The following is a 54,194-nucleotide window of genomic DNA, read 5'->3' as shown; positions in this document are numbered from 1 at the left end:
GCCGGACGCTTCTTAGGTTTAAACCAGCCCGGCACCCGCCCCCGCCCCCTGCCACCCGCACGGACCCGCCGTGGGGGCCCGGCCCGCCCCCCCCCGCCGGGCCCCATCGGCGTTGTGCGCCGGCCGGACGCGCCGTCAGCGCACCCGGTCAGCGCACCCGGGTCGAGAACAGCCGCGCCGACCAGTACACCGCCAGCGCGGTCATCACCACGACCACCAGCAGCCCCTGCCAGACCACGCTGTCCCCGGGGTGCCCGGAGAACAGCGCGCGCATGCCCTCCACGGCCCAGTAGAAGGGGTTCCACTCGGCGAGCCGCTGCTGCCAGGCCGGCGCCAGGGTGAGCGGCAGCAGCACCCCCGACAGCAGGGCGATCGGCTGCGCGATGGTGTTCACCACCGGCGCCATCGCCGCGTCGGCCGGAACCATCAGCGCGATGCCGTAGGAGATCGCCGAGGTCATCAGGGCGAGCAGCCCCAGCAGCACGTAGGCGAGCAGCAGGTTCAGCGGGCTCACCCGCAGCCCGAACGGCAGCGCGATCAGGGTGATCAGGACGGCCTGCACGAGCAGCGCCACCATCTCCCGCAGCGCCCGTCCGAGCAGCAGGGCCAGCCGGCTGACCGGGGTCACCCGGGAGCGTTCGATGATCCCGGCCTTGAGTTCGCTGAGCAGGCTGAAGCCGGTGAACAGTCCGCCGAAGATGCACAGCACGGCCAACAGGCCCGGCACGTACACCTGGTAGGTGTCGGCGTAGCTGCTCTCGCCGTTCGGGACCAGGATCTTCTTCAGCAGCGGTGCGAACAGCAGGAGGTAGAACAGCGGCTGGATGATGCCGACGGCGATCCAGACCGGGGTGCGGATCATGAGCAGCAGCTGGCGCTGGAAGACCAGCCAGGTGTCGCGGGCGAGCTTCACGGTCTCCCCAGGGGGTTGTGCGGGTCCACGAGGTCGGAGCGGGCGCCGGCGGCGGGTCGCGCGGCGCGGCTCGGGGGCTGTCGGCCGGGTCAGGACTGTCCGAGCGAGCGGCCGGTGCGGGCCAGGAACACGTCGTCCAGGCTGGGCCGTTGGAGCTGGACGGTGCCGGGCGTCACGCCCGCCGCGTCCAGGGCGCGGAGCAGCTGCGGGATGGCGGCGGCGCCGTCGTCCAGGTACAGCCGCAGGCCTTCGTCGCCGTTCGGCTCCAGCCGGTGCAGGTACGGCTGCGGGCGCAGCACCTCGGCGGCCCGCTCGGCGGCGCCGTCCCCGGTTTCGAGGCCGATGAGGACGACGTCGCCGGAGATCTCGCGCTTGAGGGCCTCGGGCGTGCCCTCGGCCACCATCCGGCCGTGGTCGACGATGGCGACCCGGTCGCAGAGCGCGTCGGCCTCGTCCAGGTAGTGGGTGGTGACGACGACCGTCATGCCCTCGGTGCGCAGCCGGCGGATCTCCTCCCAGACGTAGGCCCGGCTGGCCGGGTCCAGCCCGACCGTCGGCTCGTCCAGGAACAGCACCTGCGGCTGGTGGATCACCCCGAGCGCGATGTCGACCCGGCGGCGCTGGCCGCCGGAGTACGTCCCGCACATCCGGTCGCCGAACTCGCCCAGGTCGAAGGCCTTGAGCGCGTCGTCGGCGGCCTGGACGGCCCGGGCCTTGGGGACGCCGTACATCCGTGCCTGGAGTACCAACTCCTCTCGGGCGCTGACGTTGTCGGTGGTGCCGCCGCCCTGGGCGACGTAGCCGATCCGGCGGCGGACCCCGCCGGGGTCGGTGAACAGGTCGGCGCCGGCGATGACGGCCTTTCCGCTGTCGGGGCGGATCAGGGTGGCCAGCATGCGCAGCGTGGTGGTCTTCCCGGCGCCGTTGGGGCCGAGGAAGCCGTAGATCTCGCCGGCGTCGACCGACAGGTCGATGCCGCGTACGGCGTCGACGGTCGGGTCCTCGCTGCTGCGGCGGGAAGTCTTCTTGCGGTAGGACTTACGCAGTCCCGCGGTCTCGATCAACCGGAACTCCCGTGCGGGGATGGGCTGCCACAGCACCTGGGAAGGCGGGGCTCGGCACCTGCCGAAGGCGGTGCTGCTGCGACACCCTAGGGCGAACCGGGGTCCGGAAACAATGGCCTAGACCAATGGACGTGCGAACTCCCGGTCTGCTAAGGGGACGTGCCGGGCGGGGCGGCGAACGGCCGTCAGACCAGGGCCGCCAGGCGGTCCGCCGCTGCCGCCGCACCGCCTCCGGCCAGCAGCTCCCGGCCGATCCGGGCGGCCCGGTCCCGGTAGCCCGCCGAACCGAGCACGGCGTCCAGCGCCTCCGCCAGCCGCTCCGGCGTGACCCGGGCGAACGGCACCCGCAGCCCGGCCCCGGCCGCCGCCACCTGGGCGGCGACGAACGGCTGGTCGTGCCGGATCGGCGCGGTGACCAGCGGCAGGCCGTGCGCGAGCGCCTCGCCCACGGTGTTCATCCCGCCGTGGCACAGCACCGCGTCCAGCTCGCCGCGCGCCATCAACTCCAGCACCGGCGCCCGGTCCACCGCGACCGCGTGCGGCGGGAGCCCGGGCAGCAGCTCGCGCGGCGCCGCGAACACCGGCTGCACCTGCGGTCCGCACAGCTCCAGCGCCCGGACGGCCCGGGCGAGGAAGTCCGCGCCCAGCTCGCCCGCCAGCGTCCCCATGGTGACCAGGACCCGCCGCCTGCCCGGCAGCAGCCGCTCCCACGGGAAGTCCGGGTCGTGCGGGCGCGCGGTGAGGACGGGCCCGACCGCCGCGAGGTTCGGGGCGGGGTCCGGCGGCAGCACCGGCCCGGTCGGCGCCGGTCCGGTCAGGGCCGGTCCGGTGGTCGCCAGCACCAGGGCGGGGGAAAAGCGCGGGTCGACGTACTGCTCCTCGGGCAGCCGGGCCCGCTCCCACAGCCCCCGCAGCAGCCCGGTCATCCACGCCTCGACCAGCGGCAGCGCGCGGTACGGCCGGCCCAGTTCCATCGCCCCGGGCGCGAAGCTCGCCCACGGCAGGCCGTGGCGGTGGGCGACCATGGCACCCGCCGGGGTGTGCTGGTCGACCAGCAGCACGTCCGGCCGGTACTCCCGCACGATCGCGTCCAGCGGCTTCGCGGTGAACCGCGCGTACGGGACGATGAAGCCCTCCCAGAGCGAGCGCAGGGCGGCCAGCCCGTGCCCGCCCTGCGCCCGGAAGGCCCGGGTGCCGGTGCCGAGCACCCGGGCGCCGTCGCCGAGCAGCGGCCGCAGCACCGACTCCGTCCCGCTCCAGGCGACCTCGTGGCCGCGCGCGGTCAGCTCGGCGGCGATGCCCGCGGCCGGGTTGACGTGCCCGGTCAACGGCGGCATGACCAGCAGGAACCGGGTCATCGGGGGTCCTCCTCGGGGATCAGTCGCTGCACGTCGGCGACGGTCAGGGCCTCCAGGCCGGCCAGGTCCAGCCCGGCGCGCATCGCGGCCAGGTCGGCGGCGGGGCCGTGGCGTTCGCGCAGGCGCCGGGCCAGGGCGGCGAGCTCGGTCTCGTCCAGCAGCAGGTCGCCGTCCAGCCGGGCGTCCGCGGTCACCAGGTGCGCCCACTCGGGCGGCGCGCCGGCCGCCTCGACCACCAGCGCGACCAGGCCGGGGTCCAACGGGGGGACGGCGGACGGGGGTTCAGGGTGCGGCATGAGAGATCTCCCACCTGCTCGACGGCGAGGGGACGAAAGGGACCGCACCGGAGCGGAGTTGACGGCTTCCAGGGTGCGGCCACGACGGCGGAGGGCCCGAGATCACTTGTGCGACCCGGCGGGCGTCGGAATACTAGCCCGGGTGACCGCACTGGAGGCAGTGGCCGTCCACCTCCCCCCGCACGCCGTTCCCATCGAGGCTGTGGGCGAGAGCATCGGCCTGACCCCACGTCAACTCCGTCTATTCCGCCGCTTCCACGGCCTGGACCAGCTGCGTCTGGACCCGGCCGGGACGCTGCCCGACCTGCTCGAAGCCGCCCTGGACGCGCTGCCGGAGCTGCGTGGACGCGAATGCGACATCCGCTTCGTGATCCACGCCCGCAGCATGCCGGTGGCGGTGCCCCACCCGCTCAACCCGCTCCACGACCTGCTCGGCGCGCGCGGCCTCGCGCACGCCACCGCCTTCACGGTGACCCACCACGCCTGTGCGGTGGGCCTGCTGGCCGTCGACCTGGCCGGGCGGCTGCTCGCGTCCGATCCCGACCCGGCGGCGCTCGCGCTGGTCCTGGCGGGGGAGAAGACCTTCACCAGGGACGCCCAGGTCGTGCCCGAGACCGGCATCTTCGCCGAGGGCGCGGCCGCCTGCCTGGTCAGCGCCCACGGCGAGCGCCATCGGGTGCTCTCCTACGCGGTGCGCCAGCGTCCGGAGTTCGACGGCCGGCTGGCCGAGGACCCGGACCTGCTCGCCCGCTACCAGCGGGAGTACCCGAACGTGATGGTCGAGGCGATCGAGGCGGCCCTCGACCGGGCCGGTCTGGACCTCTCCGACCTCGCCGCGATCCTTCCGCACAACGTCAACCAGGCGTCCTGGCGGATGATCGCGCGCCGCATCGGCTACCCGATCGAGAAAGTCGTGCTGGACAACGTGCGGTCGGTCGGGCACAGTTTCGCTGCAGACAGCCTCATCAATCTTCACACCGCCACCACGCGGGGGCTGCTCCGCCGCGGCGACCACTACCTGATCGCCGCCGCCGGTGTCGGAGCCACCTTCTCCGCGATGGCCGTGCGGGCCTGACGGGCCGCCGGGACCACGGATCCCTCGGCCGACCCGCCGGATCCCCCGGAGCACATTCCCCAGAGCAGATTCCCCAGAGCACACTTCCCACGTACGACGGGACGGGACCTCCATGTCAGAACCTGTGGTCCAGACCACTGACCCCGAGCTGCGCGAGCGCATCCTGCACGGCATCGGCGACCTCCTGCCGCGCGTCCTCAAGCGCGAACTGCCCGAGATCCCGCAGGACGCCTGCCTCTTCGACGACCTCGGCCTCACCTCCGCCGGCACCATCGAGCTCATCCTGGAGCTGGAGGAGTCGCTGGACATCCAGGTGGACGTCGAGCAGATCACCGAGGACGACCTGCGATCGGTCACCAGGCTGGCCGACTACGTCGCCGGGCACGTCATCCCCGAGGACTGACCGGGTGACCGCCAGCCCCTCCGGCCTGCGGATCACCCGGGTGCTCGCCCGCCGCTTCGACGGCCGCTCGGAGACCTCGCTCGACCCGGACCTGCGGGTGTTCGTCACCGACCTGGTGCGCCCCTACGGCCTGCCGCTGCGCGAGGACCTGCTGGGCGAGGGCGTCGGCCACTCCTACGAGGAGCTGGCCGCCGGGCTGCTGGGCGAGGCGCTCGCCGAGGACGAGCCGGTGGACCTGCTGATCCTCGCCTTCGACACCCCGGACGTCCGCCCCGGCGCGCCGTCCTCGCTGGCCATGAGCCGGTCCGTCCCGGGTACTCCGCTCGCCTTCGCGGTCTGCGACCAGGGCACCGCCTCGGCGTTCACCGCCCTGCGCCTGGCCGCCGACCTCCACCGCACCGGCGCCTGCCGCCGCGCGGTGGTGGTGCTCGCCGAGCAGACCGCGCTGCACTACGAGCCGTCGCAGCCGGTGCCGCTGCCGCAGCGGCACGCGGCCGTGGTGCTGGTCTGCGAGGAGGCGCCGGGGGAGGGGCTGGACGTCCGGCAGGCCCCGGGCGACCCGTCCCCGGAGGAGACCGTACGGGCCCGGGCCGAGAAGCTGGGTCCGGAGACGGAGCTGCTGCTCGACGACGGCTTCGGCGCCGGGTTCGGTGCGGGCTCCGGTTTCGGCCCCGGCCCCGGCGACCCGGAGGGCCCGGGTTCCGGACCGGACGGGCTGCCCGCGCAGCCGTTCACCGGCCTCTGGGCGCGGCTGGCCGAGCACCTCCCGCGGTGGCGGGAACAGGGGCGCCCCGCCGTGCTCGCCGGGTACGACCGGCGGCTCGGGGTGCTCAGCACGCTGACCCTGCCGTGACGGAGGTCGCGTTCCGGCTCATCCATACCGACCAACCCCCCGATGTCGTCGCCGCGTTGTGGCAGCTGCTCGACGCGGAGGAGCGTGCCCGGACCGCCGGCGCGGATCCGGTGCTGCGCGACCGCTTCACGGTGGTGCGCGGCGCCGTCCGGCAACTGGTCGGCGCCCGGCTCGGCGTGCCCCCGGCCGAGGTCGGCTGGCGGCGGGGGCGGTGCGGCAAGCCCGAGCCGGCCGACGGCGGTTCCCTGCGGGTGAACTGGTCGGCCTCGGGCCCGCTCGCGGCGCTGGTCCTGGCCGAGGGGCGGGCGGTCGGTGTCGACGTCGAGCGCCTCCACGACGCCCGGACGGCGGAGCGGATGGCCGCGCGCTGGTTCCCCTTCGAGGAGGCGCGCCAGGTCGCCGAAGCCCCCGGGCCGTCCGGGCGGTCGGCCCGCTTCACCACGCTGTGGTGCCGCCGAGAGGCGTGCGTGAAGGCGTACGGCGGGCGGCTGACGCAGTCCTTCGGGGTGTCCGTGGCCGGGCCCTCGCCGGTGCTGGTGAGCGATCCGGGCCGGCTCGGTGCCGGCCCGGCCCGGCTCTGCGACGTCCCCGTCCCCGGGCCGTTCCGGGCGGCGGTGGCGGCGCTCGGCGAACCGCCGATACATGTCAACTCTGCTGTGTGGACGGCGAATTGACGTTGCGTCCGATCTTTCGGACTTTGGTCTGGACCAGCTTGCAGCGCCGCTGGTAGCGTCCCGATCACACCCCCCGCTGAGCCTTTCCCGGCGAGCCGAAAGGCACGTACGACGTGACTCCGCACGACCTGATCCCCCGCGAGGCGGCGCCGCCCCAGGCACCCCCGCGCGACCTTCCCCCGCGCGAGGCCGGCCCGGCCGACCGCACCGCGTCCGACCCGACCGCGCCCGGTCTCGCCGTCCCCGAACCCACCGTCCCGGAACCCGCCGCGTCCGACCCGGTTCCCTGCGGCTCCGCCCCGGACCCCGCGCGGCCGGCCCACCGGCGGGTCACCGTCCGGTTCGCCGCTGCGAGCAGCGGCGTCGGCCCGCTCACCCGGGGCCAGGACAACATGATCCGCTGCATCGGTCGCGACGCCCCGGAGCAGATCAACAAGGAGTCGGTCTGGCCGGTGCCCGCCGGCACCTCGGTCGCCGCGGGCCTGCTCGCCCTGCGCCGGCTGGTCGAACGGCACGAGTCGCTGCGCACGTCGTTCCCGGCCGGGCCCGGCCCGGACGGCTTCCCGGACCGGCAGGTGGTGCACCGGGACGGCCGGTTCGCCGTGACGCTGGTCGAGGACGACGGCCGCGACGGTCCCGGACTGGACGCCCTGGCGGCCGAGTTGGGCCGCACCGACCTCGCGGTCCCGCTGGACCTGGCGGCGGCCCCGCGGATCCGGTTCACCCTGGTCGTGCGGGGCGAGCGGCTGCTGCGGCTGGTCGCCGTGGTCTGCCACGCGGGCGCCGACGGGGCCGCCACCGCCGTGCTGATCCAGGACTGGCACGTCCTCGCCGCCGGGCAGGAACCGGCGCCGGTCACCGCGCCGACCCCGCTGCTCCTCGCGGCCGCCGAGCAGAGCCCGCAGGGCCGTCGCAAGGCGGCCGCGAGCCTGCGGCATTGGGCCCGGGTCCTGGGCAGCGGCCCCCAGACGGTGTTCGCCGACGCGCGGATCACCGGACCGCCGCGCGACCACGCCGCCCTGCTGGTGCGCTCGCGCGGTTCGGCCGCCCACCTGGCCGCCGTCTGCCGCCGCACCGGCGCGAGCCCGTCCGTCGTGCTGCTCGCCGCCTTCGCCGCGCTGGTCGCCCACCGGGCCGGCCGGCCGGGCGAGCTGGTGATGTCGGCGCTGTCCGCCAACCGCCAGCGCGCGGCCCTGATCGACCATGTCGGCACGCTCGCGCAGGACGCGCTGATCCTGCTCGACACCGGCGCGGCCGACCTCGACCAGCTGATCGGCCGGGCCAAGTCGGCCTCGCTGAACGCCTACTGGCACAGCATCCTGGACGCCGAGAAGGTCTGGGAGCTGGTCGAGGATGTCGCCCACCGCCGGGGCTCCCGGTTCGCCCGCCAGGTGGTCGTCAACGACCTGAGCCTTACCATCCCGGCCGCCGTCGCCGATGCCCAGCCGCCCGCCGCCGCCGACCCCGAACTGATCCAGCTGCCCGTCCCGCCGCTGCCGGTGCGGCTGATGCTCACCATCCTGCGGATCTCCGGGAGCCTGGACTTCGCGCTGGTCTCCTGCCCGCAGGTGCTCGACCCCGAGGAGACCGACGGCTTCGCCCGGGCCCTGCTGGCCCTGCTCGCGGCCGCGGCCGAGGGCCCGGTGCTGCTCGCCGGGCTGCCCGCCGTGCTCGGCCCGCCGGCGGACGGGCGCGGTGGCGAGTGGCGGCTGGTCGACGGCTCGTGGATCGACCTGGCGGCCGTCCGCGAGCTCCTGGACGGCGTCCTCGGGGAGCACCGGCTGTCGCTGGTCGACGGAAGGCTGGTCGCCGACATCACCGTGCCCGACATCACCGTGCCCGGGGCCGCCGTGCCCGGGCCCGCGCTCACCCCCGCCGCCGCCCACCGCGCGGTCGTCGCCGCCCTGCCCGGCCGGGAGACCGCGATGGCGCCGCACCACTACGTCGTCCGGCGCGCCACCCCGGACGGCGAGGTGGTCGAAGCCGGTAGCGGACGGGACCCGGAGATCGTCGCCCGGTTGTCCGCACTCACCTGAACGGGGGACCCCGGGCACCCGTGGGCGGCTCACTCCAACGGGTCCTCCTCGTCGTCGAGTCCCCATCCGAGGTCCCACGAGCACATGGAGGTCGTCCCCGAGGTGAGCCCCCACGGGCTCGGGACCTCCTCCGCGTCGTCCCCCTGCAGCGGCAGCCGGTCGATCACCGCGACCAGCGCCGGCGGCAGCTGCGGGGCCAGGCCCCGGTGCACCCGGGAGAGGATGTCGCGCCGCACGTCCTCCGGCAGCAGCGGCCGGTTCATCCGCAACGCCCGGGGCCCGGGCGGGCGTTCGGCGCTGGACAACTGGTCCGACCAGGCCCGCCAGTAGTCGGCGTCGTCGGTCTCGCCGAGCATCAGGTGGTGCAGGTGCAGGCAGTACGCGGCCGTCCCGCTGCCCGAGCCGGCCGCGAAACGCCACCAGAACTCGGCGCCCTCCTCCTTGCCGGTGGCGTACAGCAGCGCGCCGAACACCTCCGCGCCCTCGGGCTGGATCCGGCGCGCGTTCACCAGCAGGTCGAGCCCCCGGGAGGCGTCCGGCGCGCCCAGTACCAGGGCCACCACCAGGCCCAGTTCGAACGAGGCCTGCTCGTGCTCCGACGGCAGGTGGGTCGGTGCGGCCGTCAGCCGGGCCTGGCGCACGGCCGCGATCCGGTCGGCGTGGGCGCGTTCGGGCCGGGGCACCCGGACCACCGTCGGCCCGCCGTCCGCGGCGCGGGCCGCGCCCGGCTGCCCGGCCGTCCGCGGGTCGTTCACAGCTCGCCTCCGCGGTCCGGGAGTTCGCCCACTCCGAGCCGGCGGGCCAGTCGTTCGCGGGCGTGCCGCAGGTTGGAGTGCACCGTCGCCACCGGCCGGCCCAGGTAGGCCGCGATCACCTTGGGGTGCAGTCCGAGCAGGTACCGCAGGATCACCACATCCCGCTGCCGGTCCGGGAGTTCGAGGATCGCCGCGTACAGCCGCACCTCGTCCGCCTCGCTGTGCAGCAGCCCCTTGGCCACCTGCTTGAACGCGCCGATCACCGCGGCGAAGGTGACCGCCTCCACCTCCACCGGCTCGTCGGCGGAGACCCAGTCCGAGACGTGCCGGTTCGCCAACCGCCAGGCGTAGGCGGCCGGTTCCTCGAACCGCAGCACCTGCGGCCAGCAGCGGGCCAGGTCGGCCTTCACCGCCTCGACCACCAGGACGGCGTCGGCCTGGCTGCCTATCCTGGTCAACGCGAGTGCGTGCCACGCTGGTTCGTGCGTCTCGCAGAACGCGGCATAGGTGACGTCCAGGCGGAGGACGAGCTCTCCCACGGTCGTCCGTTCCGGCCCTGTCGCGACGGTGCAGTCCACTGCCGGCCCGCCCCGGTACCCGCGCGCCGGGGCACCCCTGTCGATCGTCATCGATCCTGCTTTCCGTGGCCGTCGGCTGCTCACCGGGCCACCCCGAGGGTCGGGCTGTCGGTGCCCATCCTCATTCCAGCAGGCCTGTCACTCCAGGGTGCAAAGTGCATACAGATTGTCATCTCATGGGATCCGGCGGCGGGTTGAGTCGACGGCGCCGTGATTGACCCCCGGATACCGTGGGCAGCCATGCGACCGGCTGCGGTCGACCTACCGGCGACGCACCGGCGACGTACCGAGGGGGAAACGGGATGGGACTCTACGACGGGGTCGACCTGCGGCTCAACGTGCCGCACTCGGCCCGGATGTACGACTACTACCTCGGCGGCTTCACCAACTTCGCCGCCGACCGCGAGGCCGCCGGACACGCCCTCGCCATCGCACCCTGGCTGCGCACCGCCGCCCGGGCCAACCGCTCCTTCATGCACCGCTCGACCCGGGCGCTCGCCGAGGCGGGATTCGACCAGTTCCTCGACATCGGCACCGGCATCCCCACCTCGCCCAACCTCCACGAGGTCGCCCAGAGCGTCCGGCCGGGCGCCCGCGTCGTCTACGCCGACAACGACCCGATCGTCCTCTCGCACGCCCAGGCCCTGCTCACCGGCACCCCCCAGGGCCGCACCGCCTACGTCGAGGCCGACGTCACCGACGTCGCCCGGCTGCTCTCCGCGCCCGGCCTGCGCGACACGGTCGACCTCGACCGGCCCGTCGCGCTCTCCCTCAACGCCCTGCTGCACTTCGTCCCCGACGCCCACGGCGCGTACGCGCTCGTCGAACACCTCAAGTCGGTCCTCGCCCCCGGCAGCGCCCTGGTGATGACCCACGTCACCCCCGACTTCGCCCCCGGGGACATCGCCGACCTGGTGCGCATCTACGAATCCGCCGGTACGGCCGCCCAGGCCCGCACCCGGTCCGAGTTCGCCCGCTTCTTCGACGGCTGGACCCTCCTCGCCCCCGGCGTCGTGCCCACCCCCCAGTGGCGACCGCCGGCGGGCGAGCCCCTCGTGGCCGCCGAGGACGCGTCCGCGTACGCGGCGGTGGCCCTCCGACCGTGACCCGTGGTCGCCGTCGGCGCCGTCCTGCGGGACCTCGACCGCGACGGCGAGTTCCTCGCCCGCCGGATCCGCTGCACCCGGGCCCGACACCGACCGGGCCGGCGGCGCCCCGCTCACCGGCGAGCCCGGGAACCCGGCCGGGGGCATGACCGTCGGCCGCAGCCTCCCGCCTCCCGCCTCCCGCCTCCCGCCTCCCGCCTCCCGCCTCCCGCCTCCCGCCCGCCGCCCGCCCCGCCCCACCCGTGCGCCCCCGTCCCCCCGGGCACAGACTGGTGGAGGACGATGCTGCCCCGCGAGGCTGGGAGAAGCATGCTGCTGGGACTCACCACCGCGCTGGTCGCGACCGTCTGCTTCGGCTTCGGGGCGGTGTTCCAGGCGCGCGGGGCGCGGTCGGCCCCGCGCGCCGACCGGGTGCGGGCGGGCCTGCTGGCCGCGCTGGCGCGGTCCTGGCAGTTCGTGGCCGGCACCCTGCTGGACATCGCCGGCTTCGTGCTGAGCATCGTCGCCCTGCGCAGCCTCCCCCTCTTCCTGGTCCAGGCCGTCACCAACGCCAGCCTGGCCGTCACCGCCCTGGCCGCCGTCTGGCTGCTGGGCGCGCGCCTGCACCGGGCGGACGTCGCGGGCATCCTCGCCGTGGTCGTCGGCCTGTCGCTGCTCGCGCTCGGCTCCGGGAAGGAGGGCCGGAACCACGCCCCGGCCGCGTTCCACTGGGCGTTGCTGGCCACCACCGTCGTGATGCTGCTCGCCACCCTCGTCCTGGTCCGCCGGGAGGGCACCGCGGCCGCCGCCGGGCTGGGGCTCCTGGCCGGGGTCGGCTTCGGGGTGACCAGCCTCGCGGTGCGCGTCCTGGACCCGTCCGGCCCCGCCGCGATCCTCACCGACCCGGCCGCCTACGCCCTGGCCGTCGGCGGCCTCGGCGGCTACCTCGCCTACGCGCTGGCCCTCCAGCGCGGCACGGTGACGGCCGCGACCGCCGCCGGGACGGTGGCCGAGACCTTCGGCCCGGCCCTGGTCGGGGTGGCGGCGCTCGGTGATGCCGCCCGCCCGGGGCTGGAGTGGTGCGCGCTGTCGGGCTTCGCGGTCGCGGTGGGCGGCACCTTCCTGCTCTCCCGGTTCGGCGAGTTGGAGGGCGGGGCGGCCGAGCGGGCGGCCCCGCGGACCGGTGCGGAGGCCGAGCCGGCCGTTCCGCCGGGGTAGCCCGGACGGTCCCGTCATGCGAAGGTGACTTGCCGGACAAAACGGACGGCAATACGGCCACGGATCGGCAGGTGCGCGATGGCGGAGGACCCCCGATGGGAACCCCACCCCCGATCCCGGCGGGCGCCGACCGGTCGCCCGGTCGCCCTGATCACCGGCGCCTCCTCCGGCATCGGCCTCGCCACCGCCACCCGCCTGGCCGGGGCGGGCTGGCACACCCTGCTCTCCGGCACCGACCGGGCCCGCCTCGACGAGGCCGCCGACCGCACCGGCGGCCTGGCCCTGCCCGAGGACCTGAGCAAGCCGGACGGCCCGCGCCGCCTCGCCGAGGCCGCCCTGGCCGAGACCGGCCGGGTGGACGCCCTGGTCGCGAGCGCCGGCCTCGGCTGGCGCGGCCCGTACGCGACCACCCCCTCCGACACCCTGGACCGGATGATCGAGGTCAACCTCGCCGCCCCGCTGCGCCTGGTCCGCCTGCTCCTGCCCGGCATGCTGGAGCGCCGCCACGGCCGGATCGTGCTGCTGGGCTCGATCGCCGGCCAGGTCGGCGTGCGCGACGAGTCGGGCTACTCGGCCACCAAGGCCGGGCTGGCGATGTTCGCCGAGAGCCTCTGGTACGAGCTGCGCGGTACGGGGGTCGGGGTGCGCCTGGTGCTCCCGGGCGCGGTGGACACCCCGTTCTTCGACCGGCGCGGCACCCCGTACCAGCGCGACCGGCCGCGCCCCGTCACGGCGGAGCGGGTCGCGGACACCGTGGTCGCGACCATCACCACCGAACGCGACCGCCTCTACGTGCCGCACTGGCTCGGCTTCCCGGCCCGCATCCACGGCGTCGCGCCAGGGGTGTTCCGCCGGATGGCCTCGCGCTTCGGATGAGCCCGGGGTGACGACCGAACCCCGGGTGTCCGCCGAGCCGCCGGTGTCCGCCGAGCTGTCGGTGTCCGCCGGGTCCCGCACGACGGCCCGGTCCCGCACGACGGCCCGGGCCCGGGCGGCGACCGCGGGCCGGGTCCTCGCCGCCGCAGCCGCCGTGGAACTGCTGCACCTCGCCCCGGCCGCCGTCCGCCTGCCGCCGCTGCGCCGGACCCTGGCCCGGCGCACCGCCGGGCACGGCACCGCCCCGGGCCACATCGCCCTGACCTTCGACGACGGCCCCGACCCGCGCAGCACCCCGTACGTGCTGGACGCGCTGGACGGGCTCGGCGCCCGGGCCACCTTCTTCCTGCTCGGCGCGATGCTGGAACGCGCCCCCGGGCTGGGCCGCGAGCTGGTGCGGCGCGGCCACGAGGTCGCCGTCCACGGCTGGCACCACCGGCAGCAGTGGTACCCGGCCCCCGCCCGCGACCTGCGCGAACTGCGCCGGGCCACCGAGGCGGTCACCGCGCTGTGCGGCGCCCGCCCGCTCTGGTACCGCCCGCCGTACGGCGTCCTGACCGCCGGCCCGGCCCTGGCCGCCCGCCGCCTCGGCCTGCGCACCGTGCTGTGGACCGCCTGGGGTCGGGACTGGACGGCGCAGGCCACCGGCGCCTCCGTCTACGCGACCGCCCGGCCCGGCCTCACCGGCGGCGCGACCCTCCTCCTCCACGACTCCGACTGCACCTCCGCCCCGGACTCCTGGCGCGCCACCCTCGCGGCCCTGCCCCTGATCGCCGCCCACTGCCGTGACCACGGGCTCACCCTCGGGCCGCTGCGCGACCACGCGGTGCCGCCCTGAACCGGTCGCTGCGGTCGGGCCCAGGCGAGGCCCACGCGAGGCCGGGGCGAGGCCCGGCAGAACGCGGAACGCCCCGCTCCACCGTCGGCGGTGGAGCGGGGCGTTCCGTTCGCGGGGGGTCAGCGCTCGCAGGCGACGCCGTCGTTGTCGCGGTCCAGGCCGGCCCGGTACCCGGGGTCGCCCCGGTGCAGCGGGGCCTTGCCGGCGGCCTTCACCTCGGTGCAGTTCTTGTAGTAGGCGCTGCCGCCCCCACTGCCGCCCTCGCCGCCGGACGCACCGCCCGAGGAACCGCCCGAGGTCCCGCCGGTCGTCGTCCCGGAGCTCCCTCCGGACGTGCCGCCGCCGGTCGAGCCGGTGCTCCCGCCGCCGGTTCCACCCGTGCCGGCGCCGGTTCCCGTGCCGGTGGAGGCGCCCTGGTGGGTCGGGCTCGCCGGGTCGTTGCGCTCGTCGGCGTAGAGCGCCTGCTGCCCGTCGGCAGGGCAGGTGGCACCCGGTCGTACCAGCCGCAGCGTGGTCTCGGTGGCGGGGCTCAGCGGGCTGCCCGGCGGCAGTTCGGTCGCGCAGGCCGTCCAGGCCGCGTGCTCGGCGGGGAGCGGGAGGTCCTGGTAGCGGCTGACCTCGTGGACCCGGTCGGTCGCGATGCCCGCGACGAGCAGCAGGGTGCGGGCATCGGCGGCCGTGCGTCCGCCGACCTCGGGCATGACGATCGGGTGCGGGGTCCCGGTCGCCACCGGCGTGGCGGTCGGGGCCGGGGTCTCGGCCGGGGCGGGTGCGGCGGCCGGGGTGGTCGTCGCCGCCGTCGTCGGGGTCGCCGCGGGCGCCGCGACCGGCTGGTCCTTCTTCGGCGGCCCGGTCAGCACGCCTATCCAGTAGAACGTGCCGAGGACGCAGAAGACGGTCAGCGCCACCTTGGCGGCCTTGGGGAGACGGCGGGAGCGCCAGAGCCAGACCGCGGCGACCGGCGGCACGAACAGCAGGGCGGCGGCTCGGACGAGCCGGTTGGCGGGTGTCCGGGGAGGGAGTGTCCGGGCCGGGGACGGCCGGAACGAGTCGTGCGTCAAGGTGTCGGATCCTTCACGAGGTCGGGATTCCCCGGGGAGAGCGGCGCCACGGGGCGCCGCCGAGTGTAAAGGATCCGTATAGAACGGATAAGGGGCGGGTATGGCCCGGGGCGCGACCCGGCGGCATCCGGAGAGGTCCGGCGGCATTCGGAGGGGTCCGGCGGGATCCGGACGAGCCGCCCTACGCCAGCCCGACCCGTCGCAGCGCGGCGCCGAACCCCTCCTGCCAGGCCTGCGGCGTCGCGCCGGCGGACGGCTCGGGCGCGGGTCGGGCGAGCGCCGCCAGGGCGTTGCGGACGACCTCGGCCGGGCGCGCGGAGGCGACGTCGGCGTGGCCGAGTTCGAGTTCGTGCTGGAGGTTGTCGCGCCCGTGCCCCTGGACGACGTCGAGCAGCAGCAGCCGCCGGCCGAGCGCGCGGGCCTCGCTGCAGGTGTCGCCGGAGCTGGTGACGACGAGGTCGGCGGCGGCCATCAGCGCGGGGATCCGGTCGGTGTAGCCGAAGGGGTGCAGCCGCGGCTCCCGGCGCGCGGCCTCCCGCAGACGGCGCTCCAGCTCCCGGTTGCGCCCGGCCACGGCGAGTACGTGCGGTCCGGCCGCCGCGAGCGAGGCGGCGGTGCGGGCGAGCGGCCCGAGCCCCCAGGACCCCGACATCAGCAGGACGCACGCGGCGTCCTCCGGCACGTCCAGCCCGGCCCGCGCCGCGCCCCGCCCGGGCGGGTGGTAGAACGGCCGGCGCAGCGGCGCGGGCAGGACGACGGTGTCCGCCTCCGGGCGGTAGCGCCGGACGGCGGCGGCGGCGACCTCCGAGGTGACCAGGAACAGGTCCGTCCCGTCCTGCACCCACAGCCGGTGCGGCGTCACGTCGGTGCAGAACACGAAGTGCCGGAACGCCCGCCCCCGGCCCCACTCCTGCAGCCGGTTCACCGCCGAGCTCGCGGTGGCGAACACCGACACCACCAGCTGCGGCCGCTGCGCCTCGACCAGCGCGCGCAGCGCCGGGACGAGCCGGCTCCGGGCCGCCGCGTCGGCGAGCAGCGCGATCCGCGCGCCGGGCCGCAGGGCCGAGAAGTGGAAGGCGTCGTACACCCCGGGCAGGCCGAGCAGCCGCCGGAAGACCGCCTCCCCGGCCGCGCCCGAGCGTTCGCCGAGCAGGGCCATCGCGTCGACGGTGTCGGTGGTCCAGCCGCGTTCCCGCAGGGTGTCGGCGCAGGCCTGGGCCATCACGTCGTGGCCCTGGCCGAGCGAGCCGGAGACCAGCAGGGCGTGCGGCATCGGGCGGCCCGGTCAGGGGGCGGTGGACGCGGTGGCGGCCCGGTACCAGTCGGCGTAGCGCCGCACGCCGTCCGCGAAGTGGGTCCTCGGCGACCAGCCCAGCAGCCGCTTGGCCTGCGCGGAGGAGATCCGCCGCCCCGCGTAGTCGGCCTTGCGGCCGTCGACGTGCTCGATGCTGACCGGTCCGAGCAGTTCGTCGACGGTGTCGGCGATGTCGCGCACCGAGACGGCGGTGGCCCCCTCCAGGGCGAAGGTCTGGTCCTCGGCGGCGGGGGAGAGGGCCCGGACGTGGGCGTCGGCGAGGTCCTCGACGTAGACGAAGTTGCGGCTCTGCCGGCCGTCCCCGGCGATGGTGATCGGCCGCCCGGCCAGCGCGGCCTGGACGAAGCGGGCGACGACCAGTTCGTCGCGCATCCGGGGCCCGTACGGGATGCCGTAGCGCAGGATGGTGAAGTGCTGCCCGTACAGCTCGCGGTAGCTGTGCACGAGCATCTCGGCGGCGAGCTTGGTGGCCACGTACAGGTGCCCGCTGTGCTCCAGCTCGATCGGCACGTGCTCGTCCAGTTCCTCCTCCTCGCCGTCGAGCCGGCTGTCGGCGAGGGCGGCGCCGTAGACCCAGACGGTGCTGGCCAGGACGGTCCGGCTGAGGCCGCTGCGCCGGGCGGCCTCCAGGACGGCCTCGGTGCCGTCGATGTTGGTCCGCACGGCGCGGACCGGGTCGGCGGAGACCTGCTCGACGTCGGCCATCGCCGCGAGGTGGTAGACGACCTCGCTGCCCGCCAGCGCGGAGGTCAGCGCCGCGAGGTCGAGGATGTCGATCCGCGCGTGCTCGGCGTCGGGGTTGAGGTACTTGTCGGTGCTGTCGACCGCGAGGACCTCGTGGCCCGCCGCGATCAGGTGGTCCACGACGTGTGAGCCGATGAATCCGCATCCCCCGGTGACGGCTATCCGCACGTTCTTGCTCCCTTTCGCTCTGTTCCCGCTGTCGGGTCGTCGGGCTGCCTCGTCCCGGCTGTCCGGGCTCCCGGCTATCCGGCCGGCCGCCGGAGCACCGCCGAGACGGCCTCGACGACCTGCTCCGTCTCGTCCTGCGTCATGTCGGAGTGCACGGGCAGGCAGACCTGCCGGGCGCAGACGTCCTCGGCCACCGGCAGCGGCCCGCGCCGGTACGGGGCGAGGACGGGCTGGAGGTGCAGCGGCAGGTCGTACACCTCACCGGACAGCCGCACGCCGTACTCCTCGGCGACCGCGCGCTTGAACGCCGCACGGTCGGTGCCGGGCGGCAGCAGCGCCACGTACTTGTAGTAGTTGCCGCGGCAGCCGGGCGGTTCGAGCACCGGCTCCAGGCCGTCCAGCCCGGCCAGCGCCTCGTCGTAGCGGCGGGCGACGGCCCGGCGGGTCTCGATGAACTCCTTCAGCCGGCGCAGGTGCACCGCGCCGACCGCCGCGTGGAGCTCGCTCATCCGCCAGGAGTAGCCGAGCAGCACGTGGTGGTTGGTGGTGAAGGAGCCCTTGCCCTGGTCGCGGTAGATCCGGGCCTCGTCACGCAGCTCCGGCGACTCGGTGAGGATCATGCCGCCCTCGCCGCTGGTGGTGACCTTGGTCGGGTAGAAGGAGAAGGCCCCGGCCACCCCGAAGGTGCCGGCGGCCCGCCCGTCGTGGCTGCTGCCGTGGGCGTGCGCGGCGTCCTCGACCAGCGGGACGCCGTGCCGGTCGCAGAGCGCGCGCAGGGCGTCGACCCGGGGGGTGACCAGCCCGCCGATGTGGACCAGGACGACCGCGGCGGTGTCCGGGGTGAGGGCCTCCGCGAGGGTCTCGGGGGAGAGCGCGAGGGTGGCCGGGTCGACGTCGGCGAACACCGGGCGCCCGCCCGCGTGCACCACCGCCCCGGCGGTGGCGTAGAAGCTCACGGCGGGCACGACCACGTCGCGGCCCCGGACGTCGAGGCTGCGCAGCACCACCTCCAGCGCCGCGGTGCCGCTGCTCACCGCGACCGCGTGCGAGGCGCCGTGCTCGGCGGCGAAGGCCTGCTCGAAGCGCTCGGTCCACGGACCGAGGGTGAGGGCCCCGGTGGTGAGCATCTCGGTCACCGCTTCGGCGACGGCCGCGCGGTCGCTCTCGTCGAACACGATGCGGGCGGCTGGAACGCCCATGGGGCACCTCCGGCGGCGGGCTGCGCGAGCAGCACGGATCGGATCGGATCCGCCCGAACCGCACCGAACGCGGTCGGGCCAGGCACATCACGCTACTTCGCCCGGCCGGGTCGCGGCCCGTCGTCGCCGCCCGCACGGGTGACCGGGATGCTTACTCCGCAGGTAGGAGGCCTACTCCCGACGCAGGGCGTGCGCTCCTCCCTACGGGGGACGGCCGTACTGCGTCCGCAGTACGCGAACGGCCTGCCCACAGACGACGACGGAGCAGGGGTCGGCGGCCAAGGATTGGTCATGCTGCGGGGGCCGCGTCCCGAGGGGGAAGGGCCCGGCCGCAGCGCCTCCCGTACGCAGCACCGCATCCGAAGGAGTCCGCTCTCCCGTGGCCACGTTCCTCTACCGTCTGGGCCGATGGGCCTTCCTCCGGCGCCGGCTGGTGACCTTGCTCTGGGTCGCCGTGCTGGCGGTCTGCGGAGTCCTGGCAGCCAAGGCGCCCGCCGCCCCCGACGACGGCTTCGCGATGCCCGGTACGGAAGCGCAGAAGGCCTTCGACCTCATGAACGAGCGCTTCCCCGGCGGCCACGCCGACGGAGCCTCGGCCCGCCTGGTGTTCGTCGCACCCTCCGGGCAGAAGATCACCGCCGCGCCCAACCAGCAGGCGGTCGACAAGACGGTCGACGAACTCGCCCACGCCGAGCAGGTCACCGGCGCGGTCAGCCCGTTCAAGGCCGGCACCGTCTCCAAGGACGGCACCACCGCGTACGCGACCGTCAGCTACTCCGCCAAGGCCGGTGAGCTCTCCAAGGGCGCCACCTCGGCCCTGGAGCAGGCCGCCCAGCACGGCCGGGACGCCGGGCTCAAGGTCGAGATCGGCGGCAACGCGCTGATGGCCAAGGGCGAGGCCGGCGGCAGCAGCGAGGCGATCGGCATGGCGCTGTCCGCCGTCGTCCTGGTGATCACCTTCGGCTCGCTGGTCGCCGCCGGCCTGCCGCTGCTCACCGCGATCGTCGGCGTCGGCCTCGGCATGGCACTGATCGCCGCGCTCGGCAGCACGCTCGGCCTGTCCACCACCACCGGCACGCTCGCCATGATGCTCGGCCTCGCGGTCGGCATCGACTACGCGGTGTTCATCGTCTCCCGCTACCGGGCCGAGCTCACCGAGGGCCGGACACCCGAGGAGGCGGCCGGCCGGGCCGTCGGCACCGCCGGGTCCGCGGTGGTGTTCGCCGGGCTCACCGTGGTGATCGCCCTCGCCGGGCTCTCCGTGGTCGGCATCCCGATCCTGGCCAAGATGGGCATGGCCGCCGCCGGGACGGTCGTCGTCGCGGTGCTGGTCGCGCTCACCCTGGTCCCCGCGCTGCTCGGCTTCCTGGGCCGCAAGGTGCTGCCGCGCAAGGTCCGCAAGGCCCGCGGCGCGGGCGTGCCGGCGTCGGCGAAGGAGAACGGCGGCGCCCGCTGGGCCCGGTTCGTGCTGCGCCGCCCGCTCGCGGTGCTGCTCGGCGGTGTGATCGGCCTCGGCGTGCTCGCGGCCCCCGCGCTCGACCTGCGGCTCGGCCTGCCGGGCGACGAGGCCAAGCCTACCTCCACCACCCAGCGGCGCGCCTACGACCTGCTCTCCGAGGGCTTCGGCCCCGGCTTCAACGGCCCGCTGACCGTCCTGGTGGACGTCAAGGGTGTCGCCGACCCGAAGGCCGCGGCGAACGCCGTCTCCCAGAAGGTCGCCGCGCTGCCGGGCGTCGTCACCGTGACGCCGCCGATGTTCAACCCGGCCGGCGACACGGCCCTGGTCAATGCGATACCGGCCACCGGCCCGAGCGAGGCCGAGACCAAGAGCATCGTGCACGCCATCCGCGGCGACGCGGCCGCGCTGAAGTCGGCCACCGGCGCGACGGTCCTGGTCAGCGGTGCGACGGCGATGAACATCGACGTCTCGCAGAAGCTCTCGGACGCGCTGCTGCCCTACCTCGTCGTGGTCGTCGGCCTCGCCGTCCTGCTGCTGCTGGTGGTCTTCCGCTCCGTCCTCGTCCCGCTGAAGGCGGCGCTCGGCTTCCTGCTCTCGGTGGCCGCCGCCCTCGGCGCCGTGGTCGCGGTCTTCCAGTGGGGCTGGCTGGCCCACCTGATCGGCGTGGAGCAGACCGGCCCGGTGATGAGCATGATGCCGATCTTCATGATCGGCGTGGTGTTCGGCCTCGCGATGGACTACGAGGTGTTCCTGGTCACCCGCATCCGTGAGGGCTTCGTCCACGGCGAGCAGCCGGACCAGGCGATCGTCACCGGGTTCCGGCACAACGCCCGGGTGGTCACCGCCGCCGCCTTCATCATGATCGCCGTCTTCGCGGGCTTCATCGGGATGAGCGAGCCGATGATCAAGATGATGGGCCTGGGCCTCGCCGCGGCCGTCGCCTTCGACGCCTTCGTGGTCCGGATGGCCATCGTCCCGGCCGTCCTCGCCCTGCTCGGCCGCCGTGCCTGGTGGATGCCGCGCTGGCTCGACCGGCTGGTGCCGGACGTGGACGTCGAGGGCAGCAAGCTCCAGTCGCCCGCCCCCGAGCCCGACCCGGCCCGGGAGTCCGTGACCGTCTAGGAGGGGCCGACCCCCACCCCCGTCCGTCCGCGCCGCGCCACGCTGCGTCCGGACGGACGGACGGACGGACGAGCAGGCAGGCGGACCGGACCCGGGGCGGGCCTTCGACAGGGCCCGCCCCGGCCCGGCACCCGGTCGGCTCGGACACCGGTTCGAGCCCCTACCGTTACCGTTGCTGTCGGGGCCGCCGCCCGCGCGGAGGCCCCGACCCGGCCCGCCGCGCCCACCCGGACGCGGCGCGGCACGAACTGGCGGCCCGGCGAGGGCGCGGCCAGGTCACCCCGACCCGGAGAGCACGACCAATGAGCGACACCTGGAAGCGCCTGCGCCGTGACCATCCCCGGCTGCTCGACACCGTCGGCGGCACGGCCGTGATCACGGTCACCGCCCTCGGCGCCACCATCGACCAGACCGGCGGCCGCCTCACCCTGCCCGACCCGGCCACCGGCGTCATCGCGATGCTCTCCGCCGTCGCCGTGTTCGCCCACCGCCGCTACCCGCGCGCGGTGGTCGCCGTCACCCTGGCCTGCACCATGCTGCTCGCCTGGGCCAGCCCCCGGCTCACCCCCACCCTCGCCACCCCGCTGCTGCTCGCCCTCTACTTCCTCGCCGTCCGCACCGACCGCGCCACCGCGCTGCGCGCCTCGATCACCACCGCCGTCCTGCTCACCGGGATATCGCTGCTGTTCGGCCCCGGCGGCCCGGTCGGCGAACGGATCAGCGTCCTCGCCTGGGCCCTGCTGCCCGGCGCCCTCGGCGACTCCATCCGCAACCGCCGCGCCAACCTCGCGGCCATCGAGGAGCGCGCCGAACGCGCCGAACGCACCCGCGAGGAGGAGGCCCGCCGCCGGGTCGCCGACGAACGGATCCGGATCGCCCGCGACCTGCACGACGTGGTCGCCCACCACATCGCCCTCGCCAACGCCCAGGCCGGCATCGCCGTCCACCTCATGGACAGCCACCCCGTCCAGGCCCGCGAGGTGCTCAGCCACATCACCGACGCCACCGGCTCGGCCCTCCAGGAACTGCGCGCCACCGTCGGCCTGCTGCGCCGGGCCGAGGAGCCGGCGCCGCTCGAACCCACCCCGGGCCTCGACCGGCTGCCCGAGCTGATCGGCTCCTTCGAGCGGGCCGGCCTGCCGGTCCGGCTGACCGTCGAGGGCGAGGCCAGGCCGCTGTCACCCGGCGTCGACCTCACCGCCTTCCGGATCGTCCAGGAGTCGCTGACCAACGTCGCCAAGCACGCCCACGGCGCCGACGCGGACATCACCCTCGCCTACAGCGGCAGCCGGGTCTCGGTCAGCGTCGCCAACGGGCGCCCGACCGCGACCGGCCGCGCCCGCGCCGCGCTGCTGCCCCAGCCCGCCCCGGGGGAGGGCGGCTTCGGGCTGATCGGCATGCGGGAGCGGGCCGGCGCGGTCGGCGGTCGGCTCAGCGCCGACCGGCGGCCCGACGGCGGCTTCCTGGTCACCGCCGAGCTGCCGCTGCGCACCGGCGCCCGCGACGAGGGCCCCGCCGCACCGCCCGCCCGTACCGCGTCGCCCGCGCGTACCTCACCGCCCGCCCGTACCGCATCGCCCGCGCGGGCCGCCGACGCGCACGCATCCGAAGGACAGGACAGGGACCACGCATGACGATCCGGGTACTGCTCGCCGACGACCAGGCCCTCCTGCGGGGCGCCTTCCGTATGCTGATCGACGCGGAGGAGGACATGGAGGTGGTCGGCGAGGCCGCCGACGGCCGCGAGGCCGTCGAACTCGTCCGCGCCACCAAGCCCGACATCGTCCTGATGGACATCCGGATGCCCGGCGCCGACGGCCTCGGCGCCACCGCCGAGATCTGCGGCGACGAGGAGCTGTCCGGCACCCGGGTGCTCATCCTCACCACCTTCGAGATCGACGAGTACGTGGGCCAGGCGCTGCGCGCGGGCGCCGGCGGCTTCCTCGGCAAGGGCGCCGACCCGAAGGAACTGCTCGCCGCCGTCCGCACCGTCGCGGCCGGGGAGGCCCTGCTCTCGCCGGCCGCGACCCGGGCGGTGATCGACCAGTTCCTGGCCCAGCCCGACCCGGGCTCCGCCGGTCCGGTGAGCGAGCGGCTCGCCGTCCTGACCGCCCGCGAGCGCGAGGTGATGTCGATGGCCGCCACTGGTCTGACCAACGAGGAGATCGCCGAGCGGATGTTCGTCAGCCCCTTCACCGTGCGCACCCACGTGCACCGGGCGATGTCCAAGCTCGACGCCCGCGACCGCGCCCAACTCGTGGCGATCGCCTACCAGTCCGGTCTGGTGCCGCCCGGCCGCCCGTCCTGACCCCGGCGCGACGGGCCCGCACCGGCGGGGCTGATTCCGACGCGATTCCCGTACCGGCCGGGCCCGTCGGACTTGCCGGACCGGCGCCGTTCGAGCCGATTACGGGCTGAGCAACCGTCAAAACCCCACGGCGGAAACCGATCGGATTCCCGGCCTGGCCGAAAACGACCTCCGAACTGACGTATCAGCGAGTAGTCTGCCGATGACTCAGAATGAGGAGGATGTTCGTGGAATCCAAGGACACGGCCGGCGAGGTGCGGATTCTCCAGCCGTTGCCCGGGCGCACGGGGGACGAATCGCAGACGTTCGACCTGAGGCTCGCGCGCCTGCTCCGCCTGCTCGGGACCGAGGTCGCGCCCGGCGCCGACTACCAGGGCGCGGCCCGATGGGAGGTCCACAAGGCGGTCGCCGGACGGTCCGACCTGCCCGAGGAGTACTTCGAGGCGCTGCTGGAGGCGGCGGTCCACGACCCCAACCCGAGCTTCAACCGGCGCTTCGTGGAGCCCGCCCTGCTCGCCTTCGGGCAGCGCAGAGTCCGCCTCGCCCTGCTCGGCTACCTGCGCACCGGCACCGATCCGGAGCGGGCCGGTGCCGCGCGGGCCTGGTACTGGACGGCCCTGTCGGTCGGGGACGGCCGCAACGGCGCCGCCGCCGACGAGGGCGGGAGCATCCGCGACACCTGGTACGAGACGGCGCTCCGGGAGTTCGTCGCCAACGCGGACCTGGATGTGCGCCGCTGCATCCTCCCCGGCCTGCCGCTGGTGCCGCGCGCCTACCCGGCGGAGCTGCACGGGCTGGTCGAGGCGGCGGTCGCCATCGCCCGCTCGCACCCCGACGAGTACATCCGTCACCGCGCCGAGATCCAGGTCGGCCTCTGACGTTTTCGGACGCCCCCGTTCCGGGTGCGCGCGCCGAGGTGTGTGCCCGGAGCGGGAATTCCCGGCGGGCCGTTCAATTCGCCCACGATCCGGCGAATCGCGCGCCAACCGGCTTTCCCGGCCGACTGATTCGCGAGCCCGCCGTCCGGTCGTGCCGATTCCGATCGACCGCCACCGATCCCGGGGCCCGGCCGCCCCGGCGTGACGACCGGAAGCCGCCGGGGTCGACGGCGGGCCGGGGCGAGCGGAGAACCCGTCGACCCCGAACTCCTCGCCCCGGCCGGGAGATCCACCCGGGCCCCGCTCCCTCCGCGGGCCGCGCCGATCACCGGGGGCACTCCGACCACCAGGCGGAACGCGGTGGCGCCGGCCGGCCCGGACGTGTGATCGTTTGCCGCATGCAGAGCTTCCGCTCCTTCGACGGGTCCCGGATCGCCTACGAACTCGCGGGCGGGGGCGAGCCGTTGGTGGTGCTGCCCGGAGGGCCGGGTTCGGACGCCGGCTACCTGGGCGGCCTCGGCCCTCTCGCCGACCGCCGCCGACTGGTCCTGCTCCATCCACGGGCCACCGGCCGTTCCGCCGTGCCGGAGGACCGCTCCACCGTCTCCTTCGTCCGGCAGGCCCGCGACGTCGAGGAGTTGCGCCGCCACCTCGGTCTCGAACGCCTCGACCTGCTCGGCCACTCGGCCGGCTGCCTGACCGTCCAGGAGTACGAGGCCGCCCACCCCGCGCGGGTGCGGCGCGCCGTCCTGGTCACCCCGGTCGGCCGGGCCGGGCGGCGGCCGGACGAGGACGAACTGGCCGCGATCCGGGCCGGGCGCCGCGACGAACCCTGGTACCCCGACGCCGCCGAGGCCGAACGCCTGCTGGCCGAAGGCCGCGCGACCGGCGCCGAACTCGCCGGACTGCAACGGCGGATCCTGCCGTTCTTCTGGCACACCTGGACCGACGGCCGCCTCGCCGAGCACCGTCCCGAGCACGCCACGACGCTGCCCTGGTACCGCGAGGCCTTCTACGCGGGCTCCGCCGACGCCCTTTCCCGGCTGCCGTACGGGGAACGGCCGGCCGCCCCCGGGTCGGTGCCGACGCCCGTGCTGGTCCTGGCCGGCGCCTTCGACGGCATGATCGGCACCGCCCCGGCCCACGCGGTGGCGGCGGCCCTGCCGGACAGCCGCCTGGAGGTGCTGCCGTACTCCGGCCACCGGCCGTGGACCGAGGAGCCCGAGCGTTTCGCGACACTCGTCGACGACTTCCTGAACGAGCCCCGCTGAGGCACCCCTCGGGGCGCCCCGGCGGCTGGGGTCAGGGTTTGCGGGCCACCGCGCCGTACATGCTGACGCGGTCGGCGCCGTGGGCGGGGGCGGTGTCCGGGCGCCAGAGGGGGACGGTGACCACGCCGGGGGTGAGGAGGTCGAGGCCGTCGAAGAAGGTGCGGACCTCCTCGCGCGAGCGGCCGACGAGCGGTGCGGTGGCCTTGTCGTAGACGCCGGTGACGCGGTCGCGGATCTCGCGCGGGATGAAGTCGGCGGTGCCGTGGGACAGGACCAGGTGGCTGCCGGAGGGCAGTGCGTCCAGCAGGGTGGCGACGGCCCGGTAGGGCTCGTCCTCGTCCCGGAGGAAGTGCAGGACGGCCGCGAGGACCAGGCCGACCGGCCGGGAGAAGTCGAGTAGGTCCGCGGCGCGGACGGCGTCCAGCAGGTCGGCCGGGCGGCGAAGGTCGGCCTGGATCACGGTGGTCCGGCCGGGCCCCGCGCCGGCCATCAGGGCACGGGCGTGGCTCAGCACGATCGGGTCGTTGTCGACGTAGACGACGCGGGCGCCCGGGTCGGCGGCCTGGGCGATCTCGTGGGTGTTGCCGGCCGTCGGGATGCCGGTGCCGATGTCGAGGAACTGGTCGGTGCCCGTGTCGGCGACGCAGCGCACCGCGCGGGTGAGGAAGCCCCGGTTGGCGCGGGCGGTGGAGCGGAACTCGGGGTTGGCGGCGAGCGCCTTCTCGGCGGCGGCCCGGTCGGCGGGGAAGTTGTCCTTGCCGCCCAGGTAGTAGTCGTACATCCGGGCCGGGTGCGGGATGTCGGGCCGCAGGTCGGCCGCGGTCGCGGCTCCGCCGGGCTCCCACATGTCCTCGTATCCCACGGCTGCCGCCCCTCTGCCTGTCAAACCCGTCACGTTCGGAACGCCTTCATGAGTCCATACGTCGGATGACCCACTTGTGGCTCACCTGTTCACGGTCCGGCGCTCACGGCCTTGCTGGCGGACAGCCTAAAGCCCAGGTCATGGCCTTGCCGCCGGTTGGTCGGGTCACCCCCGTATGTCCCTTTCGTCTAGCCCCGCCTCCGAGCCCGCTCCCGGTCCCGCCTCCGGTCCCGGCTCCGCCCCCGCTTCGTTCCGCCCCGGCCCCCTCCGCCCCCTCCGCCCCCTCCGCCCCCGCCTCCCGTCGGCGCGCGCCCCCGCCCCGCCCGGCGCAGGATGGAGGACCGGGGGCAGCTGAACGTCGGGCGACGGGAGGTCCGGGCCGTGGTGATCGCAATGGCAGACATCCGCGAGTGGCGCGGCCACGCCGTGGTCGACGAGAAGGACCACCGGATCGGCTCGCTGGAGTCGGTGTACGTGGAGACCGCGACCGACGAGCCGTTCTTCGCCACCGTGACGGTCGGCTGGGCCGGGCGCCGCCGCCTGGTGTTCGTACCGTTGGAGGGTGCGGTGGTGGGGCCGGAGTACGTGCGGGTGGCGTACTCGAAGAACCAGGTCAGGCAGGCTCCGGCGATCGGCACCGACGACATCCTGCCGGCCGAGGACGAACCCGCCGTGTTCGCGCACTACGAGCTGCCGTACGCGACCGGCGCGGGCGGCGAGCGGCGTCTGGCCCGGCGCTGACGCCCACGTCGCACCGGCCGCCGCCGGTCCCGGGAATGAATACCCCACCGGGTACAGTTGTCCATCGACAGTCGATGTGAAAGGCGGCCCCGACATGCAGGTGGACGAGGAGGCGGTCGGCGCGGTCCTGAACCGGCTGCGTCGCGCGCAGGGCCAGTTGGCCGGAGTGATCGCGATGATCGAGGCGGGCCGGGACTGCAAGGACGTGGTGACGCAGCTCGCCGCCGTCTCGCGCGCCCTGGACCGGGCCGGGTTCAAGATCGTCGCGAGCGGTATGCGCCAGTGCATGGCCGCCGCCGACGAGGACGCCGCGCCGATGAGCGAGGCCGAGCTGGAGAAGCTGTTCCTCACCCTGGCCTGACCGGGGGAGGGTGCACGGCAGCGGAGGCGGCAGTGCCGCAGGAGGGCTGCGACGGACGATCCGTCGCGGCCCTCGTCGTGTGTGCGCGGAAGTTCCCGTACCGCCCGACGCTCCGTCATGCGTCGTTCATCCGCAGGTCGCCGGGTTTCGGATGAATGAGCGCGCCCGCAGTTGTACAGCCAACTGTCCTGTACAAGCCGCTGCGGCGCGCCCTCCCCCTCCCAGCCTCCGTGACCAGCCGCACCCGGCCCCGAGGAACCGTCCCCCGGCGGTCCCGGCCCCGGGGCGGCGGACAGGACAACCGTGGCCGCAGGCAGCGCCCTGACCCGCACCGCATCCACCGACCCGACCGAAGGCGACCGGCTCACCTTCCACTGGAGCACGGACGCCCCCGACGCCAAGAACTGGGTCGGCATCTACGACGGCAGCAGGCAGCCCGGCAACGGCAGCTCGCTCCTGTGGAAGTACGTCCCGGGCACCTCCGGCGACGTCCAGCTCGACACCTCCGCGCTGACCGGCGGCCCGTACACCGCCTACCTCCTGGCCAAGGACGGCTACGGCATCCTCGCCCAGGCCGCCCCGTTCGGCTTCCGCCCCAAGCCGGCCGTGGTGCGCCCGCACGCCGCCGTCGACTCCTTCACCGCCACGCCCGTCGCCCCCGGCGCCGCCGTGCAGGTCAGGCTCGGCGGGCTGTGGTCGCGTCCGGCCGGAAACGCCCCCGGCTCGGCCTCCTACCGCAAGCTGAGCGGCCCGGCCTGGGCCTCCGTCAGCGCCGACGGCACGCTCGGCGGCACCGCTCCCGCCACCCCCGGCCGCAACCCCGAGGTGGTCGTGGTCGGGGTGAAGGACAGCACGGGCGCCACCGACACCGTCACCGTCCTGGTCCCGGTCGTGGACCCGGCCGCCCCGCCGCGCCTCAAGGCCGCGAGCTGGAACCTGCACGACGCGGGCGCGTCCCACACCGACGCGCTGGAGAAGCAACTGCGCGTGGTCCTCGCCCAGGGCCTGGACGTGCTCGCCCTCCAGGAGACGGCGGGGGAGCGGGCGAAGACCCTGGCCGACGCCCTCGGCTGGTACGCCTACCAGAGCCCGGGCAGCATCGGCATCCTCAGCCGCCACCCGCTCTCGGACGTCACCGGGCCCACGGCCGACCTGCCCGCCGCCGCGGCCACCCTCCGGCTGCCCGGCGGTCGCACCGTCCGCTTCTGGGCCGCGCACCTGGACGAGGCGGGCTACGGCCCCTACGCCGTCCAGGACGGCGCCACCGCCGCTCAGGCGGAGGCCGCCGAGAACGGCTCGCTACGGGCGAGGCAGGCCAAGGCGCTGGCCGCCGCCGTGCGCGCGGACATCGCCCGGCGCACCCCGGTCGTCCTGGCCGGTGCGCTCTCCTCGCCCTCCCACCGGGACTGGACGGCCGCCACCGCCGCCGCGCACCACGGCGCCGGCCCGCTCGCCTGGCCGGTCACCGTGGCCCTGGAGGCCGCCGGACTGACCGACACCTTCCGCGAGGAGTACCGCGACCCGGCGAAGGCCCCGGGCGCCACCTGGTCGCCCACCCGCAAGCGGCGCGGCGACCGGCCCGAGCCGCAGGACCGCGTCGACTACGTCCAGTACGCCGGCCCGCTCAAGCTGGTCGAGGCGCACACCCTGGTCGCCGACTGGCCGCAGCCCGAGCCGAACGCCGCCGCCAACGAGTGGCCCTCCGACACCGCCGCGGCCGTCGCCACCTTCCAGCTCTGAGAACCTCCAGCTCCGAGAGGCCAGTCCGTCATGCCCGAGCTCTCCCGCCGCACCTTCGTCGGCGCCACCGCAGCGGTCGGTGCCACCGCCCTGACCGGCCTGGCAGCCGCCCCGGCCGAAGCCGCCCCCACCCCCGCGCCCGGCGCCACGACCGGTGCCCCGCTCACCGGCACCATCAAGGACGTCAGGCACGTCGTCGTCCTGATGCAGGAGAACCGTTCCTTCGACCACTACTTCGGCACCCTCGCCGGCGTCCGCGGCTTCGGTGACAAGCAGGCGCTGCAGTTCCCGGACGGCGGCGACGTGTTCCGCCAGCCCGACAGCCGCCGCAGCGACGGCGGCGCGATGCTGCCGTACCGGATGGACACCGCCAAGTACAACGCGCAGAACGCCGGCGGCCTCCCCCACGACTGGGCGACCGGGCACCAGGCCATCAACAACGGCGCGATGAACAAGTGGATCGCCGCCAAGGGCGAGCGCACCATGGGCTACTTCACCCGGGACGACATCCCCTACCAGTACGCCCTGGCCGACGCGTTCACCGTCTGCGACGCCTACTTCACCTCGCTCGCCGGCCCCACCGACCCCAACCGGCTCTACCTGTGGACCGGCACCTCCGGCCCCGGCCGCGACGGCACCACCGGCCCGTGGATCGACAACACCCCGGTCACCGACAACCCGGTCGCCGACTGGACCACCTACGCCGAGCGCCTCCAGGCCGCCGGCGTCAGCTGGCGGGTCTACCACAACCCCAGCAAGGACGACCGCACCGGCGACTACGACGACAACGCGCTCTCCTACTTCAAGCAGTTCCACGCGTTCCCGCACGACGACCCGCGCTACGTCAACGCGATGACCAAGTTCGACCCGACCGACTTCGACCGCCACTGCAAGGACGGCACCCTGCCGACCGTCTCCTGGCTGGTCGCGCCCTACCTGTTCTCCGAGCACCCGGAAGCCGGCCCGGCCTACGGCGCGCACTGGGTCGACCAGGCCCTGCAGTCGCTGATGGCCAACCCGGACGTCTGGCGGCACACCGTCTTCCTGGTCATGTACGACGAGAACGACGGCTACTTCGACCACATGGTGCCGCCCACCCCCGAGCCCGGCACGCCCGAGGAGTTCACCCAGGGGCGGGCCATCGGCCTCGGTAACCGCGTCCCGCTCTGGGTCGTCTCGCCCTGGTCGCGCGGCGGCTGGGTCGACTCCCAGGTCTTCGACCACACCTCGGTGCTGCGCTTCATGGAGCTGGTCACCGGCGTGGCCGAGCCCAACATCTCGGCCTGGCGCCGGGCCGTCTGCGGCGACCTCACCAGCTGCTTCGACTTCGCCGCCCCGGACCACTCGCTGCCGAAACTGCCCGACACCAAGGCCCTGATGGCCAAGGCCGACGCGGGCACCAAGCTGCCCGGCGTCGTGCTGCCGGCCGTCGGCGCCCAGTCGATGCCCGTCCAGGAGCGCGGCGAGCGCCCGCACCGCCCGCTGCCGTACCAGCCGTGGGCCGAAGCGGAGGTGGACCGCACCACCGGCGCGGTCACCTGCACGATGAGCAACGACGGCTCGGTGGCGTTCCCGTACACCGTCTACCCGAACATCCTGCTCCCCTTCGCGGGCACCCCCTACACTGTCGCCCCCGGCGCCACCGCCCGGTACGTCTGGGACGCCGCCGCCACCGACGGCCGCTACGACTTCACCGTCCACGGCCCGGACGGCTTCGTCCGCCGCTTCGCCGGCACCGTCGTACGGGACGGCCAGGGCGGCCGGGAGGGCCAGAACGACATCGGCGTGCCGATCGTCACCGCCGACCTGCGCGGCAACGGGAAGCTCGTCCTCCAACTGGCCAACGACGGGATGACCGACGTCGCCTTCACCGCCGCGCCCAACGACTTCGCGGGCAGCGCGCAGACCGTCTGGGTCAAGCCCGGCAAGCAGACCTCCGTGACCTGGCCGCTGGACAAGCAGGGCCGCTACGACGTCGTCGTCACCGCGCACACCGGCCAGCGGTTCGTCCGGCGCTACGCGGGCTGGATGCACTGAGGGGTCTCCGACGATCGCGGGCCGACGGCCCGGCCACGCCCGGGGGCGCCGAACCGGTGACCCCCGGCCGTGGCTCGGCCCCGCTGTCGGAGCCCGCGGATAGGGCCTGCCCTAGCGTCGGACCCATGCAGAAGATCAGCACCTTCCTCTGGTTCGACGACCGGGCCGAAGAGGCCGCCACCTTCTACACCTCGCTGTTCCCCGACTCCCGCATCACCCGCGTCACCCGCCACGGCCGGGCCGGGCCCGGCCCGGCCGGCTCGGTCATGACGGTCGACTTCGAGCTCGCCGGACGGGAGTACGTGGCCCTCAACGGCGGGCCCGTGTTCACCTTCACCGAGGCGGTCTCGCTGCAGGTGGAGTGCGAGGACCAGCAGGAGGTCGACCGGCTGTGGGCCGGGCTCACCGCCGACGGCGGCGAACCCGGCCCGTGCGGCTGGCTCAAGGACCGCTTCGGCCTCTCCTGGCAGATCACGCCGAAGGTCCTGCTCGACCTGGTCGGCGGCGAGGACCGGGCCGCGGCGGACCGCGTGACGGCGGCGATGCTGCGGATGGGGAAGCTGGACATCCGGTCGCTGCTCGACGCGGCCCGGGGCTGATCCGGTGACCGCCCGCACCCACCGCGCCGTCGTCTACCTGCGCGCCACCCCCGGGCGGGTCTGGCACGCGCTCACCAACGCCGACGAGTCCGGCCTCTACTGGGGTCACCGCAACGTCTCGACCTGGCTGCCCGGCGCGCCCTGGGAGCACCAGCGCGCCGACGGGTCCGGGATCGCCGACGTCATCGGCACCGTCGAGACCGCCGACCGCCCGCACCGGCTGGTCACCACCTGGGCCGGGCCGGAGGAGCGGCGCCCGCGCGGGCCCTCCCGGGTCATCTTCGAGCTGCAGGGCTGGCACGACCTCACCCGGCTCACCGTCACCCACGGCGACCTCGCAAACGAGGCCGAACGGGCGGACGCCGAGCAGGGCTGGTCGGCGGTGCTCTCCAACCTCAAGACCTACCTGGAGACCGGGCACCCGCTCCCGCAGCAGCCCTGGCTGATGCCCTGATGCCCTGACGTCCTGACGACTTGATGCCGCGGCGCACTGATGCCGCGACGCCCGGGAGCGGGTCAGCGCCCGGCCTCCGCGGCCGGGCGCTCCGTCGTTCCCCGCTCCCGGCCCCGCCCCCGCCCGGGCCCCCGTCCCGATCCCCGCCCCGGTCGGCGCTCGCCGCGGAGGAAGCGGCGCAGCCCGGCGAACCGCGCGAACCGCTCCCGGTTCGCCACCGAGGCGCGGTCCAGCTCCTCCATCAGCCGCCGGCCGCGGTGCTCCAGGTCCAGCTCGTCCAGGATCCGGTCCACCTCGGCCAGTATCGAGCCGTGCAGCTGCCAGGCCTCCGGATGCTCCTGGACCTTGCGCAGCAGCACCTGGGCGACGTTCTCCCGGCAGGCCCAGGCGGCGGCGAGTTCGGCGGCCAGCCGGCCCTCCGCCTCCTCGGCGTCACGGCTCACCTGGGTGGTCACCAGCACCGCGAAGCTCACCATCGCCCCGCCGACGTGTTCCAACAGCTCCTCCAGGCCCACCGCGACGTCCGGCGGGAAGAGCCGCTCGCCGGGGGTGCGCCGCTTGGCCAGGTCGGTCAGCGAGCGGGCCAGCACCCGCACCACCACGACGCAGATCTCCAGGGTGTCCAGCCCGGTGCGCAGCACCAGCCGGGACAGCAACCCCTCGCTGATCCGGGGGTTGAACCGCAGGCTGTCCTCGGCCTGCCGCAGCGCCGCGTCCACCTCGGCGATGGCCTGGTCCAGCCGGCGGGCCTCGTGCAGCCGTTCGGCGGCCCGGGCGACCGGGGTGGGGCTGCCCAGCTCCTCGGCGATGTCCTGCAGCAGCCGCCGGGCCCGCCGGGCCAGGTCCTCGATCGACTCCCCGGCGGTGTCCACCCAGACGGGCGGGGCGAACAGCAGGTTGAACAGCAGGCCGACGCAGGCGCCGATGAGCGTCTCCAGCACCCGGTCCCAGGCCTGCGAGGCGAGTTTGGTGACGCCCAGGATCAGCATCGCGCTGATCGCGACCTCCTGGACGAACTCCTCGACCCGGACGAACCGGCCGACGACCAACGAGGCCAGGATGATCAGTCCGAGGCTCCACCAGGAGAGCCCGACCACGGCGCTGAAACCGATCGCGATCAGCACGCCGACGACCACCGAGGTGACCCGGCGGACGCTGGTCTTGAGTGTCGAGTAGACGGTGACCTGGACGACCAGCAGGGCGGTCAGCGGCGCGGTGAGCGGGGCGGGCTCGCTGCTCAGCCGCGTCGCGACCGCGTAGGCGATGGTGGCCGCGACGGTGGCCCGGACGGTCTGGACCACGAAGGGCTCTCGGGCGCCGCGGCGGATCAGGGCCGTGAGTGACTCCGGGAGAAGGGCCATGTCGCCCTTCTTTCCCCGCAGCCGCCGTTCACACCGTCCATCGGCCCGCCCGGCACCCGTTTGCCCGGGCGGACGGCCGGTTCCGGCCCTTCTGCGGCCTTTCTGCGGCCCTCCTGCCGCCCTTCGGCCGGCCGGACTAGCGGGCCTGGTCGTCGCGGTTGAAGCGCAGCTTCCAGGGGGCGAGGGCGGACTCGACCTGCACACCCATGCTCATCTTGGAGGCGCCCTCGATCCGCTCCTCGAAGCGGATCGGCACCTCGCGGATCGTCATGCCCCGCTTGACCACCCGGTAGTTCATCTCGACCTGGAACGAGTAGCCGTTGCTCTGCACGGTCGGCAGGTCGATGGCGCGCAGGGTGGTCGCGCGCCAGGCCTTGAACCCGGCGGTGGCGTCCCGGACGCCCAGGCCGAGGATGGTGTTGACGTAGAGGTTGGCCCAGGCCGACAGGGCCTTGCGGTGCCAGGGCCACTCGGCGGCGGTCGAGCCGCCGGGCACGTAGCGGGAGCCGATCACCACGGCGGTGTCGTCGGTGAGCAGGGTGCGCACCATCTCGGGTATCGCCGAGGAGGGGTGCGAGAGGTCGGCGTCCATCTGGATCACGACGTCGGCGTCCTCGTCGAGGGCGCGGGCCATGCCGGCCAGGTAGGCGCGGCCGAGGCCGTTCTTCTCGGTGCGGTGCAGCACGCCGACGGTGCCGTCGGAGTCCGCGGCGAGCTTGTCGGCGATCTCGCCGGTGCCGTCGGGCGAGTTGTCGTCGACCACCAGCAGGTGCAGGTTGGGCACCGGCAGCTCCGCGAGCAGGCCCGCGAGGACCGGGAGGTTCTCCCGCTCGTTGTACGTCGGGACAACCACGACGACCTTCGAGGAGGCCTCGACCATGTTCTGTTTCCCCCGTGACCTGTCGGTCGACACGAGTGCCGACCGGTCGGTGTACCCGGGCGGCTGCGCTGAATCGGACCGGGGGAGTCTATCCGGGGCGTACGGCGGCTCCTGCGGCGGGCGGGTCGCTCGGGGCGCGGCCGGTGGGTCCGCCAGGCGGCCGAAAGGCCGTTCGATCACGATGCGGTACCGGCTGTGACCAGCCGGTTCGGCCGAGCCCCGCCCCAGCCGGTCCGCGCCGGTCGGCCCGGTCCGCTACGCGCCGCCGTAGACGGCGGCGAGGTTGTCCTGGGCCGGGCGGGTGCGGCCCGCCGGGCCGGCGGCGAAGGCGCGCAGGACGTTCTCGGTGACCTTGCGGACCAGGTCCCCGGCCCGCGCGTCGATGCCGTGGTCGGCCTTGCCGCCGCCGGGGCCGTTGGCGTCCAGGGTCTCGACCCAGCGCATCGTGCCGGAGGCGAACACCCCGGCGCCGCTCGGCACGGTGTAGTACGCGGTGTCCGCGTGGGAGCGGCGGCCCTCGCAGACCACGGGGGAGTGCGCGATCACCTCGATCGGGCGCGGGGTGGGGAAGGCCGTGTTCACCCGGTCGTACTCGACGCCGACCAGGTGCGGGAAGGACGCCCCCGCCGTGACGCCCGTCCCCTCGAAGGCCCAGTGGCCGGGCGAGGTGACCACGTACGGGGCGTCCACCGGGTAGCCGTCGTAGATCACGCCGAGCAGCGAGCTCTCCGGGTCGGCGCCCGGGCCGCTCCGGAAGTCGGTGGTCGCCGGGGCGCCCGCCTGGTGGCCCGGGTCCTGCGCCCAGGCGTCCTTGTAGCAGACCACGGTGCGGTCGGGGCCGAGCTCGGTGGGCTCGAAGCGGACCCGGCGGAAGCAGCAGTTGGCACCGAGGACCGCCAGGTTCGTCCCGGCGTCGCGGGCCGCGGCCACCCCGGCGCGCTGCTCGGGGGACCAGTACTCGTCGTGGCCCAGGGACACCACCGAGGCCGCGCCGGCCAGCAGCCCCGGGTCCCGCGCCACGTCGATGCCGGTGGTGTAGGCGAGCGGCAGGCCCAGCCGCTCGGCGAGGGCGATCAGCGGTGCCTCGTAGACCAGGAACAGCCCGGCGCCGTGGTCGTAGTCGTACGGCCGGTCGAAGACGACCTTGAGCGAACGGGTGGCCAGTCCGCCGGTCGGGCCGTTGTAGAGGCTGTGGCCGCCCCACTCGTTGTAGGCCTGCCAGGTGGCCGGCGCGCTCATGATCACGGTCTTCCCGGCGGTGGCGGCCGAGCGGACGGTCAGCGGAACGTAGCGGTGGCCGACGCCGTCCTCGGTGTCCAGCCGCAGCAGGTAGGCGCCCTCGGGCCAGCCGGCGGTGTCCACGGAGAGGGTGCGCTGCCAGCCGGTCAGCACGGTGCGGGTCACCGGGTCCACCCGCGGCGCGGGCTGTGCGGCGCCGGGGACGTGCTCGCGGCGCCAGACCAGACGGGCGCGGGCGCCGCCGTACCAGCCCATCCGGTAGGCGGAGACGGTGAAGGCGGCGGCGGGGGTGGAGACGTGCAGGCCGAAGGGCTCCCCGGGCAGGACGCTGACCCGGTCGGCGAAGCCCTCGATGGCGGAGGCCGGTCCGGGGTCGGTGATCTCCCAGCCGGGCGTCCCGGGAAGGGACTGCTCGTGCGCCAGGCCGTCCGCCGGCCCGGTGTGCCGGGCCTGGGCGGGGCCGCTCGGGCCCGTGCCGCCCGCCGCGCTGCCGTCCGAGCCCGTGCCGGGGCCTGGGGCGGCCGGCCGGTCGGCGGAGGCGCGTCGGGCGGGCGCCGGGTCCGCGTCACGGGTGCCGCAGGACGTGGCGGCGGCCGCCAGCAGGCCCAGGCCCAGAATTCCCCGCCGACTCGGTACCGTCACCGCGGCCTCCCTGTGGTTCGCAGATGTGTCGACCGGCCCGCACCGGTCCGGTGCGTCAACCTAGTGCGTCAATGTGACGGACATCCTCACCCGTCCCGGAGGGCGCGCACCGGCCAACGCGCCGGGCCCCGGGCACGGCCGGACGCGGTACGCGACCCGGGAGGGCCGTACGGGCGCACCCTGGCGTGTCGGCCCGCACGCATCCCGGGCGGCGGCGAACCGGTCCCCTAGCCTGACCAGGCCCGCCGTCCGGCGGCCACCGGGGAGCCGGGCCGTACGGGCCCGGCCGAGTTGTGGACAGGGGTGCGCGTGGTGTCGTCGGGTTCGGCCGAACCGGGGGAGCCGTCCCGGACGAGCGGCGGACGGTTCCGGGCATGGATGCTGGACGGCCTGGCCGACATGGCCAAGCAGCACCCCGGCCCGCACGCCGAGGCACCGCACGTGAAGGGCCAGCGCTGGTGGCGGGTCATGTGCCTGACCGGCCTCGACTACTTCTCCACCCTCGGCTACCAGCCCGGCATCGCCGCGCTCGCGGCCGGCCTGGTCTCACCGCTGGCGACCATCGTGCTGGTCCTCGTCACCCTGCTCGGCGCGCTCCCCGTCTACCGGAGGGTCGCCCAGGAGAGCCCGCACGGCCAGGGCTCGATCGCGATGCTGGAACGGCTGCTGTCGTTCTGGCAGGGCAAGCTCTTCGTGCTCACCCTGCTGGGCTTCGCCGCCACCGACTTCATGATCACCATCACCCTCTCCGCCGCCGACGCTACCGCCCACCTGGTGGAGAACCCGCACCTGCACAGCGCGCTGACCGGCAAGCAGGTCATGCTGACCCTGATCATGATCGCCCTGCTCGGCGGGGTCTTCCTCAAGGGCTTCGGCGAGGCGATCGGCCTGGCCGTGGTGCTGGTCGCGGTGTACCTCACCCTGAACGTCGTGGTGGTGGGCAACGGGCTCTGGCACGTGCTCAAGGCCCCGCACGTGTTCAGCGACTGGACGGACGCCCTGACCGTCGAGCACGGCAACGCGATCGCCATGATCGGCGTCGCGCTGACCGTCTTCCCGAAGCTGGCGCTCGGCCTGTCCGGCTTCGAGACCGGCGTCGCCGTGATGCCGCACATCGAGGGGGACCCGGACGACACCGAGGAGAAGCCCACCGGCCGGATCCGCGGCGCGCGGAAGCTGCTCACCACCGCCGCCGTGATCATGAGCTGCTTCCTGATCACCACCAGCTTCATCACCACGCTGCTGATCCCCGCCGACCAGTTCAAGCCCGGCGGACAGGCCAACGGGCGGGCACTCGCCTTCATCGCCCACGAGTACCTGGGCAGCACCTTCGGCAGCATCTACGACCTGTCCACGATCGCCATCCTCTGGTTCGCCGGCGCCTCCGCGATGGCCGGACTGCTCAACCTGATGCCGCGCTACCTGCCCCGCTACGGCATGGCGCCGCACTGGGCCCGCGCCGTACGGCCGACCGTCATCGTCCTCACCCTGATCGCGTTCCTGGTCACCTGGATCTTCGACGCCAACGTGGACGCCCAGGGCGGCGCGTACGCGACCGGCGTCCTGGTGCTGATCAGCTCCGCCGCGATCGCCGTCACCATCGCCGCGCACAAGGCCGGGCAGCACGGCTGGCGGGTCGGCTTCGCGGTGATCGCCGCCGTGTTCCTCTACACCACCGCAGTCAACATCGCCGAGCGGCCGGACGGCGTCAAGATCGGCGCCTGCTTCATCGCCGGGATCATGCTGGTCTCCTTCCTCTCCCGGCTCAAGCGCGCCTTCGAACTGCGCGTCACCGACGTGGTGCTGGACGACGTCGCGGAGCGCTTCGTCCGGGACTACACGCACCGCCCGCTGCGCCTGATCGCCAACGAGCCGAACAACCGGGACCTCGCCGAGTACCGCGACAAGATGCACCAGATCCGCCGGGACAACGACATCCCGCCCGAGGACGACCTGGTCTTCGTCGAGGTCACCGTGCTCGACCCGTCCGACTTCGAGGCCGAACTGACCGTGCGCGGCGAGGTGCTGCACGACCGCTACCGGGTGCTCTCGCTGCAGAGCTCCAGCGTGCCCAACGCGCTGGCCGCCCTGCTGCTCCAGGTGCGCGACCTCACCGGGCAGCAGCCGCACATCTACTTCGAGTGGACCGAGGGCAACCCGTTCGCCCAGTTCCTGCGGTTCTTCCTGTTCGGACAGGGCGAGATCGCGCCGGTCACCCGCGAGGTGCTGCGCGAGGCCGAACCGGACCGCTCACGCCGCCCGGCCGTGCACGTCGGCTGAGCGGCGTCCGGCCGCCAGGCCGCGCGGCCCGGGGGCTGGGGCTGGCGGTCAGCGGGACTGGCGGGACTTGGTCCAGGCGGGTGCGACGAAGGCCACCAGGGCGACGGCGAAGCCGAGTTGGAGGATGTGGCGGATCCAGTCGATGCCGGAGGTGTGACGGACGCCGATCCAGCCGGAGACGGCGTTGCCGAGCCAGGCCCCGGCCGCGCCGAGCAGCATGGTCAGCCACCAGGGGATCGACTGCGGCCCGCGCAGGATCAACTTGGCGAGCACGCCGAGCACGAAGCCGATGAGCAGAATCCACAGGAGCTGGAACATCGCAGTCCACCTTCCGGGCGCCACCGGAGCGGACCGGTGCGCCGAATCGCCGAAGACGCGGTTCGTCCCATGATCACCCGGATCGGCCGAACGGGCATGTCGACGGGCGGTCCCGCAGGTCAGCGACATGGTGGCAGGCCGCGCCGGGGGTGAGCGAAGGTATCGCGCCGCCGGCCGGTCAGTCCTCCCGCACCGCCGCGACGGCCTCGCGGACGTCCGGGTGCGGATCGTCCGCCAAGCCGTCCAGCAGTTCGGCGGTGCCCGGAGTGGACCAGCCGCCGACGGCCCAGACCAGCTCCTCCCGCACGTCCGGGTCGGGATGGGCGGCCAGCCGGGCGAGGCGGTCCACCGGGCCGCGCCGGCGCCGCCCGAACCAGTGCAGCGCGGCCTTCAGTTCGGCCGGATCGCCCGGGTCGCCGGCCGCGTCGATCCGGGCGAGCAGCACCGGGACGGGCGGCAGCGGGCCGTCCAGCGGATCCTGGTGGCGTTCGCGCAGCCGCCGGCTCCCGTACCCGCCGCGGACCGCGCAGCCGAAGCAGACGCAGGGCCGGGTGCCGTGGGCGTTCGGGACGTAGCGCCAGCCGGCGACCTGCGGCACGGCACGGATCCGGTGCACCTCGCGGGCGCCCACCGGGCGCGGCAGGAACACCTCCCAGCCGCGCGGGTCGGCCAGTGCGCCGATCCGTCGGACCGCCTCGGCGGCGGACACCGACTGCTGGGCGCCGGCGGCGCGGTCCCGGTAGTGCCCGGTGAGGACCTCCTGCGCGTCGTCCAGCCGGACGTGCACCGCGACCAGGGAGCCCTTGGGCCCGAACCGGGCCAGCTCGCGCAGCCACTGGTGGGTCAGCGTGTACGAGGGCAGGACGGGGAAGCAGTAGAGGCCGCGCGCGCCGCCCTGGCCGCGGCTGTCGGCCCGGATCCCGGCGCGGCGGATCCGCGGCGCGTTGGCCGCTGCGGTCAGGTGCACGAACATCGCCATGGGCGGTGATGCTACCGGGCGGCCGGGCCGCGGCCCGAAGGGTTTTCGGGTGCGGCCCGGCCGGTCCTGGGGCCCGCCTGAACGGGCGCCGGCGTGGCTACCGGTCCGCGGTGAGCCGGCCGGCCGCGCCCCAGTTCTCCGCCGGGTACTCCTGCACGAAGACGAACACGCTCTCGGCGGGCACGTCCAGGGCCGCCACGAAGGCCTCGGTGACCTTCTTGACCAGCTCGCGCTTCTGCCCGACCTCGCGCGGGCCCTGCTGAATGGTGACGATCGGCATCTTCGGCTCCTGACCGGGTAGTCCTGCTGGGGTTCGTACCGGTGTTCCCGCCGGGTTCTCCGGCTGCGCCCAGTCCACCCGATCGGAGCGCCCGCACCCAGACCCGATTCGCTCCGGCAGCGATCACGAATCCTGATCGTCCCAGGTCGGGGCCGTCCGGTGGCAGGCTTCCAGGAGCAGTCGGGGGAGCGGGGCGGAGCGCCGGACGGCGACCGAGGTCGTCAGGGCCAGCGGGGTCCGGCAGGGGCGGAAGGCGACCCGGTGGGCGTTCACCATCCGGGCGTTGGCGGCGTACACCACCGTCCACATCGGGGCTCCGGTGCCGATGGAGGCCAGGGTGTCCTGGAGGGAGCCGTGGGGCGGCCCGAGGACCGGCCGGAAGCCGGCCCGTTCGCAGGCCTCCGTCACCAGGTCCACCAGTGCCGGGTGGTTACGGCGCTCGGTCAGCCGCAGCGGCAGGTCGGCGAGGTCCGCGAGATCGACCTCGGGCCGGTCGGCGAGCGGGTGCCGGGCGGGCAGCGCGAGCACCAACTCGTCCTGCCAGACGGGCAGGAACCGCAGGTCGGTGCTGCTCCCGGCGATGGCACCGCGCACGAAGGCGGCGTCGAGGCGGCCGTCCGCCAGCCGGGCGAGCCGTTCCCGGACCGGGGCGGAGTGGAGCTCGACGCGCACGCCGGGGGCCTGCTGCTGGTAGGTGTCCAGGATCCGGTCGAGGCGCTCGCCGAGCCCGGTGATGGTGCCGAGCCGGAGTGCGGCGGGTGCGGCCAGGTCGGCGGCGAGGGCGCGGGCGGCGTCCTCGGCGGCCAGGACGCCCCTGGCGGCGGGCAGGAAGCGCTCCCCGGCTGGGGTCAGCCGGACGTACCGGGGCGAGCGGTCGAACAGCTCGACCTTCAACTCCCGCTCCAGGCGCCGGACCTGCTGGCTCACGGCGGGCTGGCCGAGCAACAGCCGCTCGGCCGCGCGGCCGAAGTGCAGCTCCTCCGCGACGGCGACGAAGCAGCGCAGCTGCCGTAGTTCCATGGGGTCCCCCTTGCTCGATGAGTCGACGGGTCGACAGGCCGACGGGTCTGCGGGTCGACGGGCCTGTAGGTCGATGGTCCGCAGGCTGATGGTCCGCAGGCCGACCGGTCCGGATGGCGGTCAGGCGCCGGAAGGAGGCTGGTCCTCGACCTGCGCGCGGCGTTCGATCAGGGCGGCCAGGCCGTCCAGGATGCGTTCCAGGCCGAAGTCCAGGGCCTGGTCGCGGCCGTCCGGATCGGCCATGGCCGCCGCGACGGCGGGGTAGCGGTCGGCGTTCTCCCGCACCACGGCGCCCAGGAGGGCGAGGAGTGCGGCCTCCGGGGAGCCGGACGGGCCGGCCGCGCGGGACTGCTCGGCGATGCCGCGCACATGCCCGGCGAGCAGGACGGCGGCGTCCATCCGCTCGGGGCCGGTCAGCCCGTGGCCGTCGAGTGCGGCCACCACCCGTTCCAGCCAGGCGAGTTCCTTCGGGCCGACCACCCGGGGGCCGTTGGTGGCGTCCAGCAGCCACGGGTGTCGGACGAACAATCTGGTCAAGTGGTGGGCCCAGTCGAAGAGTTGCTTCCGCCAGTCGGTTCCGGTGGCGGGCGCCGGAGGCTCGTCGAGGGCCGACTCCACCATCAGGGCGACGAGTTCGGCCTTGCCGGGGACATAGCGGTAGAGCGACATCTTGGTGAAGTCGAGCAGCCCGGCCACCTTCTGCATCGACACCGCGCCCAGGCCCTCCGCGTCGGCGGCCTCGACGCCGGCGGCGGCGATCCGCTCCAGGCTGAGGGCCGGTTTCGGCCCCCGGGTCGGCCTGGCGGGCGGGCCCCAGAGCAGCCGCACCGTGTCGTTCGCCGCCTCGCCCATCGTCCGCTCCTGTCCTGGGGTGCCGCGGCGCGGGCCGCCGCCTCGGGGGTTGCCCGTCCGCTCCAACTGTGTCTACCGTACACAGCAGCGAATAGTGTCCATCGGACACAGTTTCTCGATCCTCGGACGGAGCGTTTCCATGAGCACCAAGGTCCTGATCTCGGGCGCGAGCATCGCCGGCCCCGCGCTGGCCCACTGGCTGGGCCGGTACGGCTTCGACGTCACCGTGGTCGAGCTCGCCCCCGCGCCCCGCGACGGCGGCCAGGCCGTCGACTTCCGCGGTCGCACCCACCTGGGCGTGCTGGAGCGGATGGGAGTGCTGGACGAACTCCGCCCGCTCGGCACCGGCGGCAGCCCGATGACCTTCCTGGCCGCCGACGGCCGCCGACTGCTGCACCTGCCCGCCGAGTTCGCGGGCGGCGAGCTGGAGGTCCCGCGCGGGGAGGTCGCCCGGCTGCTGTACCGGCACAGCCGCGCCCGGGCCGAGTACGTCTTCGGCGACTCGATCACGGCACTGGAGGAGACCCCGAGCGGCGTCCGGGTCGCCTTCCGGCACGCCGCGCCGCGCGAGTTCGACCTGGTGATCGGCGCCGACGGGCTGCACTCCAACGTCCGCCGACTGGCCTTCGGCCCGGAACGGCGCTACGTCCGCCACCTCGGCTACTACGCGGCCACCTGGGAGCTGCCGAACGACCTCGGACTGCCGCCCGGTGCGGTGGGCCTCAACGTCCCCGGCCGGCTGATGTCCGTCGGTGCCGACCACCGCGACCCGCGCCGGGCGGGCGCGTTCTGCCTGTTCGCCTCACCCGTACTGCGCTACGACCGGCACGACCGGGCGCAGCAGAAGGCCCTGGTCCGGAACGCCTTCACCGGCCTCGGCTGGCGGGTGCCGTACCTGCTGGAGACCCTGGACGCCGCCCCCGAGCCGTACTTCGACTCCATCAGCCGCGCGGACGTGCCCACGTGGTCCAGCGGCCGGACCGCCCTGATCGGCGACGCCGCCTGCGGAGCGACCATCGGCGGGATGGGCACCGGGACGGCGGTGGTGGCCGCGTACGTCCTGGCGGGTGAGCTGGCCCGGGCGCGGGGCGACCACCGCGCCGCCTTCGGCCGGTACGAGGCACTGCTGCGCGGCTACGCGCAGGGCTGCCAGAAGGGCGGCGACCGGACCGGGCCGTTCCTGGCGCCCCGCACGGCGACCGGGCTGCGCTTCCGCAATGCGCTGCTGAACCGGCGGTGGGCGCTGGAGAAGATGCTGGAGCTGGGGAAGCAGGTCAGCAGCGTCGAACTCCCGGACTACGAAGCGCAGTTGTCCGGAAGGTCCGGCGCGGGGGGCTGACGGGCGGGATTCGGGCGTCGTGGGAGGTCGTGGGCGAGCCGGGCCGAGCTCAGTGCGGCGGGGCGATGCGGGCACCGTTGTCCAGCAGCGCCTCCACCTGGACCGCCGCCCGGGCGGGGCGCTCGACCGCGAGGGTGCGGTCCGGGGAGGGCCGGTCGGCGGACCAGTCCGGTCCCTTGACGGTGAGCCGGGTGACCCGGCGGCTGCCCGCCGCGAGCAGGTACTCCGAGCCCTGCGGGGAGCGCCACCACGTCCAGGCCACCGTGTCCTGCTCGAACCGGCTGCACCCCCGGCCCGGGCCGCCGCCGGTGCGCTGCGGACCGCGGGCGGTCGGCAGGACGACGGCGGTGGCCGCACTGCCCTCGCCGGTCCAGCGGTCGGCGCGCAGGCAGACCCAGGAGGCCGAGCCGGCGTTCTGCGGCAGCGGCTGGAGCGCGAAGGCCCACAGGTTGAGCTGCTTGACGCCCGGTTTGCCGTCCGGCACGGCGCAGCCCGCCCGGGCCCAGGCCAGCAACGCCTCCTGGCCGGTCGCCTCACGCGGCTCGCGGGCCGGCTGGGCGGACTGGGCTGACGGGGAGGATTGGGAGGACTGGGCGGACGGGGTGCGATCGGACTGGGAGCGGTCCGGCGGCGGGGTGTAGGTGAGGTGCGCCGGGACGAGCCCGCCCAGGTCAGCCAGCAGGAAGGCGTGCTTCTCGGCGATCACGGGGGAGGACCGCAGCTGGAGCACGGTGGCGCCCTGGCAGTCGGCGAGCCCGCCGCCGGGGGCCGGGGCGGTGACGCCGTCGGGGTGGTCCAGCGGGCGGGCCGGGGTGTCGGGCTGGTCGATCCGGCGGGTCTCGGCGGAGTCCACCCAGGGCGCCAGCAGGTACCGGACGGCGGTGCCCTGGCGGAGCAGCGCCACCGCGCCCGCCGTGGTCACGTCCGAGTCGTCGGCCCGGGCGAGGTCCAGGCCGCCGTCGCGCCCGTCCGTGAAGCGGGCGATCCGCCGGCCGTCGTACAGCACCACCACACCGGTGCCGTCCACCGTCCCGGCGAACAGCAGCCGTGGCGCTTCGACGGGCGGCGCGCCGTCCGTACCCGGTTCCGCGTGGGTCTGCGGTCCGGGCCGCGCCCAGGAGGCCAGGGCGCGGCCGAGCAGCGCGGTGTCCTCGCGACGGTCGCCCCGGGCGGGCCAGGCGGTGAAGTCGACCCGGGCGGTGTGCTGCCAGGCGTCGGGCGCCACTCGGACCAACCGGGCCGGGTCGACGGCGCCCGACGGAGCCGCCGCCGGACGGGCCGGTGCCGCGGCGCCGGAGCCGCCCAGCACGGCGGCCGTGGTGGTCAGCCCGAGCACGCCGACCGTCAGCGCCGCGGTGAGCGTACGGCGGCGGCGCAGCAGGTCGGTGGGCTGCACCCGGACCGCGCACGGGTCGAAGGCGGGCGGCTCCGGGGCCGGGCCGGACGGGACCCCGGCGGCAGCGGCGACCGCCTCGCCCGGCCGCGCCACCCCGGCCTGCCGCAGCACCTCGGCGGCCCGCTCCGCGTCCAGCCCCTCGACCGTGCGCAGGGCGAAGGCCGCCCGGGCCGGGGCGTCGAGCGCCGAGAGCGCGTGGTCGAGCTCCGCGTCCTCCTCGCCGCCGTGCGGGGTGAACAGCCGCAGGCCCCACACCCGGGGTGCGAACAGCCGGGCGGACGGACGGGGCCGCAGGGCGGTGCGCAGGACCCGCAGGCGCAGTGCCGCGTACACCGGGTCCGCCTCGGCGGCGGCCGGTTCGGCTCGGTCGGCGGGGGTCGCCTTGTCGGCGCGGTCGGTGTGGGCGGTGCGGTCGGTGGTGCCGGTCCGGTCGGTGCCGGTGCTCCGGCTGGTGTGACCGCTCCAGCGGAAGGGCAGGGCGCGCTGGGCGGCGGCGTGGGCGGCGAGGACCCGGCTGTGGCGGTCCCGGTCGGCGGGCAGGGCCAGGTACGCGAGCCGGACCAGCCTGCGGTAGTGCCGCACCAGCGCGGCCTCCGCCTGTGCCACCGGGCGCGCCCCGACCCCCTGGGCCGGCGGCGGCCCGCCCGCTGTCCGTCCTGCCAAGGGAAGCCTCCAGGGAGCCGTGGTGTGGTGGTGCTGTCGTTCGGTGGTCTGTCGTGGTGGACGGTCCAACGAGTCGATCATGTGATGGTTGCGCCGTCCGGGGTGACCGGCGGGGGCTCGGGGGGCCTCCGGCGGGCCACCGCTGGAAGAACGTCCGGTGCGCGGAGGCCGTCCGGCCGGCCCCGACCAGCGGTGATGCCCGTCGGCCCGGTCCGGCGGGGGTGTCGCGTCCGGCGCGGGCACCCGAGGATCTCGGTACCTGCCCCGCCGACCGCCAAGGACCACGGATGCCTCGCTTCGCCGCCAGGGTCAGCGCCGCCGTCGCGCTGGCCGCCGTGCTCGCCCTCGCCACGGCCGCCCCGGCTTACGCCGACCCGCCCGTGCCCGCCGTCACCGACCTGGTCGGCGCCGGCGCCCCGGCCACCGACGCGCTCTTCAACCAGTTCTCGGCGGACTACAACGCCTCGCTCGCGGCGGCCGGAGACACCACCTCGCCCCGGCTGTACAGCTGGGACGCGCGCGGCGGGGGCACCATCACGCCGAAGACGGGCGCCATCTCGATCCTCCGGCCGGCCAACAGCAACACGGCCGCGCTCGCGCTCGTGAACAACAGCAGCGCAACGGTCGACTTCGTCCGGCTGAACCGACCGCCCCGGTTCACCGACCCGACCACGCTCGACTTCGTCGCGTTCGCCAAGGACGCGGTGAGCTGGGCGGCCCCGGCCGGCGGCAACGCCCCGGCGAGCCTGAGCGGCGCCGTGCTGAGGTCGATCTACGCCTGCGACATCACCAACTGGCGGCAGGTCGACCCGAGCCTGCCGGACGCGACGATCAGGCCGGTGGTGCCGGGCTGGTTCGCCTCGGACCCCGGCAACCGTTGGTCGTCCTTCTCCTCGGACGAGACGGTCTCCCTGGGCAACGCGGTGACCGGCGGATTGGGAACGTTCTACGCCGGCCCGTGCGTGACCTCGGGCGTCGGGGACAACCAGGGGTCGGAGGACATCCTGCACGATCCGAACGCGATCGTTCCCTACTCGGTCGGCCGGTGGGTCGGCCAGGTGACCGGGGGGCACCGGAAGCCGGGCGACGACCCGGGCGTCCTCGTCCCGCACGGCATCGACGGGGTGCCTTCCGTCGCCAACGGGACGCTCAACCCGTCGTTCATGTCGACCCCGTACAGCCGCATCCTGTACACGGGACTGCGGGACGCCGAGTGGCGGGGCACCGACGCGCACTCGCAGGCGCTGCGGAACGTGTTCGGAAACCGCGGCTGGCTCTGCACCAGCCCGGTGGCCGCGGCCGACCTCCAGAGCTACGGCTTTCTGCGGCTGTCCAGTTTCGCCTGCGGTACGACGACTCACTCCTGATCGCTCCCGAGCCGACGCGTGCCGGGGACTCCTGAGCCGACGAACCGCCGGTCCGGGGCCCCGGCCAGGCCGCGCGTCAAGGGCGCGTGTGGGGGCCGGGGCCCAAAGTCCCACCCGTTCGGCCCCTTGGCCCCTGGCGATCGGCGCCGCCGCGCGCCATGCTGCCGGTAACCGGCCGGGACGATCCGCGCCCGGTCGGACCAGCACCGTTGGACGAGGTGAACCGGCGTGCGGCATGCGACCGTCGAATCCGTGATGACCAGCCCCGTGGTCCTGGTCTCGCCCGAGACCGGGTTCCGGGAGATCGTGACGCTGCTGAGCGAGTACGACATCACCGGAGTACCGGTGGTGGACCCCGAGGGCCGGCCGCTCGGCGTGGTCTCGGAAGCCGACCTGCTGCGCACCCTCGCGGCCCGGGAGGACCCGGGCAGCCTGCTGCCGGCGCCCGAGTCGGCGCAGGTCGGCCCGGACGGCGAGATCACCGCGGCCGGCCTGATGACCGCCCAGCCGGTCTGCACCACGCCCGGCACCAGCATCGTCGCGGCGGCCCGGATGATGAGCCGGCACGGGCTGAAGCGGCTCCCGGTGCTGGACGAGGAGGGGCGGGTCACCGGCATGGTCAGCCGGGGCGACCTGCTGCGGGTCTTCCTGCGCGAGGACGTGGTGATCCGGCGGGAGATCGTCGAGGAGGTGCTCGGCCGGATCGAGGGGGTCAGTCCGGCCGAGATCGGGGTGGAGGTCAACCAGGGGCGGGTGGTGCTCAGCGGCACCGTGCCCGAGCCCTACCTGGTGCCGATCGTGCTCAACCTGTGCCGCTCGGTGGACGGCGTGATCTCGGTGACCGACCGGCTCGGCGCCGGGGGCGCCGCGGCGGTCGGCTGATCCGGCGGGGCGGCGGTCGGCCGATCCGTCGCGGTGGCGCGGCCGTCGGACCGGCTCGGACCCGGGCGGTCCGCTTCGCATACAGCGGAGCGTATCGGGTAACTCACTCTGTGTGCCCGGCCGATCTGACTGCCGGGGTACCGGAGCACCGGGGAGGCAGCCGTGGCAGTCGTGTTCGACGCGGACTTCACTTCGACCACGCAGTGGACCGCAGGGCGCAGCAGCGCCTATCCCCGGATGGGGCCGACCAACCGGAGTGACCACAAGCTCGACTACCTCGGCCGCGGGTACTGCCCCGGCGGGGTGTTCACCGCGACCCGGCGGCACAGCGGCGGGCTGTGGACCTGCAGCCTGCTGACCACGGAGGGCAGCCCGGACGCCTTCCAGCTCCGCACCGGGGACGTGCTGTCGGCAACGGTGACGCTGCCCGTCGGGCTGGGCGCCTGGCCCGCGATCTGGACCTGGCGGGACGGCGGCAACGAGGTGGACGTCTTCGAGTACCACCCGGACAACCCGGATCTGCTGGAGATCTCCAACCACGTCCGGGGCGGCTTCCGGTACTGGCACGGCGGCGGCGCCGGGATCGCTCCCGGGGCGACGTTCGGCCTGCGGGTGGTGCTCGGCGCGCACTCGGTGGACTGGTACGTGGAGGACGAGCTGGTCTACGCGGACCTGCACGGGGTCGGGTCCGGCTGGCACGCGTACCTGATCGTCAACCTGTCGGTGGCGGACGGTACGTACCACGACCGGCCGCCGATCGGCGGGCCGGACCGGCTGAGCTGGGTCTGCCACAGCCTCCAGGTCGAGCGCTGAGCCCGCGGGGCGTCGGGGCGGGGCCGCCGGCTCAGGGCGCGAAGGCGGCGGTGATCGGGCCGTGCGGGCCGGAGCGCCGGAACCAGACGGCCCGGCGGTGCGGGCCGATGTGGGCGGGATCGGTCACGTACAGGTCGTCGCGCGGGGCGCGCTCGTTGCCCGGGGCGAGGGCCGCGTCCACGGCCCGGTCGGCGAGGGTGCGCAGCAGGGCGGTGGCGGTGGCCTCGGCGGCGGGCGGAGCGATGGCGAGCGCGGTGAGCTCGGCCCAGAGCGTGGTGGCGACGTAGGTGATCGGGGAGTGGCCCAGCGACGGGTGGCGGCCGGGGTCGGGGTGGCGCCGCAGCAGCCCGGCCGCGACGAGCTGCTCGGGCGGGCGGTCGTCGACCGGCGGGCGGTGGGTCGGGTGCGAGTACGGGGCCACGAGCGGCACGCTACCCCGAAGGCGCGCGGGCCCTGGGTGCCGGAACGTTTTCTCAGGCGTTCTTCACGGTACTTTCGCCGTCTCCGGGCGCACGATGGTGGTAAGCGCCGATCACCTCGGCAGGCCCCGACGGGGCCGGAGGAGGAGGTCCTGATGAGGCACTGGCACGGGCTCGGGCACGGCCGCGGAGTGGGCGGCTGGGGCATCGGGCTGATGGCGATCGGGACCCTGCTGGTCCTGGCGCTGCTCGTGCTCCTCGCCGTCGCCCTGTTCCGGTACGTCTCGCGCACCCGGCAGCCGGTCCCGCCCGCCCCGCCGGGTGCCGCCGGGCACGGGCCGGGCGGCACGAGCGGGTGGGCGACCGGGTCGACCCCGGAGCAGATGCTGGCGGAGCGGTTCGCGCGGGGCGAGATCGACACGGAGGAGTACCGGCACAGGCTCGACACGCTGCGCTCGGCGAACGGGCCGGGCGCGGGCTGACCGGGCGGTCGGGCCCGCCGCACGTGGTGTGCGGCGGGCCCGGGGTGCCGATGAAGGCCTCGGCGGGGGCTTCGGCGGTGGGCTCGGCGGCGGCCGTACGGTGCCGGGCGAGGCGCCGTACGGCGAGCCGGGGGCCGGGGCCGGGAGCTGCGAGCCGGGGGTGAGGGCTGCGAGCCTGGGGTGGGGGCTGCGGGGTTACTCGACGACGAGCTCGACCGGGATGTTGCCCCGGGTGGCGCGGGAGTACGGGCAGACCTCGTGCGCCTGCTTGACCAGCAGCTCGCCGGTCTCGCCCGCCAGGGAGTCGGGCAGCTCCACGCGCAGCACGACGGAGAGGCCGAAGCCGGCGCCGTCCTTGCCGATGGAGACCTCGGCGGTCACCGAGATCTCGCCGGTGTCCACCCGGGCCTGCCGGCCGACCAGGCCGAGGGCGCTGGCGAAGCAGGCCGCGTAGCCGGCCGCGAACAGCTGCTCGGGGTTGGTGCCCTGGCCGTTGCCGCCGAGTGCCGGCGGCATCGCCAGCGCGAGGTCCAGCTGTCCGTCGGAGCTGACGGCGCGGCCCTCCCGGCCGTTGGCGGTGGCGGCGGCGGTGTAGAGCGCGTCCATGATCGGTCCCCTTCGTGGTGCTGCGGTCGCTCGGATGCGGCGGGCCCGGGGTGCCGCCTTTGCTCCGGCGGCCCGGCCGGTGTCCTGCCGTGCGACAAGTAGAACACGCAATTCAATTGCGCACAACTCAATGGCGCGAGTGCGATCGCTACCATGGAGCCATGACCACGCTCCCCGGCATGGCGGACGAGGAACTGCTCCGCCTCGACCACCAGATCTGCTTCTCGCTCAACGCGGCCTCCCGCGCCTTCGGCGGCACCTATCGGGTCCTGCTCCGGGACCTCGGGCTCACCTACCCGCAGTACCTGGTCATGCTGGTGCTCTGGGAGGACGGCGAACTGCCCGTCAAGCGGATCGGCGAGCGCCTGCGACTCGACTCCGGCACGCTGTCCCCGCTGCTCAAGCGGCTGGAGGCGGCCGGGCTGGTGCGCCGCGAGCGCAGCGCGCAGGACGAGCGATCGGTCACCGTCGCACTCACGCCGGAGGGGTCGGCGCTGCGCGAGCGGGCCGGGCAGGTCCCGCGCCGACTGCTCGCCGCGACCGGACTGCCGGTCGAGGACCTGGCCGCGCTGCGCGGGCTGCTGGAGCGGGTGACGGCCGCGCTGGACTCGGCGACGGTGGAGCCGGCGCCGTAGGGACGGCGGCGCGCGGGTGGGGTGGTACGGGTGCTTGTCAAGCCGCTGCCGCGCGGACTGTGATCTGGGTCACGTGCCGACGGGTTCGGCGGGGCTCGCGCGCTCGAACCGGCAGGTCAGCGGTGCTGTTCGAAAGTGAACGGAAACGTTCGCCAATTGTCCGCCCGATCGGGTCAACATCGCGCGGCCTCCGGACGGTTACACCACGAGCCCCCAAAGGGCCGTCGGCGTGCCACCCGGTGGGCCGGCCAGCTGACCCACGAAAGGGGGGCGTGCATGAACACTCCCGGGCCGGGCGAGGAGCGGGGCCTCCGGGCGGACCCGCTCGGCGACCTGCCGACCGACTTCGCCGTCTTCTTCACCCGCGAGAACTCCGGCTACCTCCGCTACGCCCAGCAGCGGCTGCGCCACCGTGAGGACGCCCAGGACGCGGTCCAGAACGCGGGCACCACGCTGTACAAGAACTGGCGCCGCGCCCTGGCCAGCGCCGATCCGCAGGCCTTCGCCTTCAAGGTCGTGAAGGACGCGGTGGTGGACGTCCTGCGCGAGCGCCGCCGCACCGAACGCAAGCGGCTGCGGGTGATCGCCCAGCGCCGTCCCGACACCAGCCAGGACGAACTGGAGGAACTCGCCGAACTGGACGCGCTGGACTGGGCGATGGACGAACTCGCGCGGGCCGCGCCGGTCCAGGCCGACGTCGTCCGACTCCGCCAGGCGGGCCTCTCGTACCACGACATCGGCCGGTCGCTCGGCATCGCGCACACCACCGCCCGCACCTACTACAGCCTCGGGCGGCGCCACCTGGAGTACCTGCTGGAGCACCCGGACGACGACGGAGTGGAGACATGAGGGTCACGGACCTGCTGCGCACGCACTCCGCCGAGCTGGAGCGGGAGTTCGACGACCACGACCCGGTGGCCTTCACCCGGCGGCTGGCCGAGCGGCTCGCCGCCGCGCGCCGGCCCGCCCCGGCCGTGCGCGAGCGCCCCGCCCGTCCACCGGCCGGTGCCCGGCCGCCGCACGCTCCGGCGGCGGGAGCCACCCCGGGGGCGGGGCCCGGGTCGGGGGCCGGACCGGGCCAGGGCGCGAACGCGGCCGCGGGCCGGAGCCCGGGGCCGGGTGGCGGACCCGGTACGGGCGGCGGGCCGGGTACGGGCGTGGGGGCCGGGCAGTCGCCCTGGGCCGGGGGGCGGGCGGAACTCCGGCGGGACCTGCGCCACCTGTGCGCGGGCGTCGCGGGCGCCGCGACCCCGGGGGAGCTGGCCCTGGACCTCGAACTCGCCGAGAAGACCGCCTTCCGGACCCTCGGCTGCCTGCTCTACGGGATGGGCCGCACGGCCGACGGCGTCTTCTGGTGGCGGATAGCGGCCCAGTACGGCGACCAGTTGGCCGTGCACTGCCTGGCCGTGCACTACACCGCCGAGGGGGAACCGCGCGATGCCGCCCGCTGGGCCGCCCAGGCCCAGGACCTCAGCGGCCCGGGCCGACTGCCCGCCCTGGCTCCGAACGCCCGGCCGAGCGGCGCGGCCGAACTGGCGCGGGTGCTGGCGGAGCGCTACGACGGGGAGATCCTGCTGACCCTGCGGGAGGCGGTGGCGGCGGCGCGGCCGAGGGCGCACCCGGCGCGGTTGGGCGTCCGGGCGGTGCGGGGGCGGGGGGTGGTACGGATCCGGTGATTCGGCCGGGGGCGGGGCAGCGTGGTGCGGGGGTGCGGTGCGGGGTCGGGCCGGGTCGGGTTGGTGCGGGGTCGGGGTCGGGATCGGGCCGTCGGGTGGTGGCCGGGGCGCGACCGGGACCACGGTCCGCGCGGCGGGAACGGCGGAGGCCGCCGCACCGGTGTGGTGCGGCGGCCTCCGTGGCCGGCCGGCCCGCAGGACCTGCGGGGGAGCGGTCCGGGGACCGGCGGCCGGGTCAGTCGGTGCCGGACTCGATCGCCGCGTGGTCGAGCGCGGTGGACTCCTCCGCGTCGCCGGTGCCCGCGGCGATCGGCGCGGCGCCGCCCGGGGCGAGCTCGCCGATCAGGCCGCTCCACGGCGCCAGCTGGCCGTGCACCGCGTACTGCTCCAGCTTGCTGCGCGAGTCGGCGATGTCCAGGTTGCGCATGGTCAGCTGGCCGATGCGGTCATCCGGGACGAACGCGGCGTCGACGCTGCGCTCCATGGACAGCTTCTCGGGGTGGTAGCTGAAGTTGGGGCCCTGGGTGTCGATGACCGAGTAGTCCTGGCCGCGCCGCAGCCGCAGCGTGACGCTGCCGGTGACCGGGTGGCCGATCCAGCGCTGCATGCTGTCCCGGAGCATCAGGGACTGCGGGTCGAACCAGCGGCCCTCGTAGAGCAGCCGGCCGAGCCGACGGCCCTGGGTGTGGTAGGTGGCGAGGGTGTCCTCGTTGTGGATCGCGTTGAGGAGCCGCTCGTAGGCGATGTGCAGCAGCGCCATGCCCGGGGCCTCGTAGATGCCGCGGCTCTTGGCCTCGATGATCCGGTTCTCGATCTGGTCGGACATGCCGAGGCCGTGGCGTCCACCGATGCGGTTGGCCTCGTGGACCAGCTCGACGTCGTCGGCGAAGCCCTGGCCGTTGATCCGGACCGGGCGGCCGAACTCGAACTCGACGGTGATGTCCTCGGTCTGGATCTCGACCGCCGGGTCCCAGAAGGCCACGCCCATGATCGGGCTGACGATCTCCAGCGAGGCGTCCAGGTACTCCAGCCGCTTGGCCTCGTGGGTGGCGCCCCAGATGTTGGCGTCGGTGGAGTAGGCCTTCTCGGCGGAGTCCCGGTACGGGAGGTCACGCTCGGAGAGCCACTCGGACATCTCCTTGCGGCCGCCGAGCTGGTCGACGAACGCCTGGTCCAGCCACGGCTTGTAGATCCGCAGGCTGGGGTTGGCCAGCAGGCCGTAGCGGTAGAACCGCTCGATGTCGTTGCCCTTGTAGGTGGAGCCGTCGCCCCAGATCGACACCTCGTCGTCCTGCATCGCGCGGACCAGCAGGGTGCCGGTCACGGCGCGGCCGAGCGGGGTGGTGTTGAAGTACGTCTGCCCGGCGGAGCGGATGTGGAAGGCGCCGCAGGCGAGGGCCGCGAGGCCCTCCTCGACCAGCGCGGCCCGGCAGTCCACCAGGCGGGCCTGCTCGGCGCCGTACGCGCGGCCCCGGGCCGGGACGTCGGAGAGGTTCGGCTCGTCGTACTGGCCGATGTCGGCCGTGTAGGCGTAGGGGACGGCACCGTGCTCGCGCATCCACGCGACGGCGACGGAGGTGTCCAACCCACCGGAGAATGCGATGCCGATCCGTTCCCCGACCGGCAGCTTGCTCAAGACCTTCGACATGGATGCACCCTTGACCCGCGTGGAGCGGGACCCTGATCTAGCGACGTGTGACTGGATTTCGGCGTATTCGATCCGA

At 74.7% G+C, this 54,194-nt stretch carries 52 protein-coding genes; 29 read left to right on the top strand and 23 right to left on the bottom strand.

Translation table 11 applies throughout. The annotated features are described in order from the left end of the window. Window positions 1-148: 148 nt before the first annotated feature. From ACFQ6N_RS11385 to ACFQ6N_RS11370, 4 genes are all read right to left on the bottom strand, one after another. Window positions 149-913, bottom strand: coding sequence for an ABC transporter permease (locus ACFQ6N_RS11385; protein WP_380648541.1), 765 nt, complete (start codon window positions 911-913; stop codon window positions 149-151). 89 nt (window positions 914-1,002) lie between these two features. Continuing rightward, the gene (locus tag ACFQ6N_RS11380; protein WP_380648540.1) at window positions 1,003-1,977 is read right to left on the bottom strand and encodes an ATP-binding cassette domain-containing protein; all 975 of its coding nucleotides are present in this window, start codon (window positions 1,975-1,977) and stop codon (window positions 1,003-1,005) included. 185 nt (window positions 1,978-2,162) lie between these two features. Beyond that, on the bottom strand, window positions 2,163-3,335 hold the full coding sequence (locus ACFQ6N_RS11375) for a glycosyltransferase (RefSeq protein WP_380648539.1): 1,173 nt from the start codon (window positions 3,333-3,335) through the stop codon (window positions 2,163-2,165). Further along, the gene (locus ACFQ6N_RS11370) at window positions 3,332-3,631 is read right to left on the bottom strand and encodes a hypothetical protein (protein WP_380648538.1); all 300 of its coding nucleotides are present in this window, start codon (window positions 3,629-3,631) and stop codon (window positions 3,332-3,334) included. The genes ACFQ6N_RS11375 and ACFQ6N_RS11370 overlap by 4 nt, the downstream gene beginning before the upstream one ends. 142 nt (window positions 3,632-3,773) lie before the next feature. Between ACFQ6N_RS11370 and ACFQ6N_RS11365 the strand changes: the two genes are divergently transcribed. The 5 genes from ACFQ6N_RS11365 to ACFQ6N_RS11345 all read left to right on the top strand — a co-directional run bounded on the left by ACFQ6N_RS11365 (window position 3,774) and on the right by ACFQ6N_RS11345 (window position 8,672). After that, window positions 3,774-4,706: a 3-oxoacyl-[acyl-carrier-protein] synthase III C-terminal domain-containing protein gene (locus ACFQ6N_RS11365; RefSeq protein WP_380648537.1), complete on the top strand. Its 933-nt coding sequence runs from the start codon at window positions 3,774-3,776 to the stop codon at window positions 4,704-4,706. Between the two features lie 112 nt (window positions 4,707-4,818). Beyond that, the gene (locus ACFQ6N_RS11360; protein WP_380648536.1) at window positions 4,819-5,109 is read left to right on the top strand and encodes a phosphopantetheine-binding protein; all 291 of its coding nucleotides are present in this window, start codon (window positions 4,819-4,821) and stop codon (window positions 5,107-5,109) included. Window positions 5,110-5,113: 4 nt separating this feature from the next. After that, complete coding sequence (locus ACFQ6N_RS11355) at window positions 5,114-5,962, top strand: hypothetical protein (RefSeq protein WP_380648535.1); 849 nt, start codon at window positions 5,114-5,116, stop codon at window positions 5,960-5,962. Further along, a complete protein-coding gene (locus ACFQ6N_RS11350; protein ID WP_380648534.1) occupies window positions 5,959-6,636 on the top strand; it encodes a 4'-phosphopantetheinyl transferase family protein in 678 nt (225 codons plus the stop codon). The genes ACFQ6N_RS11355 and ACFQ6N_RS11350 overlap by 4 nt, the downstream gene beginning before the upstream one ends. Before the next feature lie 113 nt (window positions 6,637-6,749). Further along, window positions 6,750-8,672 carry a condensation domain-containing protein gene (locus ACFQ6N_RS11345; RefSeq protein WP_380648533.1) on the top strand — a complete coding sequence of 641 codons (1,923 nt, stop codon included), beginning with the start codon at window positions 6,750-6,752 and terminating at the stop codon, window positions 8,670-8,672. A 29-nt stretch (window positions 8,673-8,701) separates the two neighbouring features. On the opposite strand, the gene ACFQ6N_RS11340 is transcribed toward ACFQ6N_RS11345, so the two are convergent. Together ACFQ6N_RS11340 and ACFQ6N_RS11335 are read right to left on the bottom strand one after the other, a co-directional pair. Continuing rightward, on the bottom strand, window positions 8,702-9,427 hold the full coding sequence (locus ACFQ6N_RS11340; RefSeq protein WP_380648532.1) for a hypothetical protein: 726 nt from the start codon (window positions 9,425-9,427) through the stop codon (window positions 8,702-8,704). After that, entirely contained in the window at window positions 9,424-9,966 is a 543-nt protein-coding gene (locus ACFQ6N_RS11335; RefSeq protein WP_380648531.1) for an RNA polymerase sigma factor, read from the bottom strand. Before ACFQ6N_RS11335 ends, ACFQ6N_RS11340 begins: the two co-directional genes overlap by 4 nt. Window positions 9,967-10,307: 341 nt before the next feature. Between ACFQ6N_RS11335 and ACFQ6N_RS11330 the strand changes: the two genes are divergently transcribed. The 4 genes from ACFQ6N_RS11330 to ACFQ6N_RS11315 all read left to right on the top strand — a co-directional run bounded on the left by ACFQ6N_RS11330 (window position 10,308) and on the right by ACFQ6N_RS11315 (window position 14,022). Continuing rightward, window positions 10,308-11,111 carry an SAM-dependent methyltransferase gene (locus ACFQ6N_RS11330; protein ID WP_380648530.1) on the top strand — a complete coding sequence of 268 codons (804 nt, stop codon included), beginning with the start codon at window positions 10,308-10,310 and terminating at the stop codon, window positions 11,109-11,111. Window positions 11,112-11,420: 309 nt separating this feature from the next. Beyond that, a complete protein-coding gene (locus ACFQ6N_RS11325; RefSeq protein WP_380648529.1) occupies window positions 11,421-12,308 on the top strand; it encodes a DMT family transporter in 888 nt (295 codons plus the stop codon). A gap of 78 nt (window positions 12,309-12,386) precedes the next feature. After that, window positions 12,387-13,184, top strand: coding sequence for an SDR family NAD(P)-dependent oxidoreductase (locus tag ACFQ6N_RS11320; RefSeq protein WP_380648528.1), 798 nt, complete (start codon window positions 12,387-12,389; stop codon window positions 13,182-13,184). Between the two features lie 7 nt (window positions 13,185-13,191). After that, window positions 13,192-14,022 carry a polysaccharide deacetylase family protein gene (locus ACFQ6N_RS11315; RefSeq protein ID WP_380648527.1) on the top strand — a complete coding sequence of 277 codons (831 nt, stop codon included), beginning with the start codon at window positions 13,192-13,194 and terminating at the stop codon, window positions 14,020-14,022. A gap of 119 nt (window positions 14,023-14,141) precedes the next feature. On the opposite strand, the gene ACFQ6N_RS11310 is transcribed toward ACFQ6N_RS11315, so the two are convergent. From ACFQ6N_RS11310 to ACFQ6N_RS11295, 4 genes are all read right to left on the bottom strand, one after another. Then, entirely contained in the window at window positions 14,142-15,083 is a 942-nt protein-coding gene (locus ACFQ6N_RS11310; RefSeq protein ID WP_380648526.1) for an excalibur calcium-binding domain-containing protein, read from the bottom strand. Window positions 15,084-15,264: 181 nt separating this feature from the next. Then, window positions 15,265-16,356 (bottom strand): hypothetical protein, encoded by a 1,092-nt coding sequence (locus ACFQ6N_RS11305; RefSeq protein WP_380648525.1) that lies wholly within the window; start codon window positions 16,354-16,356, stop codon window positions 15,265-15,267. A gap of 12 nt (window positions 16,357-16,368) precedes the next feature. Next, window positions 16,369-17,310 (bottom strand): NAD-dependent epimerase/dehydratase family protein, encoded by a 942-nt coding sequence (locus ACFQ6N_RS11300; protein ID WP_380648523.1) that lies wholly within the window; start codon window positions 17,308-17,310, stop codon window positions 16,369-16,371. A 74-nt stretch (window positions 17,311-17,384) separates the two neighbouring features. Further along, window positions 17,385-18,509: a DegT/DnrJ/EryC1/StrS family aminotransferase gene (locus ACFQ6N_RS11295; RefSeq protein WP_380648521.1), complete on the bottom strand. Its 1,125-nt coding sequence runs from the start codon at window positions 18,507-18,509 to the stop codon at window positions 17,385-17,387. Between the two features lie 379 nt (window positions 18,510-18,888). On the opposite strand from ACFQ6N_RS11295, the gene ACFQ6N_RS11290 reads away from it, so the two are divergent. The 5 genes from ACFQ6N_RS11290 to ACFQ6N_RS11270 all read left to right on the top strand — a co-directional run bounded on the left by ACFQ6N_RS11290 (window position 18,889) and on the right by ACFQ6N_RS11270 (window position 25,547). Beyond that, the gene (locus tag ACFQ6N_RS11290; protein ID WP_380648519.1) at window positions 18,889-21,090 is read left to right on the top strand and encodes an MMPL family transporter; all 2,202 of its coding nucleotides are present in this window, start codon (window positions 18,889-18,891) and stop codon (window positions 21,088-21,090) included. A 302-nt stretch (window positions 21,091-21,392) separates the two neighbouring features. Further along, the gene (locus tag ACFQ6N_RS11285) at window positions 21,393-22,724 is read left to right on the top strand and encodes a sensor histidine kinase (RefSeq protein WP_380648518.1); all 1,332 of its coding nucleotides are present in this window, start codon (window positions 21,393-21,395) and stop codon (window positions 22,722-22,724) included. Further along, entirely contained in the window at window positions 22,721-23,398 is a 678-nt protein-coding gene (locus tag ACFQ6N_RS11280; RefSeq protein ID WP_380648517.1) for a response regulator, read from the top strand. Before ACFQ6N_RS11285 ends, ACFQ6N_RS11280 begins: the two co-directional genes overlap by 4 nt. 227 nt (window positions 23,399-23,625) lie before the next feature. Continuing rightward, window positions 23,626-24,276 carry a hypothetical protein gene (locus ACFQ6N_RS11275; protein ID WP_380648516.1) on the top strand — a complete coding sequence of 217 codons (651 nt, stop codon included), beginning with the start codon at window positions 23,626-23,628 and terminating at the stop codon, window positions 24,274-24,276. A gap of 398 nt (window positions 24,277-24,674) precedes the next feature. Further along, the gene (locus ACFQ6N_RS11270; protein WP_380648514.1) at window positions 24,675-25,547 is read left to right on the top strand and encodes an alpha/beta fold hydrolase; all 873 of its coding nucleotides are present in this window, start codon (window positions 24,675-24,677) and stop codon (window positions 25,545-25,547) included. A gap of 31 nt (window positions 25,548-25,578) precedes the next feature. On the opposite strand, the gene ACFQ6N_RS11265 is transcribed toward ACFQ6N_RS11270, so the two are convergent. Beyond that, window positions 25,579-26,394 (bottom strand): SAM-dependent methyltransferase, encoded by an 816-nt coding sequence (locus tag ACFQ6N_RS11265; protein WP_380648547.1) that lies wholly within the window; start codon window positions 26,392-26,394, stop codon window positions 25,579-25,581. 408 nt (window positions 26,395-26,802) lie between these two features. Here ACFQ6N_RS11265 and ACFQ6N_RS11260 point away from each other — a divergent pair, with 408 nt between their 5' ends. The 6 genes from ACFQ6N_RS11260 to ACFQ6N_RS11235 all read left to right on the top strand — a co-directional run bounded on the left by ACFQ6N_RS11260 (window position 26,803) and on the right by ACFQ6N_RS11235 (window position 32,341). Beyond that, window positions 26,803-27,150 carry a PRC-barrel domain-containing protein gene (locus ACFQ6N_RS11260; RefSeq protein WP_380648512.1) on the top strand — a complete coding sequence of 116 codons (348 nt, stop codon included), beginning with the start codon at window positions 26,803-26,805 and terminating at the stop codon, window positions 27,148-27,150. A 94-nt stretch (window positions 27,151-27,244) separates the two neighbouring features. Beyond that, window positions 27,245-27,511 (top strand): metal-sensitive transcriptional regulator, encoded by a 267-nt coding sequence (locus ACFQ6N_RS11255; RefSeq protein WP_380648511.1) that lies wholly within the window; start codon window positions 27,245-27,247, stop codon window positions 27,509-27,511. A 303-nt stretch (window positions 27,512-27,814) separates the two neighbouring features. Further along, window positions 27,815-29,251: an endonuclease/exonuclease/phosphatase family protein gene (locus ACFQ6N_RS11250; RefSeq protein WP_380648510.1), complete on the top strand. Its 1,437-nt coding sequence runs from the start codon at window positions 27,815-27,817 to the stop codon at window positions 29,249-29,251. Between the two features lie 30 nt (window positions 29,252-29,281). Continuing rightward, window positions 29,282-31,288 (top strand): phosphocholine-specific phospholipase C, encoded by a 2,007-nt coding sequence (locus ACFQ6N_RS11245; protein ID WP_380648509.1) that lies wholly within the window; start codon window positions 29,282-29,284, stop codon window positions 31,286-31,288. A gap of 125 nt (window positions 31,289-31,413) precedes the next feature. After that, the gene (locus ACFQ6N_RS11240) at window positions 31,414-31,887 is read left to right on the top strand and encodes a VOC family protein (RefSeq protein ID WP_380648508.1); all 474 of its coding nucleotides are present in this window, start codon (window positions 31,414-31,416) and stop codon (window positions 31,885-31,887) included. Window positions 31,888-31,891: 4 nt separating this feature from the next. After that, window positions 31,892-32,341, top strand: a complete 450-nt coding sequence (locus ACFQ6N_RS11235; RefSeq protein ID WP_380648506.1) for an SRPBCC domain-containing protein — start codon at window positions 31,892-31,894, stop codon at window positions 32,339-32,341. 62 nt (window positions 32,342-32,403) lie between these two features. Here ACFQ6N_RS11235 and ACFQ6N_RS11230 read toward each other — a convergent pair whose 3' ends face one another. From ACFQ6N_RS11230 to ACFQ6N_RS11220, 3 genes are all read right to left on the bottom strand, one after another. After that, entirely contained in the window at window positions 32,404-33,702 is a 1,299-nt protein-coding gene (locus tag ACFQ6N_RS11230; RefSeq protein WP_380648504.1) for an aromatic acid exporter family protein, read from the bottom strand. A gap of 136 nt (window positions 33,703-33,838) precedes the next feature. Next, window positions 33,839-34,582 carry a polyprenol monophosphomannose synthase gene (locus tag ACFQ6N_RS11225; RefSeq protein ID WP_380648503.1) on the bottom strand — a complete coding sequence of 248 codons (744 nt, stop codon included), beginning with the start codon at window positions 34,580-34,582 and terminating at the stop codon, window positions 33,839-33,841. 255 nt (window positions 34,583-34,837) lie between these two features. Next, the gene (locus ACFQ6N_RS11220; protein ID WP_380648502.1) at window positions 34,838-36,463 is read right to left on the bottom strand and encodes a N,N-dimethylformamidase beta subunit family domain-containing protein; all 1,626 of its coding nucleotides are present in this window, start codon (window positions 36,461-36,463) and stop codon (window positions 34,838-34,840) included. Window positions 36,464-36,841: 378 nt separating this feature from the next. Here ACFQ6N_RS11220 and ACFQ6N_RS11215 point away from each other — a divergent pair, with 378 nt between their 5' ends. Continuing rightward, entirely contained in the window at window positions 36,842-38,743 is a 1,902-nt protein-coding gene (locus ACFQ6N_RS11215; RefSeq protein WP_380648501.1) for an amino acid transporter, read from the top strand. 48 nt (window positions 38,744-38,791) lie between these two features. On the opposite strand, the gene ACFQ6N_RS11210 is transcribed toward ACFQ6N_RS11215, so the two are convergent. The 5 genes from ACFQ6N_RS11210 to ACFQ6N_RS11190 all read right to left on the bottom strand — a co-directional run bounded on the left by ACFQ6N_RS11210 (window position 38,792) and on the right by ACFQ6N_RS11190 (window position 42,192). Further along, entirely contained in the window at window positions 38,792-39,061 is a 270-nt protein-coding gene (locus ACFQ6N_RS11210) for a GlsB/YeaQ/YmgE family stress response membrane protein (RefSeq protein ID WP_380648500.1), read from the bottom strand. A 178-nt stretch (window positions 39,062-39,239) separates the two neighbouring features. Further along, window positions 39,240-40,040 carry a HEAT repeat domain-containing protein gene (locus ACFQ6N_RS11205; protein ID WP_380648499.1) on the bottom strand — a complete coding sequence of 267 codons (801 nt, stop codon included), beginning with the start codon at window positions 40,038-40,040 and terminating at the stop codon, window positions 39,240-39,242. A gap of 97 nt (window positions 40,041-40,137) precedes the next feature. After that, complete coding sequence (dmpI, locus tag ACFQ6N_RS11200; RefSeq protein WP_380648498.1) at window positions 40,138-40,320, bottom strand: 4-oxalocrotonate tautomerase DmpI; 183 nt, start codon at window positions 40,318-40,320, stop codon at window positions 40,138-40,140. Window positions 40,321-40,443: 123 nt separating this feature from the next. Continuing rightward, entirely contained in the window at window positions 40,444-41,340 is an 897-nt protein-coding gene (locus tag ACFQ6N_RS11195; protein WP_380648497.1) for a LysR substrate-binding domain-containing protein, read from the bottom strand. 120 nt (window positions 41,341-41,460) lie between these two features. Further along, window positions 41,461-42,192: a TetR/AcrR family transcriptional regulator C-terminal domain-containing protein gene (locus tag ACFQ6N_RS11190; protein WP_380648496.1), complete on the bottom strand. Its 732-nt coding sequence runs from the start codon at window positions 42,190-42,192 to the stop codon at window positions 41,461-41,463. 139 nt (window positions 42,193-42,331) lie between these two features. Here ACFQ6N_RS11190 and ACFQ6N_RS11185 point away from each other — a divergent pair, with 139 nt between their 5' ends. After that, window positions 42,332-43,531: an FAD-dependent monooxygenase gene (locus ACFQ6N_RS11185; RefSeq protein ID WP_380648495.1), complete on the top strand. Its 1,200-nt coding sequence runs from the start codon at window positions 42,332-42,334 to the stop codon at window positions 43,529-43,531. Window positions 43,532-43,580: 49 nt separating this feature from the next. On the opposite strand, the gene ACFQ6N_RS11180 is transcribed toward ACFQ6N_RS11185, so the two are convergent. Continuing rightward, a complete protein-coding gene (locus tag ACFQ6N_RS11180) occupies window positions 43,581-45,533 on the bottom strand; it encodes a hypothetical protein (RefSeq protein WP_380648494.1) in 1,953 nt (650 codons plus the stop codon). Window positions 45,534-45,877: 344 nt separating this feature from the next. Here ACFQ6N_RS11180 and ACFQ6N_RS11175 point away from each other — a divergent pair, with 344 nt between their 5' ends. The 3 genes from ACFQ6N_RS11175 to ACFQ6N_RS11165 all read left to right on the top strand — a co-directional run bounded on the left by ACFQ6N_RS11175 (window position 45,878) and on the right by ACFQ6N_RS11165 (window position 48,652). Continuing rightward, window positions 45,878-46,957: a hypothetical protein gene (locus ACFQ6N_RS11175; RefSeq protein ID WP_380648493.1), complete on the top strand. Its 1,080-nt coding sequence runs from the start codon at window positions 45,878-45,880 to the stop codon at window positions 46,955-46,957. A gap of 255 nt (window positions 46,958-47,212) precedes the next feature. Then, window positions 47,213-47,839 carry a CBS domain-containing protein gene (locus tag ACFQ6N_RS11170; protein WP_380648546.1) on the top strand — a complete coding sequence of 209 codons (627 nt, stop codon included), beginning with the start codon at window positions 47,213-47,215 and terminating at the stop codon, window positions 47,837-47,839. Between the two features lie 162 nt (window positions 47,840-48,001). Beyond that, window positions 48,002-48,652 (top strand): beta-glucanase, encoded by a 651-nt coding sequence (locus tag ACFQ6N_RS11165; RefSeq protein WP_380648492.1) that lies wholly within the window; start codon window positions 48,002-48,004, stop codon window positions 48,650-48,652. 31 nt (window positions 48,653-48,683) lie between these two features. Here the strand turns inward: ACFQ6N_RS11165 and ACFQ6N_RS11160 are convergent, their stop codons facing one another. Next, the gene (locus ACFQ6N_RS11160; protein WP_380648491.1) at window positions 48,684-49,073 is read right to left on the bottom strand and encodes a hypothetical protein; all 390 of its coding nucleotides are present in this window, start codon (window positions 49,071-49,073) and stop codon (window positions 48,684-48,686) included. A gap of 153 nt (window positions 49,074-49,226) precedes the next feature. Between ACFQ6N_RS11160 and ACFQ6N_RS11155 the strand changes: the two genes are divergently transcribed. After that, entirely contained in the window at window positions 49,227-49,553 is a 327-nt protein-coding gene (locus ACFQ6N_RS11155; RefSeq protein ID WP_380648490.1) for an SHOCT domain-containing protein, read from the top strand. Between the two features lie 195 nt (window positions 49,554-49,748). Here ACFQ6N_RS11155 and ACFQ6N_RS11150 read toward each other — a convergent pair whose 3' ends face one another. Further along, complete coding sequence (locus tag ACFQ6N_RS11150) at window positions 49,749-50,159, bottom strand: organic hydroperoxide resistance protein (protein ID WP_380648489.1); 411 nt, start codon at window positions 50,157-50,159, stop codon at window positions 49,749-49,751. 161 nt (window positions 50,160-50,320) lie between these two features. Between ACFQ6N_RS11150 and ACFQ6N_RS11145 the strand changes: the two genes are divergently transcribed. The 3 genes from ACFQ6N_RS11145 (at window position 50,321) to ACFQ6N_RS11135 (ending at window position 52,470) form a co-directional block, all read left to right on the top strand. Beyond that, entirely contained in the window at window positions 50,321-50,794 is a 474-nt protein-coding gene (locus ACFQ6N_RS11145) for a MarR family winged helix-turn-helix transcriptional regulator (RefSeq protein WP_380648488.1), read from the top strand. A gap of 276 nt (window positions 50,795-51,070) precedes the next feature. After that, window positions 51,071-51,643 (top strand): RNA polymerase sigma factor, encoded by a 573-nt coding sequence (locus ACFQ6N_RS11140; RefSeq protein ID WP_380648487.1) that lies wholly within the window; start codon window positions 51,071-51,073, stop codon window positions 51,641-51,643. Beyond that, window positions 51,640-52,470, top strand: coding sequence for a hypothetical protein (locus ACFQ6N_RS11135; protein WP_380648485.1), 831 nt, complete (start codon window positions 51,640-51,642; stop codon window positions 52,468-52,470). Before ACFQ6N_RS11140 ends, ACFQ6N_RS11135 begins: the two co-directional genes overlap by 4 nt. A 235-nt stretch (window positions 52,471-52,705) precedes the next feature. On the opposite strand, the gene argG is transcribed toward ACFQ6N_RS11135, so the two are convergent. Beyond that, a complete protein-coding gene (gene argG, locus ACFQ6N_RS11130) occupies window positions 52,706-54,118 on the bottom strand; it encodes an argininosuccinate synthase (protein ID WP_380648484.1) in 1,413 nt (470 codons plus the stop codon). Window positions 54,119-54,194: the final 76 nt, after the last annotated feature.

This window comes from Kitasatospora sp. NPDC056446 (assembly GCF_042796115.1).
Taxonomy (GTDB): domain Bacteria; phylum Actinomycetota; class Actinomycetes; order Streptomycetales; family Streptomycetaceae; genus Kitasatospora.
Note: the sequence above shows the minus strand (reverse complement) of the source record. Positions and strands in the feature narration are given on the sequence as shown.

Bases quoted from the DNA above. Each gene is read 5' to 3' on its own strand.
- ACFQ6N_RS11375 (WP_380648539.1), bottom strand. From the start codon at position 3,335: ATGACCCGGTTCCTGCTGGTCATGCCGCCGTTGACCGGGCACGTCAAC.
- ACFQ6N_RS11370 (WP_380648538.1), bottom strand. From the start codon at position 3,631: ATGCCGCACCCTGAACCCCCGTCCGCCGTCCCCCCGTTGGACCCCGGC.
- ACFQ6N_RS11360 (WP_380648536.1), top strand. From the start codon at position 4,819: ATGTCAGAACCTGTGGTCCAGACCACTGACCCCGAGCTGCGCGAGCGC.
- ACFQ6N_RS11330 (WP_380648530.1), top strand. From the start codon at position 10,308: ATGGGACTCTACGACGGGGTCGACCTGCGGCTCAACGTGCCGCACTCG.
- ACFQ6N_RS11325 (WP_380648529.1), top strand. From the start codon at position 11,421: ATGCTGCTGGGACTCACCACCGCGCTGGTCGCGACCGTCTGCTTCGGC.
- ACFQ6N_RS11320 (WP_380648528.1), top strand. From the start codon at position 12,387: ATGGCGGAGGACCCCCGATGGGAACCCCACCCCCGATCCCGGCGGGCG.
- ACFQ6N_RS11305 (WP_380648525.1), bottom strand. From the start codon at position 16,356: ATGCCGCACGCCCTGCTGGTCTCCGGCTCGCTCGGCCAGGGCCACGAC.
- ACFQ6N_RS11295 (WP_380648521.1), bottom strand. From the start codon at position 18,509: ATGGGCGTTCCAGCCGCCCGCATCGTGTTCGACGAGAGCGACCGCGCG.
- ACFQ6N_RS11285 (WP_380648518.1), top strand. From the start codon at position 21,393: ATGAGCGACACCTGGAAGCGCCTGCGCCGTGACCATCCCCGGCTGCTC.
- ACFQ6N_RS11280 (WP_380648517.1), top strand. From the start codon at position 22,721: ATGACGATCCGGGTACTGCTCGCCGACGACCAGGCCCTCCTGCGGGGC.
- ACFQ6N_RS11270 (WP_380648514.1), top strand. From the start codon at position 24,675: ATGCAGAGCTTCCGCTCCTTCGACGGGTCCCGGATCGCCTACGAACTC.
- ACFQ6N_RS11265 (WP_380648547.1), bottom strand. From the start codon at position 26,394: ATGTGGGAGCCCGGCGGAGCCGCGACCGCGGCCGACCTGCGGCCCGAC.
- ACFQ6N_RS11260 (WP_380648512.1), top strand. From the start codon at position 26,803: ATGGCAGACATCCGCGAGTGGCGCGGCCACGCCGTGGTCGACGAGAAG.
- ACFQ6N_RS11255 (WP_380648511.1), top strand. From the start codon at position 27,245: ATGCAGGTGGACGAGGAGGCGGTCGGCGCGGTCCTGAACCGGCTGCGT.
- ACFQ6N_RS11245 (WP_380648509.1), top strand. From the start codon at position 29,282: ATGCCCGAGCTCTCCCGCCGCACCTTCGTCGGCGCCACCGCAGCGGTC.
- ACFQ6N_RS11240 (WP_380648508.1), top strand. From the start codon at position 31,414: ATGCAGAAGATCAGCACCTTCCTCTGGTTCGACGACCGGGCCGAAGAG.
- ACFQ6N_RS11230 (WP_380648504.1), bottom strand. From the start codon at position 33,702: ATGGCCCTTCTCCCGGAGTCACTCACGGCCCTGATCCGCCGCGGCGCC.
- ACFQ6N_RS11225 (WP_380648503.1), bottom strand. From the start codon at position 34,582: ATGGTCGAGGCCTCCTCGAAGGTCGTCGTGGTTGTCCCGACGTACAAC.
- ACFQ6N_RS11215 (WP_380648501.1), top strand. From the start codon at position 36,842: ATGCTGGACGGCCTGGCCGACATGGCCAAGCAGCACCCCGGCCCGCAC.
- ACFQ6N_RS11210 (WP_380648500.1), bottom strand. From the start codon at position 39,061: ATGTTCCAGCTCCTGTGGATTCTGCTCATCGGCTTCGTGCTCGGCGTG.
- ACFQ6N_RS11205 (WP_380648499.1), bottom strand. From the start codon at position 40,040: ATGGCGATGTTCGTGCACCTGACCGCAGCGGCCAACGCGCCGCGGATC.
- dmpI (WP_380648498.1), bottom strand. From the start codon at position 40,320: ATGCCGATCGTCACCATTCAGCAGGGCCCGCGCGAGGTCGGGCAGAAG.
- ACFQ6N_RS11195 (WP_380648497.1), bottom strand. From the start codon at position 41,340: ATGGAACTACGGCAGCTGCGCTGCTTCGTCGCCGTCGCGGAGGAGCTG.
- ACFQ6N_RS11190 (WP_380648496.1), bottom strand. From the start codon at position 42,192: ATGGGCGAGGCGGCGAACGACACGGTGCGGCTGCTCTGGGGCCCGCCC.
- ACFQ6N_RS11185 (WP_380648495.1), top strand. From the start codon at position 42,332: ATGAGCACCAAGGTCCTGATCTCGGGCGCGAGCATCGCCGGCCCCGCG.
- ACFQ6N_RS11175 (WP_380648493.1), top strand. From the start codon at position 45,878: ATGCCTCGCTTCGCCGCCAGGGTCAGCGCCGCCGTCGCGCTGGCCGCC.
- ACFQ6N_RS11170 (WP_380648546.1), top strand. From the start codon at position 47,213: ATGACCAGCCCCGTGGTCCTGGTCTCGCCCGAGACCGGGTTCCGGGAG.
- ACFQ6N_RS11155 (WP_380648490.1), top strand. From the start codon at position 49,227: ATGAGGCACTGGCACGGGCTCGGGCACGGCCGCGGAGTGGGCGGCTGG.
- ACFQ6N_RS11150 (WP_380648489.1), bottom strand. From the start codon at position 50,159: ATGGACGCGCTCTACACCGCCGCCGCCACCGCCAACGGCCGGGAGGGC.
- ACFQ6N_RS11145 (WP_380648488.1), top strand. From the start codon at position 50,321: ATGACCACGCTCCCCGGCATGGCGGACGAGGAACTGCTCCGCCTCGAC.
- ACFQ6N_RS11140 (WP_380648487.1), top strand. From the start codon at position 51,071: ATGAACACTCCCGGGCCGGGCGAGGAGCGGGGCCTCCGGGCGGACCCG.
- ACFQ6N_RS11135 (WP_380648485.1), top strand. From the start codon at position 51,640: ATGAGGGTCACGGACCTGCTGCGCACGCACTCCGCCGAGCTGGAGCGG.
- argG (WP_380648484.1), bottom strand. From the start codon at position 54,118: ATGTCGAAGGTCTTGAGCAAGCTGCCGGTCGGGGAACGGATCGGCATC.